We start from the raw sequence: 55252 nt of genomic DNA on the forward strand, positions 1-55252 counted from the left end.
TCAGACCCGCATCTGATGCGCCCTGCACGTTGTTCTGACCCCGCAGCGGGTGCAGACCAGCGCCGGGCTTACCGACGTTGCCGGTCATCAGCGCCAGACTGATCAGGCAGCGCGAGTTATCGGTGCCGTGGATGTGCTGACTGACGCCCATACCCCAGAAGATCAGACCGGCCTTGGCCTGCGCAAAGGTACGCGCGACGCGGCGCAGTTGGTCCGGTTCGATGCCGCAGATCGGGGCCATCGCCTCGGGCGTAAATGCGCGCAGATGCTCTTTCTCGGCCTCCCAGTTCTCGGTCCAACGGTGGATGTACTGGCTGTCATACAGCTCTTCCTCGACGATCACGTTCATGATCGCGTTGAGCATCGAGACATCCGCCCCTGGACGGAATTGCAGCATCTCATCCGCAAACTTGCGCATGCCAACACCGCGCGGATCCATCACGATCAGCTTGCCACCTCGTTTGGTGAACTGCTTGAAATAGGTCGCCGCAACGGGGTGGTTTTCAATTGGGTTGGCCCCGATGATGATCGCCACATCCGCGTTTTCGATCTCGTTGAAGGTCGCGGTCACTGCGCCGGAACCCACGTTTTCGATTAGTGCTGCAACGGACGACGCATGGCACAAACGGGTGCAGTGGTCGACATTGTTGTGCTTAAAGCCCTGACGGATGAACTTCTGGAACAGATAGGCTTCTTCGTTGGTGCATTTGGCCGAGCCAAAGCCTGCAACGCTGCGCGGGTCCTCGGCTCGCAGGGCTTTCAGCTTGGTAGCGGCCAGATCCATCGCCTCTTCCCAGGTCGCTTCGCGGAAATGGGTCGACAGGTTGCCCGGATCGACGTTCAGGCCCTTGGCGGGCGCATCCTCACGACGGATCAGCGGCGTGGTCAGACGATGCGGGTGGTGGATATAGTCAAAGCCAAAGCGGCCTTTGACGCACAGACGGCCTTCGTTTGCCGGACCGTTGATACCCTCGACATATTTAACCTGACCGTCCTTGACCTTCAGCGAGACCTTGCAGCCCACGCCGCAGAACGGGCAGACGCTTTCGGTCTCGGAATCGTAGTCCTTGCTATCACCGTTTTGCTGGTCATCCAGCACTGTGGCTGGCATCAGGGCACCGGTCGGGCAGGCCTGAACGCATTCACCACAGGCGACACAGGTTGAATCGCCCATCGGGTCGTTCTGGTCGAACACCACTTGCGCGGTATGACCTCGACCGGCCATGCCGATCACGTCATTCACCTGCACGTCGCGGCAGGCACGGACGCAGAGGTTACAGTTGATGCAGGCGTCCAAATTGACGCGCATCGCAATATGGCTGTCATCCAGCAGCGGGATTTTCTCAGCTTCTTTCGCCGGGAAGCGGCTGTCGCTGACTTCGTTCAGCTTAGCCATGTCCCAAAAGTGGCTAGAAGTGTCGTGGGCTTCCTTGGGCTGGTCAGCGACCAGCAGCTCCATGACCATGGCGCGCGACTTCTCCGCACGCTCGCTGTCGGTCTTGACCACCATCCCTTCTGCTGCGGGACGAATGCACGAGGCAACCAGTGTGCGCTCGCCCTCCACCTCAACCATACAAGCACGGCAATTCCCGTCGGGTTTGTAACCCGGCTGTGGCTTGTGGCACAGGTGCGGGATAGTGAACCCCTGCCCCTTGGCGGCTTCCCAGATTGTCCAACCTTCTGGCACGGTCACATCTTCGCCGTTCAGGTTGAAGGTGACGGTCTTGGTTGGGCTTGCATCAAGCATGGCTCTGTCTCCCTCAGATTTCGTCAGCGAAATGTTTCATGACCAGGCGGATCGGGTTCGGAGCCGCCTGCCCCAGACCGCAGATCGAAGCATCGCCCATGACCTGGCACAGATCTTCCAGCAGATCAGTGTCCCACTTGTCCGCCTGCATCAGCTTCACCGCCTTTTCGCAGCCAGCGCGGCAGGGCGTACATTGACCACAGCTTTCGTCTTCGAAGAACCGCAGCATGTTCAGCGCCGCATCGCGGGCGGTGTCCCGATCGGACAGAACCACCACAGCGGCAGAACCGATGAAGGTGCCATGTGGTTGCAACGTGTCGAAGTCCAGCGGGATATCGTCCATCGACGCAGGCAGCAGACCCGAGGACGGACCGCCCGGCTGATACGCCTTGAAGGTCTGGCCTTCGACCATGCCACCAGCGGCCTCAATCACGTCCAGAATGGTCGACCCGGCAGGTAGCAAGTAAACACCCGGCTTCGCCACCCGGCCCGAGACCGAATAGCTGCGCAGGCCCTTGCGGCCATTCTTTTCGGTGCTGTTAAGGCATTCAGGCCCCTCACGGCAAACTTTGGTGACCCAATACAGCGTCTCGACATTGTGCACCAAGGTCGGACGGCCAAAGACCCCAACCTGCGCCACAAACGGAGGACGGTGACGCGGCAGGCCCTTTTTGCCCTCGATCGATTCAATCATCGCGGATTCTTCACCGCAGATATAGGCACCGGCACCGCGGCGCAGGTCGATGTAACCCGGCTCAACAATGCCCGCATCTTCCAGCGCGGCGATTTCACGGCGCAGAATTTCCAGCACCGCCGGATATTCGTCACGCATGTAGATGAAGCAGGTCTCGGCCTCGACCGCCCACGCGGCGATCAGCATGCCTTCGAGGAACGCATGCGGCGTGCGCTCTAGGTAGTAACGGTCTTTGAACGTGCCGGGCTCGCCCTCATCGCCGTTCACGGCCAGATAGCGCGGGCCTTCATTCATGCGAACAAAGCCCCATTTCTTGCCGGACGGGAAGCCAGCACCGCCCAGACCGCGCAGGCCCGAGGACAGGACGTCTTCCTGCACCTTCTCCCAATCGCCGCCCTCGCGCAGCTCTTTCAGCTTGGCGTAGCCACCTTCGGCCTCATACGTCGCGAAGGTTTCGTAGTCAGGCAGATGTGCATGGGTGTCACCTGCAGCAATTGCAGCCTGCACCTTTTCGGGGGTCGCATGGTCGATATGGTTGTGACCGATCTCAAGCACTGGAGCGGTGTCACAGCGGCCCATGCAAGGCGCGCGGACAACGCGAACCTCGGACGGGTCCAGACCGTCTTCCAGCGCTTTTTGCAACTGCTGGGCACCGGCCATTTCGCAAGACAGGGAATCACAAACGCGGATCGTCAGAGCGGGCGGCGGTGTCTCGTCTTCTTTCACCACGTCGAAATGAGCATAGAAGGTCGCGGTCTCATAGATTTCAGCCTGGCCAACACGCATCTCGACTGCCAGCGCAGCGATGTGGTCAGCGCTGATATGGCCGTGTGCGTCCTGAATCAAATGCAGAAATTCGATCAACAGATCGCGGCGGCGCGGGCGGTCGCCCAGCAGGCGCGCAATGTCGGCCTGTGCCTCATCCGTGAACTGACGGCCCTTGGGCGTGTGCCGCCCTTTGCCTTTACCTGACTTCCAGACGCCTTTTGGTGCGCCTGATGGCTTGGTATCTAATGGTGCCATGATGCCCTCCGATTAAGGCCCCGTGTCTCATCAGACCAGCATATCGTCAAATCGCATTTGGCTATCGCACGATAACGACACCTTATCACCGCAAAGAGGTCACCACAGAGCGCAGCGCTTGTATGGTTGGTAATTCTGGATCCCGGATCAGTGTCGCCAGACAAATCGGCTTGCTGACCACCGGGTCGACCAAAGGCAGCACTTTCGTACCCTTCAAATCACCCAAAGCCTTGACCAGAACACGCGGAACGACCGCCGCTGCCAGACCTTCGCGCGCCATCACCATCGACGTGGTAAATCCGCTGCTTTCTGCGACGATATCCGGGTGCAGCCCCTGTTCGGTGAAAATCCGATCAAGAATGCGCCGGTTCTGCATCTGCGGCTCGAGCAGGCTCAGCGGGAAATCGGCCACGCGCGACCAGGGGATCGGGCCTGTTTCGTCGGTCATATGCGATGGAACCAGTAACACGTAAGTTTCTTCATACAGCGGCTGCACCTGCCTGAGATCGGTACCGATGCTATCGCCATAAGTAACCCCGGCATCCAGGCTGCCCTCATCCAGCCGGTGCTGGATGGCCGTGGCTGACATGGTCTCGATCCGGGTCACGATGCGCGGATGAGCCTGCCGCAGGTGTTTGGTAAGGCGTCCAGTAAACGCGATCGCGGTGGGGATCACGCCCAGGATCAGAGTGCCCGTGATCTCGCCCTTTGCCGCCAGAACCTGCTGTTCCAACGCTTTGGTATCGTCAAGTATGCGTCGCGCACGCTGGACGATCATCTCGCCTTCTTCGGTCAGCCCCTGAAACCGGTTCGCCCGGCGGACAATCGAGACGCCCAACCGATCTTCGAGATTGCGAATACGCATCGAAAAAGCAGGCTGCGAGATCCCGCATTCCTCGGCCGCCTTGGCAAAGTGACGATGCCGCGCAAGGGCACTGAGCAGCTGTAGGTCGCGGATTTCAATCATGTGATGCTGTCTCTGGTCGTAGCTTGACCCCCACACTAGCTGGCTCTGCGGCCGAGCGGAATGCATGATGCGATCCGCCAGCACATGAACCAACGTGCCATCGCATCGGATCAGGACACACACTAGACAAATCCGCGCGTCCGTAAGAACCTGTGGGCAAACAAAATCCAGGGAGATGCTTCAATGAAACTGATTGCAGGTACGGCATTGGCCGTCATTCTGTCCGCAGCCCATGCGCTTGCCGCTGGGGAGTGTGCGGCAGGTAAGACCCTGACGGATGGCACGCTGACAATCGCCACCGGAAACCCGGCCTATTATCCATGGGTGATAAATGACGCGCCCGAAAGCGGCGAAGGGTTTGAGGCCGCCGTTGCCTATGCCATCGCCAAGAAGATGGGGTTTGAGGCTGACAATGTCGCCTGGGTACGCACCAGCTTTGACGAGGCCATCCAGCCCGGGGCAAAGAACTTTGATTTTAACATGCAGCAATACTCGATCACGCCCGAGCGCGAGGAAATGGTCGATTTCAGCCTGCCCTATTACACGTCTGCTATGGCCGTGTTGACCACGCAGGGCGTGATTGATGCTGGAGCCGAGGCGACATTAGACAGCCTGAAGGGCCTGAAATGGGGCGCAATGGCAACAACCACCGCAGTCCCGATGTTGACGGAAATTGTCCAACCCACAAGTGATCCGCTGCTATACAATGACAATGCAGATGTGAACGCCGCGATCATCGCCGGCCAGATTGATGCCGCCCTCTATGATCTTCCCACCGCCTTGTATCTATCAGCAGTCGTGGTTGAAAACGGGGCATTGCTGGGGCAGTTTTCACCTGATCAATCCGAAAGCCCTGATCAGTTCGGCCTACTGATGGAAGATGGCAATCCGCTGAAAGAATGTGTCGACGCGGCGATTTCGGAACTGGTTGAAAGCGGAGAGCTTGCCGCCATCGAAACCCAATGGCTGTCCGAAGCCACCGGGGTGCCGGTTATCCAGTAAATGAACGACACGTCGCTACAAAATCCACCTGAACCCAAAGGTTCGGGCCCAACACGCCGTGAGCTCTATGAGGCTGGGGTCAGGCGGCGATCAAACCGTATCGCACTGATTTCAACGGTCAGTGTGGTCCTTGCACTGATCGTCCTGATCCCGCTCGCGCCCGGCTGGGAAGCCGTCCAGCGCGCCTTTTTCAATGGCAGGGTCTTTGCGGCAACCTTTCCCGGATTGCTGGAAGCCTTTGTACTGAACGTGATGATCTTTGCATGGTCCGCACCCTTGATCGCGGTGACGGGCTTGATGATCGCACTGTGCCGGGATACGCGCGCACCCGCGCTGTTTCCTCTGCGCCTTTTTGGGATCGCCTATACCGACATTTTCCGCGGCCTACCTGTGGTTCTGGTGATCTACATTGTCGGCTTTGGCGTCCCCGGGCTGGGCCTGCCCAGGCCGTGGAACAGCCCGTATATCTGGGGCACAGTGGCGCTGGTTCTGGTGTATTCGGCCTATGTGGCCGAAGTGATCCGGTCGGGCATCGATTCGATCCACCAGTCGCAACGCTCTGCTGCGGCCTCGCTGGGCTTAAGCGCGCAAGACACCATGCGCTTTGTAGTGTTGCCACAGGCCATTCGTAACGTGGTGCCTGCCAATATGAATCTGTTCATCGCGCTGCAAAAAGATGTAGCGCTGTTGTCTTTCATCGGACCGGTCGAGGTGTTTCGTCAGGCCGGCGTTTACAAATCGCTTTATGCCAATTTCACGCCCTATGTGGGCGCCGCGCTGATTTTCTTGGCCCTGACCATTCCCGCGACACGCTATGCCGATTACCTGATGAACAAACAGAACCGGGCCCGAACATGACGGCGAAGCTATCGTTAAGAGGTGTGCGCAAACGCTTCGGCGACCATGAGGTTTGCAAAGGCATCGATCTTGATGTGGCCGAAGGGGAAATGGTTTGCCTGATCGGGGCGTCCGGGTCTGGCAAATCCACGCTGCTACGCTGCATGAACCTGCTCGAGCCCATCGACGACGGCACGATCTGGCTGGATGGCAAAGATATATCGGAACCCGGACTGGATCCGCAGCCCGTGCGCCAGCAGATCGGCATCGTGTTTCAAAGCTATAACTTATTTCCCCATATGACGGCGGTTGAGAACGTGATGCTTGCGCCACGCCGCGTGCACGGCCTCAGCCGGGACAAGCTGCGCCCGCAGGTCACACAGCTTTTTGCCCGCTTCGGATTGCAAGACCGGATGCAGCACTATCCCGATCAGCTTTCAGGCGGGCAGCAACAGCGCGTCGCAATCATCCGGGCGCTGGCAATGCAGCCGCAGATCATGCTGTTTGACGAAATCACCAGCGCCCTGGACCCCGAGCTTGTAGGCGAGGTACTGGACGTACTGCGCGACCTGCACCAACAGGGTATGACAATGGTGCTTGCCACTCACGAGATGGGATTTGCGCGAGAACTGGCAGACAAGGTCTGTTTTCTGGACGCAGGTCGCATTTTGGAACAAGGCACGCCTGAACAACTGTTTTCCCAACCGCGCGAGCCGCGCACCAAGGCCTTTCTGTCGCGCGTCCTTTGACCCTTTGCATGTTTAGCGCTGGGTGATCTCAGCGTCAATCGCAATACCCGTTGCGCGACTTTAGGTGTTGAACAGAAAGTGCATCACATCGCCATCTTTGACGATGTAGCCTTTCCCCTCGGCCCTCATCTTACCTGCTTCTTTCGCGCCCTGTTCGCCATTCGCGGCGATATAGTCCTCATAGGCAATGGTCTCAGCCCGGATGAAACCCTTTTCAAAATCCCCATGGATCACGCCAGCAGCCTGCGGTGCGGCGGTGCCGGTGCGGATGGTCCAGGCGCGGGCCTCTTTCGGGCCAACGGTAAAATAGGTTTCCAGTTTCAGCAGGTCGTAGCCTGCGCGGATCAGACGGTCGAGGCCGGGTTCTTCCAAACCCATTTCCTCAAGGAACATCTGGGCCTCATCCTCTTCCAGCAGGCTGATCTCTTCCTCGATCTTGGCGCTGATGATGACATGCGAATTGCCTTGGCCCGCGGCCATTTCGGCGACCTTGGCCGAATATTCATTCCCTTCGGCGGCTTCTTCTTCGGACACGTTACAGACATAGAGCACCGGCTTGGTCGTCAGAAGTTGAAGCATCTTCCAGGCCTTGGCGTCTTCGTCGGACACTTCAACCAGACGCGCGGGCTTGCCGCTTTCCAACATCTCTTGCGCCTCGGCCAGCAAACGGTCCTGCTGCTGCGCCTCTTTGTCATTGCCCTTTAGCTTGCGCACCAGATTGGCGCGGCGCTTTTCGATGCTTTCCAGATCGGCCAGCATCAACTCTGTCTCAATCGTATCAGCATCGGCCACCGGATCAACCCGGCCATCCACATGGGTTACGTCGCCATCTTCGAAACAGCGCAGCACATGGGCAATAGCGTCGGTCTCGCGAATGTTGGCCAGAAACTGGTTGCCCAGCCCTTCGCCTTTTGAGGCCCCCTTCACCAGACCTGCAATATCCACAAAGGTCATACGCGTCGGGATGATCTGCTTGGAAGACGCAATCGCCGCCAGCTTATCCAGCCGGTCATCCGGCACGGCCACATCACCGACATTTGGTTCGATTGTGCAAAACGGGAAATTCGCAGCTTGCGCCGCAGCTGTTTTGGTCAGCGCGTTAAACAGGGTCGACTTGCCGACATTCGGCAGACCCACAATTCCCATTTTAAAGCCCATGATGGCCTCCTGAAGCGATGTGACGGCGTCTTCTATGCACCTAAAGTGGAATGCGCAAGCAATAGCTCGGGCCTGCGAAGCATGGGGCCGATAGGTCACATCACAAAACTGTTCCCCAATCGTGTTCTTGTACCGATTGAAAAATACGATTTAGGGTAGCCACTTAGCGCATGTATACATAACAACTGAAGAACTCCGGCTATGAAGACTTTCCTTTTCGCGTCCCTGATTGCACTTGCCACCCCGGCAGTTACGCAGGCCCAGACTGTGATCTTTGGGGCCGGATATGCAGATTATTCTGACAGTGCGTCGGTGGATCAAGGCATCGTATCCCTTGAATATCAGCATCGCCCCTTCCATCAGGCGACCCGGTTCAGCGCGAGCTGGGGTGCAGCCCTTTCGGTAGACGAAGACGGCGATACCCATATCGGCGCAGGCCTCGTCGGCATCTACAATCTGAATGACCGCTGGTTCGTCGAAGGCAGCGTAATGCCCGGCTACTACAACGAAGGCAATGATCTGAACGATCTGGGCGGGAGTTTTCAGATCCGCAGCTTGCTGGGCCTGGGCTATACCCTGAATAGCGGTAACAAAGTGTCGGTGGCCATCACGCATAAATCCAATGCCAGCACGCAAGAGTTCAACCCGGGCGTAAACGCGGTGCTCGTACGGTATCATCTGGGCTTCTGAGCCGATCAGACCCGGGCGGGATTGATTTTCGGGCAAAGTTTCTGCACATCAGGTTCAAACCTGACTGCAAGGACACCCGATGACCCGTATCGACGCGAAATTCGCCGCCCTGAGAGCCGAAGGCAAAAAGGCATTCGTTGCCTATATCATGGCGGGCGATCCTGACTACGACACTTCACTCGAGGTGGTCAAAGGTCTGCCCGGCGCAGGTGTCGACGTGATCGAGCTGGGCCTGCCCTTTACCGATCCAATGGCGGACGGACCAACCATTCAGGCTGCGGGCCAGCGGGCGCTGGATCAAGGCATGACGCTGAAGCGCACCCTCGATCTGGCCCGCAGCTTTCGCGAAGCGGACGACACTACGCCTATCGTGCTGATGGGCTACTACAACCCGATCTACAGCCACGGTGTTGGCGCGTTTCTGTCCGACGCCAAAGCCGCTGGTATTGATGGGTTGATCGTTGTGGATCTGCCCCCGGAAGAAGATGACGAGCTTTGCCTGCCAGCGCAGGCCGCAGGCCTGAACTTCATTCGCCTCGCCACCCCCACAACTGATGACAAACGCCTGCCACGCGTGCTGCAAAACACCTCTGGCTTTGTCTACTATGTATCGATCACCGGGATCACCGGCGCAGCCGAGGCCGAGGCCACTAACGTGGGACCCGAGGTCGCGCGTATCAAATCCGCAAGTGATCTGCCCGTGATCGTGGGCTTTGGAATCAACACACCCGAAAAATCTCGCGCCATCGCATCAGTCGCGGATGGCGCGGTCGTGGGGTCTGCCATTGTCAGCCAGATCGGGGCAGGCAAGCCCGTGCCCGACGTGCTAGAATTTGTAAAAACTCTGGCGGATGGTGCGCATTCCGCCTGACTTTCTTCACCAAAATTAGAACCGAAGCCGCAGTCAGCCCCTGCTGAGCGCGGCTTTTCTCTGTGCGGCCATGTCCCTCAACCGAAATTATCCAGCGTTGCGATCTTTGGCGTAAATTGGTAAAGAAAACAAACCAATCCCTTCAAGAGCCGAGCAAATGCCTGTCATCACTACCATCGACGACCTAAAACGTATCTATGAACGACGCGTACCGCGCATGTTCTATGACTACGCCGAAAGCGGCAGCTGGACTGAACAGACCTTTCGCGAAAACAGCTCGGATTTCGAACAGATCCGCCTGCGCCAGCGGGTTGCGGTGGACATGGCCGGGCGTTCAACCGCGTCTCAGATGATCGGGCAGGAAGTCGCGATGCCAGTCGCGCTTGCTCCGGTAGGCCTGACCGGAATGCAACATGCCGATGGCGAGATGAAAGCGGCCAAGGCAGCCGAGGATTTTGGTGTGCCGTTTACGTTATCGACGATGTCCATCAATTCGATTGAAGATGTGGCAGGATATACCAGCAGACCCTTCTGGTTTCAGCTCTACACGATGAAAGATACCGACTATGTCAATCGGCTGATCCAGCGTGCAAAAGAGGCCAAATGTTCAGCGCTAGTGATCACGCTGGACCTGCAGATCCTGGGTCAGCGGCACAAGGATCTGAAGAATGGGCTGTCCGCCCCGCCAAAACCGACCGCAAAAACCATAGCAAACCTGATGACCAAATGGGCCTGGGGTATCGAGATGCTGCGCGCCCAAAGGCGTGAATTCGGGAACATCGTCGGCCATGTGGAAGGCATCTCGGACGCTTCCTCTTTGGGCGCTTGGGCGGCTGAACAATTTGACCCCAGCCTGGATTGGTCAAAGGTTGAAAAGCTCATGGAACAATGGGGCGGCAAGGTGATCCTCAAAGGCATTCTGGATGCCGAAGATGCGAAGATGGCTGCCAAACTGGGGGCAGACGCCATCGTCGTATCGAACCACGGCGGTCGCCAACTGGACGGCGCGCTCAGTTCGATCCGAATGCTGCCCGAAATCATGGATGCTGTTGGTAGCGACATCGAGGTTCATCTGGACAGCGGCATCCGGTCCGGGCAAGACGTTCTCAAGGCATTGGCATTGGGCGCTAAGGGCACCTATATCGGGCGCGCCTTTGTCTACGGGTTAGGCGCGATGGGCCAGAAGGGCGTTACAACAGCGCTAGAAGTCATTCAGAAAGAACTTGATACAACCATGGCCTTATGCGGGGAACGCAATGTGGCCGACCTAGGTCGACACAATCTGTTGGTGCCCCAAGATTTCGGCGGTCGCTGGCAGAAGTGAGAGACATAAGGGGCGCTGCCCCCGTCGCCCGTACCGGGCGCCTCCCCGGGAATATTTACAGCCAGATGAAGTCTGGATCCTTTATTCATCTGGCTAAAAATATCCCGGAGCGCGAGGCAGAGCCTCGCAAAATTGCAGACAGTCAAAAACCCCTTTCCAAACGAGGTGAATCAAGCTAAGGACGCGGCTTCACGCGGGCATACAGCCTTGGAGGATGCCCGCCCTAACATTGGAGAATTATCATGGCTGGAGAGATTCCTGATCTCGTAGCTCTGGAACGGACGGGGACAGGCAAGGGCGCCGCTCGTCAGGCACGCCGCGATGGCATGGTTCCGGGCATTGTTTTTGGTGGCGACAAAGAGCCGCTACCGATTCAAATCCCGTTCAACGAACTGTTCAAGCGCCTGAAGGCTGGCCGGTTCAAGTCGACCCTTTGGAACCTGAAGGTTGACGGTCACGAAGACGTCCGCGTCATCTGCCGTGACGTTCAGCGTGATATCGTCAAAGACCTGCCGACCCACCTGGACCTGATGCGCCTGCGTCGGACCACAAAGATCGCGCTGTACATTCCGGTTGAGTTTGTCAACGAAGAAGCAGCCCCCGGCATCAAAAAGGGCGGCGTTCTGACCGTTGTCCGCCCTGAGGTTGAACTGATGTGCACCGCCGGTGACATCCCTGAAAAGATCACCGTTGATCTGACCGGGATGGAGATCAACGACGTTGCAACCATTTCCTCGGTTGAATTGCCGGCTGGCACCAAGCCGACCATCGACCGTGACTTTGTGATCGCCAACATCTCGGCGCCGACCGGGCTGTCGACAAGCGACGATGAAGAAAGCGATGACGTGGCCGCAGACGAAGTAGAAGTCGTCGGTCAGGAAAACGCCGAAGAATAAGCCTGGACCCAAAAGTTCAGACATGAAACGGGGCCCTTTTCAGGCCCCGTTTTCTTTTGGTCGGGCTGGAAACAGGTGCAATTCCGTGCCATCAACCTGTTGCACTGCACAAGGACCAGAGAATGAAACTGTTTGTCGGACTGGGGAACCCGGGCTCAAAATACGCCCGAAACCGACACAATATCGGTTTCATGGCTTTGGATCGGATTGCCGAAAATCATGGGTTTGGCCCGTGGAAATCAAAGTTCCAGGGCGAGATTGCCGAAGGGCGATTGGGCTCGGAAAAGATATTGCTGCTAAAGCCACAGACTTTCATGAACCGTTCGGGCCAGTCGGTTGGCGAAGCGATGCGGTTCTACAACCTTCAATCAACGGATGTAACCGTCTTTCACGATGAACTGGACCTGGCCCCTGGCAAGGTTCGGGTCAAGGCGGGCGGCGGCCATGCGGGTCACAATGGGTTGCGGTCGATCCACGACCACATCGGGGCGGCCTATGATCGGGTGCGCCTGGGCATCGGCCACCCTGGCCGCAAGGAAATGGTATCGCCTTACGTCCTATCAGATTTTGCCAAAGCTGAGGGCGACTGGCTGGACAATGTACTGCGCGGTGTCTCAGAGGGGGCTGAACATCTGGCAATGGATGAGGGTGGCAAATTCATGAACGCCGTTGCGCTGCGTACTGCACCCGCGCGGTCATCCAAAACGTCTCCGGCCGACAACCCCGCATCTAAGCCCGCTGAAAGACCCGAACCAGCTGCAGATGACCGGACGGCCATGCAAAAACTGCTGGATAAGTTCAAGTAATCCTGATCGTGCTTTCCGTTACGTATTGATTGCGCAACGCCTCCTGCAACGCTCCTATGTAACTGAAACAGGGAGGGTTGCATGAGAACTGTGTTCAAATGGCTGCTGCGCATCACTTTGACCCTGGTGCTGGCGGCAATCGCGGTTGGGGTCTGGAAGCGTGAAGAGATTCAGCGCTTGATGGCTGTGAACTCTTTGTTTTCCGAAGAGAAGATCGTTCACAACTTCTCGCACATGGATGAGGCGTTTCTGACCGCCCCCCTGCCCCGTGGAAACGGACCAACTTGGGAATTGCCCTATGTGGTTGGCTTTGACCTTCCCGACGGCACAGATGAATGGGTTGATGAACGCGCCGTGACCTCTTTGCTGGTCATGCAAAACGGTGAGGTTCGGTTTGAAGAATATTATCTGGGCACCGGCGCGGATGACCGGCGGATTTCTTGGTCGGTTGCAAAAAGCTATCTGTCGGCCTTGTTCGGCATCTTGCTGAACGAAGGCGCGATTACCTCACTGGACGATCCTGTCGTGCAATACGCCCCGCAGTTGAAGGGCAGCGCCTATGACGGCGCCACGATCCGGAATGTGCTGAACATGGCCAGCGGTGTAACCTTTGACGAAGATTACCTGGACCCCAATTCAGACATCAACCGTATGGGCCGTATCGTGGCCTTAGGCGGTGAGCTGGATGAGTTTGCCGCCTCGCTTAACGAAAGTTTCGCGCCTCCGGGAGAGACCTATCAATATGTTTCGATCGACACGCATGTGTTGGGCATGGTGATCCGCGGGGCCACCGGGCGCAGCGTTACCGACCTGCTGACCGAAAAAATCATTCAACCCTTGGGCTTGGAGCATGACGGCTACTATGTGACGGACGGCGCTGGCGTGGCCTTTGTCCTTGGTGGGTTGAACTTCACCACGCGTGACTTCGCCCGTTTTGGACAGATGATCTTGCAAAACGGCGTACACAATGGGCAACAGCTGGTTCCGGCGGATTGGATCGCTGTATCAACAGCGGCATCATCACCAACCAAACCGGGCAAAATCGGCTATGGCTACCAATGGTGGATCCCAGTTGGTGCCGAAAACGGTGAATTCATGGCACGTGGCGTTTACGGGCAATACATCTACTTTGACCAGGCTCGCGACGTTCTAATCGTCACGACCGGCGCAGATCGGCGCTTTCGCGATCCGGGCGTCAGCGAAGAAAATATTGAAATGTTTCGCAGCATCGCCCGAAGCCTGTAAGGTTGCCATATGCAGAAACAAGACAGTATCAATGTTCTGGGGGGCGTGCTGGCCCCCTGTTCACGCGATCCTCTGACCGGGTTTTTCCGGGACGGAGCCTGCAACACATGCCCCGAGGATCAGGGCAGCCACACGGTCTGCGCCGTCATGACGGCTGAATTCCTGGCCTATTCCAAATATGTGGGCAATGATCTCAGCACACCGCGCCCCGAGTTTGATTTTCCGGGTCTTAACCCCGGTGACAGCTGGTGCCTTTGTGCAAGTCGTTTCCTGCAGGCCTATGACGAAGGCTGTGCCCCGATGGTGCATCTTGAAGCAACGCATCAGCGGGCGTTGGAGATCGTTCCGCTGAAGGCATTGGAAGCCAAGCGCTCTGATTAATGTCCTTGTATCGCCACTGCGCGATATCCACGGGATGTGAGCGACGGCGGGCCGGTTGGAAAACTGTGCTCAACCTCCAAAACCCAACCTGATTGGCACCAGCATTTTTCCACCACGTCTGGCCGATAGGTTCGGTGGCGCCACTGCAACCATATGATCACATTGCACCAATGCGGTTTGCTTACGACCAGCCAAAGTGTCGCCCCCGGTGCAGCCAATTCGCGCATTTGACGCAATGCATCGACCGGATCAGGACAATGTTCCAGGATATGCGCCGCCAGGATACCATCATAGGGTTGCTGTACGCCTTGAACTCTGACAGCCCGTTTTCGTGAACGCTGCATCAGCACCGCGTCAGGCAAGAGCACTTTTTTGCCCGAAACAACATGCTCTCGGATGGCCCTAGCAAGCTGCCGGAATCGTGCGGTTGTACAACTGCATATTGTCCGCCCATCCGGGCGCCGTGGCATCGTATTTCAAAGCTGTTCGGGCTTGATGGATTGAGACGGGTTGCCTATGGGCGCAGCCCGACACAATCCATTCCAGTCTCACAGCTCCAGAGCTAGTCTGCTGAACGCCCTTCGGTATCCGACATATCGAAGTTCAGATACTTGGCCACAGTCTGCACGTCCTTGTCACCACGTCCGCACATGTTCATGCAGATCAGGTGATCTTTGGGCAGGTCGGGCGCGATCTTCATGACATGGGCCAGAGCGTGGCTGGGTTCAAGCGCCGGAATAATGCCTTCAGTGGCACAGCAGAGCTGGAACGCCTCCAGCGCTTCTTTGTCTGTGATCGAGACATAGTTGGCCCGGCCGATGTCGTGCAGCCAGGAATGCTCTGGCCCGATGCCCGGATAGTCGAGACCAGCCGAGATCGAATAGCCTTCGAGAATCTGACCATCGTCATCCTGCAACAGATAGGTGCGGTTGCCATGCAGCACGCCCGGACGTCCACCAGTGAGTGAGGCGCAATGCTCCATCTTCTCGTTCACGCCTTTGCCGCCAGCTTCGACGCCAATGATGTTGACGTCCTTGTCGTCGAGGAACGGGTAGAACAGGCCCATGGCGTTCGAGCCTCCACCAATGGCTGCGATGATCGTGTCGGGTAGGCGGCCCTCAGCCTTCATCATCTGCTCTTTCGCTTCCTTGCCAATGATCGACTGGAAATCGCGCACCATCGCCGGATACGGGTGCGGACCGGCCACCGTGCCAATGCAGTAGAACGTGTCGCGCACATTAGTCACCCAGTCGCGCAGTGCGTCGTTCATCGCGTCTTTCAACGTGCCACGGCCTGAAGTCACCGGGATCACTTCGGCGCCCAGCAGACGCATCCGAAACACGTTCGGGGCCTGACGCTGCACATCATGCGCACCCATATAGACGATACATTTCAGGCCGAACTTGGCGCAGACGGTGGCGGTGGCGACGCCGTGCTGCCCTGCTCCGGTCTCAGCAATAATCCGGGTCTTGCCCATGCGGCGCGCCAGAATGATCTGGCCCAACACGTTGTTGATCTTGTGAGCGCCGGTGTGGTTCAGCTCATCGCGTTTCAGATAGATCTTCGCGCCGCCCAAATGCTGCGTCAGACGTTCCGCATAATAGAGCGGCGACGGGCGACCCACGTAGTTGGCCCACAGATCATCCATTTCGGCCCAGAAGGTGGGATCATCCTTGGCCTTTTCATATTCCTCTTCCAGCGAAAGGATCAGCGGCATCAGCGTCTCGCTGACAAACCGCCCGCCGAAGATGCCAAAGCGGCCCTGTTCATCCGGACCGGACATGAAGGAATTGAAAAGATCGTTGGCCATGGGTGTCTCCCTCGTCGTACCTGATGTTCATAGGAGGTAGGTGCGGAATTTGCCATGGCAAAACGTACACTTTGCCTTAGGCTCTAATGACCGACACCGGACCCATTCTACAATCGAGGTTTGAGTCGAATCCTAGATCACTTGGCCTGCCGTTCTGCGATCCGACGTTCAATTTCACGCCGCAGTTCCAAGTTTTCATGCATCTGCCGTAGTGACGAACGATTGATCAAAAGAACTGTGACAGCCGCGCCAATCAATGCCGCCCCCAGTTCGAAGAAAAGATCAACAAACACATCGCTGACCAACTGGACCAACAAATCAGGATACCGAGCGACAACTAGCTTTGAGAGAACAATAAAAGCCACGGCGCTAAGAATTAACGCCACCAATCGCTTATCCTTACCAGTCTCACGCGTGTTAAGCAGATCGATCCGATCCGGATTCTCGGCAAAGAAATCAATGTCTTTCTCGGTAACAGTCTTCCGCTCGCCCAGAAGCAGTTCATATGGATCAGACATATTCTCCCCGACAGGCTGCGATGAACGCTTTGATCATGTCAGCGTCCTTTACACCGGGTGCCTTTTCAACCCCCGATGCGACATCAACCTGCCGTGCGCCGGTCATATGAATCGCTTCGCCAACATTATCCGGGGTTAACCCACCGGCCAGCATCCAGGGTTTGCGCCAGTATTTGCGCCCGGCCAGCAGGCGCCAGTCAAACGCCAAGCCATTGCCGCCGGGCAGAACTGCATTTTTGGGGGCCTTCGCGTCGATTAGCAGCTGATCGGCGACCTCGCTATAGATATCGATTGCGGTCAGGTCCTCGGCATCGGAAACACCGATGACCTTTATGACGGGCAAACCATAGCGATCCTTGACCTCTTGCACCCGCGCGACTGTCTCGGCCCCGTGCAATTGCAGCATGTCGAACGGTGCAGCCTGTGTGATGCTATCAAGCAGTTCATTCGTGGCGTTCACAACCAGCGCGACCTTAGCCACACCAACCGGGACATCGGTCACCAACCCGGCGGCCTGTTCGGGTGAAACATATCGTGGTGATTTTTGGAAAAAGTTGAACCCCAAGTACCGTGCACCAGCATCAACCGCGGCACGCACGTGATCTGGCGCGGTGAGGCCGCAGATTTTGACGGATATCTCGGCCATGGTGTAGGCTCAGCTCGCCTCGTCGAGAATGGCCAGAACTTCGTCTTTGTCTTCGTTCTGCTTTTTCTTGAGCTTCTTGACCTCGCGCTCAAGCTTGCGCACTTCGCTTTTCTTGACCGACGCGTCTTTGCGATGCTTGTGCTCACGCAGCCATTCCCACAGGAAGCCGATGACCAGCCCGGCCACAACACCGCCCAAAACGACGATGAAAAGCGGCAATGAGATGGACAGGTTAAAGCCCAGCAGTTCTGCCAAAGCATCGGGCATCAGCTTCAGCTCGACCGAGCTGACATTGGCCAGTGAAATCGAGATCAGGATGATCCCCAAGCTGGCCAGAAAAGCATATCGAAGGTAGCGCATCATGGGATCAGGCTTTACCGTTCAATCGGTCCCTTAGCAACTTGCCGGTTTTAAAAAACGGTACAGATTTTTCTTCAACCTGAACCGTCTCACCGGTTCTGGGATTCCGACCCACACGTGCGTCGCGCTTTTTCACTGAAAACGCGCCAAAGCCGCGCAGCTCCACCCGATCACCACGCGCCATGGCATCGGTGACTTCTTCAAATACGGTATTCACGATCCGCTCGACATCACGCTGGTAGAGATGTGGGTTTTCATCGGCAATCTTCTGAATCAATTCTGAACGGATCATTCGCGTTACCCTCCCAGGCGGCCAATATGTCAGGTCTATTGTTCTGACAGTATAGGGAAAAAGCCGGATCAGGGGAAAGCAAACTATGGGCGCGAGTGCCTGAATTTGGCACAGACTCACGCGATTTTTTGCCAGTTCACCCGCTTTGTACACCTAAAGCGCGAACGATCAGCCGGATAGGTCGAAGAATCGGAACATATTGATTCGCAACAAAAACGGCCCCGCACGGATGTACAGGGCCGATCATGTTGTTCAGGCTTGCGCCCTGGACTTAGTCGCCGGATTTCAGCGCTGCACCCAGGATATCGCCCAGCGACGCACCCGAGTCGGAGGAACCGTACTGTTCCACGGCCTCTTTCTCTTCCGCAATCTCGCGCGCCTTGATCGACAGGCCCAGACGGCGGGTCTTGCTGTCAACGTTGGTGACCCGGACGTCGACCTTGTCGCCGGTGTTGAAACGCTCAGGGCGCTGTTCGGCACGATCACGCGACAGGTCCGAACGACGGATGAACGACTTCATGCCTTCGTACTCAACCTCGATGCCGCCATCTTCGATCGCGGTGACCTCAACGGTGATAATCGAGCCACGCTTCACGCCGCCCACGGCTTCGGCGAACTTGTCACCGCCCAGGGCCTTGATCGACAGCGAGATACGCTCTTTCTCGACATCCACTTCCGAGACAACAGCCTGTACCACATCGTTCTTGTGGTAGTTCTGGATGGCGTCTTCGCCACGCTCGTCCCAAGACAGATCCGACAGGTGAACCATGCCGTCGATGTCGCCTTCGAGGCCAATGAACAAACCGAATTCGGTGATGTTCTTGACTTCGCCTTCGACCTCGGTGCCCTCGGGGTGTGTTTCTGCAAACACTTCCCATGGGTTGCGCTGAGTCTGTTTCAGGCCCAGAGACACTCGACGCTTGGCGCCGTCGATTTCCAGAACCATGACGTCGACTTCCTGGCTGGTCGAAACGATCTTGCCGGGGTGGACGTTTTTCTTGGTCCAGGACATCTCGGATACGTGCACCAGACCTTCGACACCGGCTTCCAGCTCGACGAACGCGCCGTAGTCGGTGATGTTGGTGACGCGACCCTGATGGACCGAGCCCAGCGGGTATTTCGCAGCAACCAGATCCCACGGATCTTCCTGCAGCTGCTTCATGCCCAGGCTGATGCGGTGGGTCTCTTTGTTGATCTTGATGACCTGAACCTTGATGGTTTCGCCGATCGTCAGGATCTCGGATGGGTGGTTCACACGGCGCCATGCCATGTCGGTAACGTGTAGCAGGCCGTCAACGCCACCCAAGTCAACAAATGCACCGTATTCGGTGATGTTCTTGACAACACCTTCGACGGTCTGACCTTCGGACAGGTTGCCGATAACTTCAGCACGCTGTTCGGCACGCGATTCTTCCAGGATTGCGCGACGCGACACAACGATGTTGCCACGGCGGCGGTCCATTTTCAGAATCTGGAACGGCTGCTTCAGACCCATCAGCGGACCAGCGTCGCGCACGGGGCGAACGTCAACCTGCGAGCCGGGCAGGAACGCAACTGCGCCTCCCAGATCGACGGTGAAGCCGCCTTTGACGCGACCAAAGATTGCACCTTCGACGCGCTGGTCGTCGGCATATGCTTTTTCCAGACGGTCCCATGCCTCTTCACGGCGGGCCATCTCGCGCGAGATGACGGCTTCGCCACGGGCGTTTTCTGCGGCACGCAGGTAAACTTCTACCTCGTCACCAACAGCGATTTCAGGGGCTTCGCCGGGATTTGCGAATTCTTTCAGATCAACGCGGCCTTCCATTTTGTAGCCTACGTCGATGATGGCTTGGCCGGCTTCGATCGCCAGAACCTTACCTTTGACAACAGACCCCTCTTCGGGTGTGTCCATTTCGAAGCTTTCGTTCAGGAGGGCTTCGAATTCCTCCATAGATGTATCAGCCATGTGGCGTCGTTTTCCTTTACAATACGTTTTTGCTGGCCGAGCGGTTGTCTCCGCCGGTCTTGTTTCATGATGTCGTCAGGCGTGATCCGGTGCGCCCCTGAGCAAACAAACACAAAGGGCCGAGGTAACCCGGCCCTGCTCAGAAACGTCATCCGGGCGTTGACCGCCCATGTATCGACAGCGCGCGTATAGGCGGATTTCAGTGCGGGCGCAAGGGCAAAGCCCATGTTTTCATGGCCCAGGCTAATCTAGGCACCGTCGTGTAATCAGCCGGATTGGGACCAGACCTTCGAATCCTTTTGCAACATCGCCTGCTCAACCGCATTCAAGCGACCAATCGCTGCCACGGGATTTTTGGCACCGTCAATTCGTTTCCAGATTTTCAGGGCCGAGCTTGGGCTCCACGGCAGACAGGCCTGTGCCAACCAATGCCGCAACGGTTGCGGCAAGTCATCATAGGCCTGCATAGGCGATGCCCGTCGGCGGCGGCGTTTCAAATCACTCCGCAGATTGCGGCCTGCGCCGGATTTATACTGGGATCTCGGTTGCCTCATTACGTGATGATATTACATTTCTCACCACGAGCTGCAACACGGATTGACCACGTTATAAACTCAGGGCGCAGGGCATTTAGTAACCAGAGCACCAGTGCTTGACAGATGCCTCTAATCGCCCCGTCGCTAGTTCCTTAGAAAAGCTGCAAGTCCTTTCTGCCGCTTTGGATCTCGGCAAGGTTCGGCATATTCTGGATCGCCACAGGCGCGGGTACCTGCCCAGGCATTGCCACTGTCGGTGCTGCCACAGCCTTGTCAAAGGCGGGTTTGTCCAGCTCTCCACGAATATCGCGCAACAGGGTTTTGTGGTCCGGCATGGTTCGCAGAATCTGCGCAAGATCCACCTTGGCCCCCTTCCACCATTGGAACCAGATCGGCTTCTTCAGCGGACGTACCCGGTCGCGTATCCCCGCGCCATAGCCTGTGTCATAGACCTGTTTGCCCAACAGAACTGTCTGATAGACCCGGAAATTGAACAGGGTTGCGAACTCGATATCGTGCTCCATTGGCAGACGGTGCTGCCACAGCTCAAGGTTCTCGGCCAAACGGTCCGGAATCTTCATCTCGGTGCGCGCATCAATCCAATACTGATCATCCGTGCGATTTCCCAAGCGGTAATGCAGGCAGATGAAGTCCAGAACCTCATCATACAGCTTGTTCATCTGGCGATTATATCGCGCCCGCAACGAAGGCTCGATATCGCGCGTGGGCAGATGCTCGGCAAACCAGCGGATGGCGTGGTCAATCATATGGATCGCGGTGCTCTCAAGCGGTTCGATAAACCCACCGGACAGGCCAATGGCCAGACAATTCTTGACCCAGGCATTGCGCACGCGCCCGATGCGCATTGGGATAACGCGCGGGGTCGCCCCTTTACCGCTGTCGCCCAGCCATTCCAGATACTCATCTGCCGCCTGATCATCGGTCCGATGCGCCGATGAGAACACATAGCCCGTGCCGACCCGATTGTAGAGCGGCACGCGCCATGTCCAGCCCGCGCCCAGCGCGGTAGATCGCGTGACGCTTTCGATTTTTTCGGGATCGGGATGCTCGATCTGCAACGCCATGGCGCGGTCATTGGGCAGATAGTCCGAATAATCCATAAACGGCTCGCCCAACGCCTGGTTGATGATCAATCCCCGGAAGCCGGTACAGTCGATGACCATCTCGATGTCGTGCCGCCCTTTGCGCTCCAGCATCAGGTGGCTGACATTGCCCTGCTCGTCCAACTCGACCGACTGCACCTCATCCTGAATATGCTCCACACCACGCTTAGTGCAAACCCGTGTGAGCATGCCGGCAAACTTTACCGCATCAAGATGATATGCATAGCCAAAGCGCTGCTCAAACTCAGGTGCACCCAACGGCCGCGCACCTTTGCACAAGCGGGCCAGATCATCATGAGGCGCGATTGACTGCGTAAAATCACGATCCCCATTGCCGAACCGCAGGAAGTATTCTGCGGCCTCTAGCCCTTCCAACATCTGACCATGGGCAAAAGGGTTCACGTAGTCGATACGATTTCCCTTGGCATCCTTGTTCCAGTTACAGAACTTCACGCCCAGCTTGAACGAAGCGTTGGTTTCACGAAAAAAATCCCGCTCGGAAATCCCCGCCTGGCGCAATGTGACCGGCATACGCGGCACAGTCGCCTCGCCCACACCGACGGTCGAGATGTTGGGGCTTTCGATCAGGCAGATACGCGGACGATCCTTGGTTGCGGAAGTGCGTGAAAACACCATGTCCAGGATCAGCGCAGTCATCCAACCCGCCGTACCACCACCGACGATGGTGATCTTACTCAAACGATTATTCATATTTTCTGTCCCTGTTGGCTTTTGGGATTTTGTAACCGCCCCCCCATTTTTTGAGGTTTTTGGCGGCTTTCCCATTTAGCTTGCAGGAGACTATAGCAGCTTTACTGCATCCAGCTAGGGTCTTTGGTATGCGGCTATCAAACTGGATGGGGGATCGTTAGCTGCGATCAGATTTCCTCGCCCTTCTTCAACAGCTCTTCGAGCAACTCGCGTTGCAAGTCATGACTGTCGCCGCCACCGAACTCGGCCGCACCACCTGTGTACAGAGTGCCATAAGTGATTGCGATGTTTACAGTCTGGGCCAGACCCGAGATCAATTGGTCCTTATCCAGCCGGGACAAGGGATGGATGAACGCCGCCCATAGTGTGCCATTGGCAATGGCATAGCGGGCATCCAGCGTGCTGTCGAAATTTGCCTGCATCATGCGCTGCAGGTCTGCGGGCGACAAATCTTCGGCGCTGCCAATCGCAACCAAAGCCCGCATCCGATCCAATGTCGTATCGGTGACAACCAGCACTGTCTGTTCTGATATCGTCAGCTGAAACCCTGGTCCAAAGGGCTGCGCTTCGGGGTCGAGCGCAAAGAGGATCTTGCCCAGACGCTCATATGTCATCGCAGGTTCGACATCTGGCTGCTCGGGCTGAGCCTCCTGCGCCATCAAACTTCCGGCGGCGAGGAACAAAATCAGGGCTAGTCGGATCATGGCGTCTCTCCTGCTGGCATAGGGTGAACATATGGCCTGATGTTTCGCATGACCAAACAAAGCTTGGTGAACAGCAAAAGCCTGCAATCCGACAAGTTGTACGATCTGCAAGTATTCGCGACCTATCTGCGATTAAACGTCCGATCACCCTCGCCTAGCTATGTTTCATCGGTCGCCACAGTGATCGACCTGAACCCAAAGCAACAAGGAAACGCACAATGAAAACTCAATTTTTGACCGCCCTCGCGGCTGCCATTGCCCTGACCACACCGGCCTTTGCGGCGGATGAAATCAACGTCTCGAACGGCATCTCAGCCGCAGGTGCGCCGCTGGCTGCCCACGGTGTTGATCTGGTCGCACTGGTCAATAACGGCAACCCGGTCGAAGGCTTCGCAACCCACACAGCAACCTATGATGGCGCATCATACTATTTTACTACCGCCGCAAACCTCGAAGCATTCGAGGCGAACCCGGTGGCGTATCTGCCTCAACACGGCGGTTTCTGTTCGTTTGGCGTATCGGTCGGCAAGAAGTTCGATGGTGATCCGGATCAATACCTGATTGCCGATGGCAAACTGTACCTGTTCTTGAATGCAGATACCCGCGCCGCCTTTTTGAAGGATGTTGCTGGCACCGCAAAAACGGCGGACGATCAGTGGGCCAACATTCAAAGCATCGCAGTTGGCGATCTGTAAACTACGCCTTGCTGCCCGTGGCTTTAATCAGTTGCGGGCAGTTTCGCGTTGATCGCGGCCAGGGCCTGGTTCAAAGCGGCCTCGATGCTCAGATCTGTGGTATCCAACATCACGGCATCTTCGGCCGGTTTCATCGGCGCTGTGCTGCGCTCAGCATCGCGCGCATCGCGTTCTTTCACATCCGCCAGAACCTGATCACGGGTCACATCAGCGCCTTTGGCCTGTAGTTCAAGAAACCGACGCTCGGCCCGAACCTCAGCACTTGCGGTGACGAACAGCTTCACCTCGGCCTGCGGGCAAATCACAGTCCCAATGTCCCGCCCATCCAGTACGGCACCGCCTGCTCGCCGGGCAAAGGCGCGTTGGAAATCAACAAGCGCTGCGCGAACCTCGGGGATCACAGCGATTTTCGAAGCAGCCTGAGCGATCTCAGCTGTGCGCAGATCGCCCTGATCCAAATCCTCAGCCGTCAATGTCTGCGCGGCTTCCACCGGATCCACGCCCAGCAAAGTATGGCGCCCGACCGCGCGGTACAGCAACCCCGTATCCAGATGCGCAAATCCAAAATGCGCCGCTGCTGCCTTTGAGATCGTGCCCTTTCCCGCCGCCGCCGGGCCATCAATCGCAACGGTGAAGCTGTAGGTCATCGCCCGGCTCACCGGTTGTTTCTGACAAGCCGCGCCCCAAGGCCCGCCATCAAAGGCTCGAAAATGGGGAACGATGTTGCGATTGGTCCTGCATCATCAACGGTTACTGGGGTCTTGGCCCCCATTCCAAGGATCATAAACGACATGGCGATGCGGTGATCCAGAAAGCTCTCGCAGGTTTTGCCGCCGGGCACGTTCCCGATACCCAGCCCTTCAACCGACCACCAGTCATCACCTTCTTCCACGGTGACGCCGTTCGCGCGCAGGCCACGGGCCATCGCGTCGATCCGATCGCTTTCCTTCACGCGCAGCTCCTTAACGCCGCCCATCATCGTGGTGCCGGTTGCGTTGGCGGCCACAACGGACAGAACCGGATATTCATCGATCATCGAGGCGGCGCGTTCGGGTGGCACCTCGATCCCCTTCATGTTGGGCGAATACTTCGCACGCAGATCAGCGACGGGTTCGCCGCCTTCTTCGCGCTCGTTCTCATAAGTCAGATCAGCCCCCATCTCGCGCAGCGTGGTAAACAGACCCGCTCGGGTCGGGTTCAAGCCAATACCCGGCACCAGCACGTCTGAGCCGGGCGTGATAAGCGCCGCACAAACCGGGAAAGCCGCGCTGGAAGGGTCGCGTGGCACGGCAATGACCTGCGGCTTCAACTCAGGGCGACCGGTCAGAGTGATCACCCGCCCTTCATCCGTGTCCTCAACGGTGATTTCGGCCCCGAAACCCGCCAGCATCCGTTCGGAATGATCGCGGGTGGCTTCTTTCTCAATCACCACAGTTTTGCCGGGCGCATTCAGCCCCGCCAGCAACACAGCAGATTTGACCTGTGCAGACGGCACCGGCACTTCGTAGCGCACCGGAACAGGCTCAGCGGCGCCCACGATTGTCATCGGCAAGCGCCCTCCCGAGCGGCCCACAGATTGCGTGCCAAACAAGGCAAGCGGATCAGTAACTCGCGCCATAGGGCGTTTGTTCAGGCTGGCATCCCCTGTGAACGTGGCCGAGATCGGACAGGTTGCCATGGCGCCCATGATCAGCCGCACACCAGTGCCTGAATTGCCGCAATCGATCACCTGATCGGGTTCTGCAAAACCACCGACGCCCACGCCATGGACCGACCATTCGCCACCCCCGTGGTCTGTCACCTCGGCCCCAAAGGCACGCATCGCCTTGGCGGTGTCCAGAACATCCTCACCTTCCAGCAGGCCGGTGATCCGTGTCTCACCCACAGCCATCGCCCCCAAGATCAGCGACCGATGCGAGATCGACTTGTCGCCAGGCACTTCGGCCGTGCCTTGCAGCGGGCCGCTGGGATGCGAGGTCATCGGGATGGGCGTGCCGTGTCCGGACATGGGGGCTCCTGTTTTCGCTATCAGTCCTCTGGCCGATTATCGAATTGGGGGCGCAGGGTCCAGCGCCAAAGCCCTAGACTGCAGGCCTGTTTCTTCGATTCTGTGCAAAACACCCGATTTACGGTATACTGAAGCCATTCATCTCAATTGATTTATTTTATCTGTCAAAGCTTAGGATTTTATCATGAACAGATCACCCAACATGTTGGAGCGCGGACCAACGCAGCTTTTCCACCCCGTTGACCCCACGCGCACAGAAAGCAAACTGGAACAACGGCTGGCGTTTCTGGTCGGATTGGTCGCTTTTGGCCTGCCCATTGTTCTGGCAGCCGGGGCCGTTTTCGGAGAAAGCTGTTTCCGCGACAGTATCAGCCATTTCTACTATGCCCAGTTTCTTGGCACAATCTTCGTCGGCCTGCTGTATTTCATTGGCGGTTTTCTGATCGCTTATACCGGTGATACATTTTTCGAAGACACTCTCAGTAGCGTTGCAGGTGTCGGAGCGTTCATTGTCGCCTCAATCCCGACACTCGGCACCGGGTGCGAGGGTCAGGAAACCTTCCTGTCCCGCGTCTTTGTAGAAGTCACCAGCGGCCCGCCAATCACCGTCGCAGAGGCGCCGCATCAGGGATTTTTCAACCTCTTCAGCACTGCCAGCAACTGGCATTTGATCGCGGCTGGCATCTTATTTATCTATCTGGGCCTCTACTGCCTGATCGTACTCAAACGTGTGGTCCCCGAGCGGCACGAGAAAAACGGTGTTCTGATCGACAGCAAACGCAAACGCAACCGGTTGTACACGATCTGCGGGATCACTATTCTGGCCTGCGTTGCCGCTCTCTACATCAAGGACAAGTTCGGGACAGACTTCGTCGACTGGTGGAATAGCCTGAACCTAACCTTCTTCGTCGAAGCCATCGCCCTATGGGCCTTTGGGATCGCATGGTTTGCCAAAGGGCGTACCTTCCCCAGCCTGAACGACGCTTAGCCCAACCGTCGGAAGGTCAGATAATGCGGGGTCCTGCCTTCGCGCAGGGCCTTTTGCTCATAACGGGTTGAAATCCAGTCCCCCCACGGCTCGCGCCAATCTGCGGGCCGGTCCGCCAGCCATTCGAAGCCAGCGCGCGGAACCTCTTCCAGCGTTTGGCGCACATAGTCGGGGATGTCAGTCGCGACCCGAAAGATCGACCCCGGTTTGAGCGCCCGCGCCATTGGTTCCAGATGCTCGGGCGTGACAAAGCGGCGGCGGTGGTGCCGTCTCTTGGGCCATGGGTCAGGGTAAAGCAGGAAAGCGCGCGAGATACTGGCCTCGGGCAACACATCAAACAGGTCGCGTGCATCGCCGGGGTGAACGGCAAGGTTCTGAACTCCCGCCTTGCGGATTTTCCCCAGCAACATCGCAACGCCGTTGATATAAGGTTCGGCTCCGATAATCCCGATATCCGGGTTGGTTGCGGCCTGATGTACTAAATGCTCACCACCGCCAAAGCCGATCTCAAGCCAGACATCCTTGCCGCCGAACAGGGCATCAAGGTCCAACGGATGGCGTTCCGGGTTGACACCCCAGTCCACTTCCCCCGGCGACAAAGCATCGAGGTCCTCGTTCAGATACGTCTTCTGGCTTTGCTTCAGGGTCTTGCCCTTGAAGCGACCATAAAAGTTTCTGCGGGGGCGTTGGGGTGTTTGGGTGCTCATGACCGTGCCCTTACTGCGCAGAGGACACCGGTTCAAGGGCGGTCATGTCAGAGGCGGCGTCAGCTCGCCCCCCTTCAAGCATTTTCACAGAGAAAAGAGCGCGCCCGTCAGGGCGCACCTTTGGATCACGGTCGTTAGACGGCCTGTTTCAAGGCGTCGGTCAGATCGGTGCGTTCCCAGCTGAAGCCGCCATCCGCATCCGGTTCGCGACCAAAATGGCCGTAAGCGGCAGTGCGCTGATAGATCGGTTTGTTCAACTGCAGATGTTCGCGGATGCCGCGCGGGGTCAAATCCATGACTTGGCCAACCGCTTTTTCGATCTGCGCATCCGGAAGCTGGCCGGTCCCATGGGTGTCTGCATAGATCGACAGAGGTTTGGAAACCCCAATCGCATAGCTCAGCTGGATCGTGCAGCGCTCGGCCATACCGGCGGCGACCACGTTCTTGGCCAGGTAACGCGCGGCATAGGCTGCAGAACGGTCCACCTTAGTTGGATCTTTGCCCGAGAATGCACCACCACCATGGGGCGCAGCACCGCCATAGGTGTCGACAATGATCTTACGACCAGTCAGACCCGCATCCCCATCCGGGCCGCCAATGACGAATTTTCCGGTAGGGTTCACGTGCCATTCGGTCTCGGACGACAGCCAGCCATCAGGCAGAGTTTCTGCGATATAGGGCTCGACAATTGCGCGAATGTCATCCGAGCTCAGCGCCTCGTCCAGATGCTGGGTCGAAAGTACGATCGAACTCACACCAACGGGCTTGCCGTCGCGGTACACCACCGACAGCTGCGATTTTGCGTCCGGTCCCAATGCAGGCTCTGTCCCGTTCTTGCGGACCTCGGCCAGACGCCGCAGGATCGCGTGCGAATACTGGATCGGCGCAGGCATCAGCGCAGGGGTTTCTGTGGTGGCGTAGCCGAACATGATGCCCTGATCGCCGGCACCTTCGTCCTTTTCGCCAGAGGCATCCACACCCTGAGCGATATGGGCTGATTGTTCGTGCAGCAGGTTTGTCACTTCGACCGTTTCGTGATGAAACTTGTCCTGCTCATAGCCGATATCTTTGATACAGTCGCGCGCAATCTGGTCGATGCGGCCCATATAGTCATGCAGCTTTTCCTGATCGGACAGACCTACTTCTCCACCGATGACGACACGGTCGGTGGTCGCAAAGGTTTCGCACGCCACGCGCGCTTCGGGTTCTTCATTCAGAAATGCGTCAAGGACGGCATCCGAGATACGGTCACAAACCTTATCCGGGTGCCCTTCGGAAACTGATTCCGAAGTGAAAGTATAGTTCTGTCTGGACATAAGATTGCTCCATTAAGATTTCTCCGCCACGTCAGGAAGCCGTTGTGACAGGTTTTGCGGAGATACGCGCCTTGCTACTCCGGGTCAATCGGTAATTCGGTGCGCCCCCGATAGGCCAAGAAGCAAGACCCGGCGAACAGGAACAATACAAAGATCAGAACCGGGTTATCTCCAAAACGCGAATAGACCGTCGGTGCGTGCGGCGCAGGCAGCATGGCATCCACGAATCCCGCTTCGCCCAACGGTAATGCCTGTGTGATTTGGCCCAGCGGGTCGATCATAGCCGAGACACCGGTATTGGCGGATCGCATCAGCGGCAAGCCCTGCTCAATGGCCCGCATTTGAGCCTGCGCCAGGTGCTGATAGGGCCCTGAGCGGGTGCCAAACCACGCATCATTGGTGATCTGCAATAGGAAATCAGCCCGATCCGGGGCGCCATTGACGTCTTGTGGAAACACGGCTTCGTAGCAAATCAACGGTAAAGCGCGGCCCAACTTTCCGGCTTCCAACAGGGACGGGCCGGGCCCGGCGCTGAACCCGTGGCCGGTCGTGGCGGCCAAGCCATGAACGCCGAAACGCCCGAGCAGATCGCCAAACGGGACGTATTCCCCAAACGGGGCAAGATGATGTTTGTCGTACACCCCCCGCTGCACACCGGTTTCATCTAGATAGATCAGCGAGTTGAAAATCTGCAACCCATCCGCGCGCTGAATGCCGAACACGACAGGCGTGCCCTGCGCCGCGCCAGCAATCGTTTCCAACAATGGACCCGCGCGGCTCAACCAGGCTGGCACCGCTGTTTCCGGCCAAACGATCAGATCGGGCCGTGGTGCAGCCGCGGTAAACTCGATCTGACGCGCAAAGAACAAAGACGCGTAATCCGGATCCCATTTCTGATGCTGCGGCGCATTGGGTTGCACCAGCCTTACGACATTATCGGTCTGCTCCACGGCGGGTCTGATACCTGCATAGACAAACGCGAAAACCACGCTGGCGATGGCAAAAACACCCGGAGCAACAAAGCCTTCCCCGCGCGCCAGCGCCGCCCCCAAGGGCAAAGTCACCAACAGTGTAAGCGCGCCCAAACCATACGGCCCGATCAAAGACAAAAGCTGCGCCACAGGTGTATCGACCCAGATCTGTGCAAAGCCCGCCCACGGAAACCCGGTCAGCACATAGCCGCGCGCGAACTCAGCAAGCGACAAAGTCAAAGCCAGCAAAACGGCCTGCTGCATGCCTGTGCCGTGAATCCGACGGGCGGCCCAAAACGCCGCGACCCAAAACAACGCAAGCCCACCTGCCATAAACACCAAAGCAAAGGGGGCCATCCAAGCGTGGCGCTCGGGGTCCACCTGAAACGGTTCAACAATCCAGCCCAGCGCATGGGCGAAATAGCCGGTCGCAAAGGCCCATCCCAAAAGCCCAGCGCGCCGACTGGTCTCGGAGGCCAGAAAGAGCGGCGCAATCAGAACCAAAGCAACAAGCGTCGCGCCCCAATACCCGAATGGCGCCAGGCCAAACGCACCCAGCGCGCCCAGTGCTGCCGCTAAAATGATCCTCAGGCTGAGTGGCCAGCCCCGGACAAGGGTCATGCAGTCAGTTCCGGCAACATGACACGCAAACGCTTGATGCGACGCGGATCGGCATCGATCACTTCGAACTCGGGACCTTCTGGATGCAGCACAACTTCACCCCGTGTCGGAACACGGCCCGACAGCATGAAGACCAGACCACCCAGAGTGTCGATCTCTTCTTCGTCCACATCCTCGTGACTGGTGAGAGAGCATCCGATTTCAGTTTCAAAATCTTCCAGCGGAGCACGCGCCTGAACAACGTAACAGCCTGGCTTTTCCTGGAACCATAGCTGATCTTCGTCAGCGTCATGTTCATCGGCGATTTCACCGACGACCTGTTCGATCAGGTCCTCGATGGTCAGCAAGCCATCAACGCCACCATACTCATCGATCACCAATGCCATATGCCGACGTTCGGTCTGCATCTTTGTCATTAGAACACCGATCGGCATCGACGGCGGCACAAACAGCAATGTGCGCAGCATGGAGGTCAGATCAAACTCAGCCGAACCGCCGTTGAATCCATGAGTAAGCGCAAAATCCTTGAGGTGAACAAACCCCAGAGGCGTGTCCAGTGTGCCTTCATAGACTGGTATGCGCGACAGACCGCTGTCCCGAAAGACCTGCGCTAGCTCATCTTTGGTGATGGTAGAAGGAACCGAAATGATCTCGGCCGTAGGGATCGCTACATCTTCGACCCGCATCCGGCGCAGATTGATCATTCCACGGGGTTGAGCGGCCGTGGTCTCTTGTCCGTTCACCACCTCTTTCTGATCATCATTCTGACCAGAAAATGCGTCAAATATCCTTGAAAAGAAGCTGCCCTTCTCTTCGATTTCAATGCTGCTGTCCTGTGGTTGCGCGCTATGCGCCGCCCTAGAACTGCCGTCTGTGTCGCCCATTATCCTGTTCCAATAGTCCGGGTGAATGTACCCGCTTCATCCATTATATGGGTTATCGATACCCATTTTGCCAAGTATCTTGACCTCAACAGCCTCCATCAGGGTGGCATCAGGGTCACGAATGTGATCATAGCCCAACAAATGCAACGTACCATGAACGATCAGATGCGTCACATGATCGGTCATTGGTTTGCCCGCATCGGCTGCTTCGCGGACACAGGTTTCATAGGAAATCGCAATATCACCCAGCGCAATTTCACCCGTGAAATCCGGTTGGGGCACGTTGGGCGTAGCGCCTGCCGTTTCCGGGGACAGATCCTCGGCAGGCCAGCTTAATACATTGGTCGGGGCAGGTTTGCCGCGAAACTCAGCGTTCAGTTCGGCGATGCGGATATCATCACAGCCCAACAGGCTGACTTCGCATATCTCAGGGTCGAGGCCCCGAAAGCGCAGAACCTCGGCAATGACTTCTGTGGCAAGACGTTCCAAATCGTGCCAGCGCGAATCTTCAATGGTTAGTTCCAGGTTCATTTCACCAGTCCAAGGCCCATTGCAAGGCCCTGGTTCTAACCCGTCTCACGGCCTGCATCGGCCTCATACGCTTCGATGATCGCGGCGACAAGCGGATGGCGCACAACATCCTTGGACGTGAAGTAGTTGAAGCTGATATTCGGGATCGTCTTTAGCAAACGTTCGGCATCTGCCAGCCCCGACTGAACCCCGCGCGGCAGGTCAACCTGCGACCGGTCACCGGTGATGACCATGCGGCTGCCTTCCCCCAGACGGGTCAGGAACATCTTCATTTGCATGGTCGTGGCATTCTGCGCCTCATCCAGCACTACAAAGGCATTTGCCAATGTGCGGCCCCGCATAAAGGCCAGCGGCGCAATTTCGATTCGCTTTTCTTCGATCAGTTTCGCCAGTTGTTTGCCCGGCAGGAAATCATTCAGCGCATCATATAGCGGCTGCATGTAAGGATCGACCTTATCCTTCATATCGCCCGGCAGGTAGCCCAGCTTTTCACCCGCCTCGACGGCTGGTCGGCTTAGGATGATCCGGTCCACATGGCCGCCGATAAACATCGACACGCCAACTGCTACGGCCAAATAGGTCTTACCCGTGCCCGCTGGGCCAATCCCAAAGGCCAATTCATTGTTGAACAGCGACTGCACATAAGCCTTCTGCGCATCGGTGCGCGGCTCAACCAGCTTCTTGCGGGTCTTGATCTCGACCGAACCGCCCTTGAACATCTCAAGCTGATCACCGTCACGACTGCCGGTATCCTGCTCAGCATTGCCCATGCGCAGCTCGCGATCCACATCCGCAGCTTCGACGTCGCGCCCCCCTTCCAAACGCGTATAGAGTGCCTGAAGCACCTCGATGGCGTTTTTCTGGGAATCTTCGTCACCCATGACAACCAGTTGATTGCCCCGACGCACGATTTGCACGGACAGCTTTTGTTCAATCTCGGTCAGGTTTCGATCATATTCGCCGCAAAGATCGATCAGCAATCGGTTGTCTGGAAACTCTACAAACGCCTCGCGCGCGGGCATTTCATTTGGCGGTGGGGTTAGGGCACCGGTGGCCAATCCGTTCTCCTGTCTTGGCGTTGCACCCTGAGCGTAGACAAGATTTCTTGGTAGGCGCAAGCCACAGATTTAAAATTTCCGCCCAAGTCGACAAAACCGCCTACCAACCGATTTGCGATCGCCAGGAAATGTGCGTCAGAACGTGTAGTTCAGACCAAATCTGAGGCCGCGATATCCCGGCGTCGACTTGGTCGAAAAGCCCGAGCCGAATTCAACCGTCTTGGATTCGAACTGGACATATTGATACTCGCCCGTGATCGACCATTTGTCGTTCAATTTATGCTCGGCCCCGATGCTTGCGGTGTACCCACCGCGATGATCCGAATCTTCGAAAAGCCGGCTGGAGAAGGTCGAGGAGATGCTACTGGTCGTATCAACCTTGCCCCAGATGTATCCAACACTGACAAAGTACAGCACCCGACCGCTGCGGTTTGTCAGACCGTTGCGCAGTTGCACATAAAACACGTCAGAGATTTCGGTTCTGCCTGTCACAGTGTCGTCACCGATCTGGGTCGAGACCGTATCGCTTAGATTTCCAACGTCATACCCCAGTTCGAATCCGTACACATAATCGCGGCCAAGGCTGGTCGGAACGACACCGCGCCATCCCCCCCGCAGGCTGAAATAGCCACCGCGGATATCCTGACCACCGATATCGAATACACCGGCGGGGGTTCTCAGACCGAAACGGTCGCTTCCGTTTGCGCCATAACCGGCGCCGAACCCAAGATAGAAAGCGCTGACATCACGGCTAAATCGCTCGGCGCTAAGCACATCGGGTTCCGCAACCTCGCCCGTTCGATCAGCCGCCAGCGATGAGCTGGCAAAAAGCACAGAAACACAAGCAACCCGTACTGCGCGCCAAAGGCCCGATCTGTTCAATCCCCGAATAATTTCCACTCGTACCCTCCATCACGCGCTGACCACGTTTTCGGGGCAGCGCAACATACGGCTTTTCAGATGCTCAGATAAACGCCGAACACATGGTTAGCATTGGTCCGAACATAGTTCTAAGCCATAAATCAAGGGTAAATTTTGGAAACAAAACCCATAACTGGTGCCTTATCAGCGGTCAATCGCCGAACGAGAGTAGCTCTCCTGCCAGTGAATTTGCACCCGAATCGGTGATGCGTACCTCTCGCAGATCGCCAACTTCAATCCCGGGGGCCTTAACGTGGACCGAGTGCAGATATTCAGATTTACCAACCATTTGCCCTTCGAGACGACCGGTCTTTTCGAACAGAACGCGCACTGTGCGGCCCACCATCGAATCCTGAATCTCGCGCTGATGCTGGGTGATCAGGGCCTGCAGTCGCTGTAGGCGGTCATCTGCAGCATCCGGATCAACCTGCGCCCGTTCCGCGGCTGGTGTGCCCGGGCGGGTCGAATATTTGAACGAATAGGCATAGCCATATTTGACTTGCTCAACCAAATTCATCGTCGCCTGAAAATCCTCTTCGGTCTCTTCCGGGAAACCGACGATGAAATCGCCCGACATTACGATATCCGGGCGCGCCGCGCGGATACGTTCGATCAGTCGCAGGTAGCTTTCGGCGGTGTGGCTACGGTTCATCCGCTTGAGAATCCGGTCCGAGCCGGATTGCACAGGTAAATGCAGGTACGGCATCAGTTTGTCGCAGGTACCATGGGCCTCGATCAGGTCATCGGCCATGTCATTGGGATGCGATGTGGTGAACCGGATGCGTTCCAGCCCATCGACCTTGTTCAACTCCCAGATCAGAGAGGCCAAAGTCATGTCTCCGTTCGGACCCGCGCCGTGATAGGCGTTCACATTCTGGCCCAACAAGGTGATTTCGCGCACACCGCGTTCCACCAGATCCTGCGCTTCGCGGATGATCCGATCCGCCGGGCGGCTGACCTCGGCCCCACGCGTATAAGGCACAACGCAGAAAGCACAAAACTTGTCGCAGCCTTCCTGCACTGTCAAAAACGCAGTCGGGCCGCGCTTGGCCTTGGGGCGGTTCTTGAGCTTTTCGAACTTGTCCTCTTCGGGGAAATCCGTGTCCAGCGCTTTGGCCCCGGTACGGGTCTTGGCCTCCATTTCGGGCAGGCGGTGATAGCTTTGCGGGCCGACCACCAGATCGACCAACGGCTGGCGGCGCATGATTTCCTCGCCTTCAGCCTGTGCCACACATCCTGCAACACCGATCTTCAGATCGGGTTTCTCAGCCTTCAGCCCTTTGAAGCGTCCAAGTTCGGAATAGACCTTCTCGGCCGCCTTTTCCCGGATATGGCAGGTGTTCAGCAGAATCATATCCGCATCATCGGCTGACTTGGTTTCAACATAGCCCTGCCCGCCCAGTGCTTCGGCCATACGTTCACTGTCATAGACATTCATCTGACAGCCATAGGTCTTGATAAACAGCTTCTTGGGTTCGGACATGGGGCGGGCCTTTGCATTCGCTGGATCGGCGTCATCTATACGCTTCGAACGCCGCTTGCAATGTGGGCGCATTTACCTGAATTTGGCAGGACTTTCCAGCAGGCACAAATGAACGCGCGATGATCTACGATTCCTTGGACAGTTTCCTGAAATCCGGCCAAACCGCCTTGCCCAAGGGACCGGTCGCTCTGATCTTTGCCGAAGATGATGTCGAAGTTGAAAGCACGCTGCACCATCACTTGTCACTTGGATTTCAATCCGTCGTCGCATTCATGCCAGCCGAGTTCGACTTGAGCGAGGAGCTCAGCGCGCGGGTTCATCGGGTTACGTTCAATTGCGCGCCCAGATCGGTCGTATTCGACGCGTTGAACCACATCATCAAAGCGGCTCCAAGCGTCTGGATGTACTACTGCTACAACGCTGAATACCTGTTCTATCCGTTCTGCGAAACGCGCAGCATCGGTGAGATACTCGCCTTTCACACCGAGGAACGCCGCAGCGCGATGCTGTGCCATGTTGTCGACCTTTACGCCGATGATCTAGCCAAGTTCCCAACCGGTGTCGCACCGGACCATGCCATGCTCGACAGAACAGGTTACTACGCACATGCACGCCACGACACCTCAGGACGGCCCCTGGAACGCCAGTTGGATATGTCGGGTGGCCTGCGGTGGCGGTTCGAGGATCATATTCCCTACGACCGTCGCCGGATCGACAGGATCGCCCTGTTCAAAACGCAGGCCGATTTGCTTATTCAACCGGATCACACGTTCAACCTGCCGGAATACAACACCTATTCCTGCCCGTGGCATCACAACCTGACGGCTGCTATCTGTTCATTCCGCGCTGCCAAGGCACTGAAAAGCAATGCCGGGTCGACCTTTGACATCCCCAGTTTCCGCTGGAGCCATTCTGTGTCTTTCGAATGGCATTCTCGACAACTGATGGATTTAGGCCTGATCGAACCCGGCCAGTGGTTCTGAAGCTAGCGTTGCAGCAGAACAGGAAACCAATCCTCGCGCAGACGCTGACCCGGCACCATCTCATGCCCCGGAAACGGGGGAGAGGTCGGGCCGGGGCGTTCCACATACCGCGCATCATCACCGACCAACCGTAGCGAGAATGCCCGACGGCGGCTATCCGACTGGTTGCCCCGCGCGCCGTGCAAGGTGCGATAGTTAAACGCCACAGCATCCCCCGGCTCCATCTCGAACTCGACCACTTTCATACCTTCGGCATCCGGGTCGGGCACGGGGATGTATTGGCCTTCATCCGCAAAGAACCCCTCTTCCGAGACCCAGCGGGTCGGCAGCACCTCTTTCTCCCAGCGATGCGATCCGGCAACGCAACGCAGCGTGGCCTGTTTCACCGCATCCAGCGGTGACCAGAAGCTGATCGTTTGCTGCCCTTCGACAAAGTAATACGGCCCGTCCTGATGCCACGGCGTCGCCATCGAAGTTCCGGGTTCTTTGACCAGAACATGATCATGAAACATCTGCACAGTTTGCGACTGCATCAGATCAGCAGCCACAGCAGCAGCCGGAGAGGTCTTGATCACCTCCTGAAACTGGGGGATTCGGGTCCAGTTGCAATAATCATCGAAGAATAGGCCGGTTTGGCCTTCTTTCTTGTTTTCCGACGCATAAGGCCCCGGCGCGTCCATATTGGCTGCCACACCTTCGCGCAGCTGTTCGACGTGATCGGCAAACAGCCCTTTGACCAAGACAACGCCCTCACTCTGATAGGTGTCGATCATCTGCTGCGAAACAAGAGGGTGCGGCATGTCAATCTCCGTTCGGTTATCTTTGAATGCGTCCGTTAGAGACCACCCAGGTATTCTATTCAAATCATATCTTTCGAAGATATAATTAGCCTCATGTTATATATTTCACTGCGCCAGTATGAATATGTATGCGCGATCGCGCGGCAGGGCAGCCTATCTGCAGCCGCCCAGGCGCTAAATGTCTCGCAACCCGCGCTGTCCAACGCGCTGACCCGGGTCGAATCACATCTTGGATACCCACTGTTCGTTCGCAAGCGCGGGGCAGCCATGGTTTCAACCCCGCAGGGGCGCCGCTTTGTCGAACAGGCCGAAGGGTTGTTGAGTGCTGCTGCACAGGTTGAAAACCCTGGGTCCGTTCCGCAAGGTCTGGATCAGTTAACTGTCGGCTGCTTCGTCGATTTGGCCCCGTTCCACCTTGCACCCGCCCTGCGCTGTTTGCACGCGACGCTGCCAAATGTTTCGGTGACTTATGCGGTCGAAGATTTCCAGGGATTACTGGACAGCTTGATCGACGGTCAGATCGACCTCGCCATTACCTATGATCTGGGTATGGATGCCGGTTTTGTACGACAAAAACTGTTCGATAGCGTCCCGCAGGCATTGCTGTCGCCAAAACATCCGCTGGCTGGGGCACATCAGGTTACCCTGACCGAATTGGCGAACGAACCGCTGATCCTGTCAAGCGAAGGGCTGTCTGCACAACACATACTGGGCCTCTTTAGACGTCATGGGTTAAACCCAACAGTCAGACACCGGGCCGCCACGCTCGAGATTCAGCGCAGCCTCGCCGCACATGGTGAAGGGGTGGCCATCAGCTATGCCAGCCCAAAGAACGCACTGAGCTACGACAACAAGAGCCTTGCAAGCCTGCCCATCGCCGATAAGGACGTAGCCGAAGCCGTCGTGCTGGCGCGTCACGGCACTGGGCCTGTCGACGCAACAACGCAGGCTGCAGAACGCACTCTACTTGATCAAATGAAGGATCTATAGATCAGGTGGTTTTCTTGCGCAGACGGATCACCACATCAACCGATGCGATCTCGACTCCTTTGGGAGCCTCTGGCAGGCGCTGGATCACCAGTTCCTCGGACGGGGCATCGCTGAGCCGACCTTCATCTTCCCAGAAGAAGTGAGGGTGATCATGCGTATTGGTGTCGAAATAGCTTTTTGAACCGTCCACCGTGATCTCTTGCAGCACGCCTGCATCGCAGAACGCGCGCAAGGTGTTATAAACGGTCGCAAGCGACACAGAGTCGCCTTTGGTTTTGGCAGATTCAAACAGGCTTTCTGCTGTGACGTGGCGATGGCGGCCATCGCCGATCAACAGCTCGGCCAACACCACGCGCTGACGCGTTGGGCGCAGCCCAGCGCCTTCCAACCAATTGGTCGCTATTTTTCGGCTCTGAGGTGTCATGAATCCGATACCTGTTCTTGCTGCCTTATATATAGGGGTGCTCTTACCCGGATTTCAAATGAAATTCATTCGCAATCAGCCATGTGCCGCAACATCTTGCGGCCCGCGCTCTTGCAGGACCTTGCATACGGGTGCTAGGTGAGGCCAGATATAACGAACGGACCCAAGGCAGGAGAGGCGGCAGAATGGCCCAGTTCCCGAGCAGTTTTGACAAAGAAGATCTGCTAAAATGTGCTCGTGGCGAATTATTTGGCCCCGGCAATGCACAACTGCCTGCGCCACCCATGCTGATGATGGATCGCATCACCGAAGTGTCGGCGGATGGCGGGGCCCATGGCAAAGGCCACATTCTGGCTGAATTCGATATCACGCCCGACCTTTGGTTTTTTGACTGCCACTTTCCCGGAAACCCGATTATGCCCGGATGCCTAGGGCTGGATGGCTTGTGGCAATTGACAGGCTTTAATCTGGGCTGGCGCGGCTGGCAGGGGCGCGGCATGGCCGTGGGCGTGGGCGAGGTCAAGCTGACAGGTATGGTGCGCCCGGACCGTAAGATGTTGACCTACAAGATCGATTTCAAAAAGGCGATCCAGACCCGCCGCCTGACCATGGGCGTCGCAGATGGTATCGTCGAAGCGGACGGCGAAATGATTTACGACGTCAAAGACATGAAAGTTGTTCTGTCGGACGCCTAAGGCGGACCAGCCTGAGATAAGGAGCACGTACATGCGTCGAGTAGTTGTCACCGGTCTGGGGATCGTCTCCTCCATCGGGAACAATGCCCAAGAGGTTCTGGCCTCACTTAAGGCCGGTAAATCCGGTATCGAAGCCAATGAGCAAATGGTCGAACATGGCTTTCGCAGTCAGATCGCCGGGTCGCTGAAAATCGACGTGGCCGAGCATGTGGACAAGCGTACCCTGCGTTTCATGGGCCCCGGCGCAGCCTATGCCCATATCGCCATGAGCCAGGCGATTGCAGATTCCGGGTTGGGCGAAGACCAGGTGGTCAACCCGCGCACTGGCCTGGTGGCCGGTTCCGGCGGTCCGTCGACCAGCGCCATGCTGACGGCGCATCAGACAGTTCTGAAAACTGGTGCCACCAAGCGGATCGGGCCCTTTGCGGTTCCCAAATGCATGTGTTCGACGATTTCAGCCAACCTCGCGACCGCGTTCAAGATCAAGGGGATCAACTACTCGATCACCTCTGCCTGTTCGACCTCGCTGCACTGCATCGGCAACGCAGCGGAACAGATCATGCTGGGCAAGCAGGACGTCATGTTCGCAGGCGGCGGCGAAGAGCTGGATTGGACCCTGTCCTGCCTGTTCGACGCAATGGGTGCGATGTCATCGAAATACAATGACACGCCTGAAAAAGCCTCGCGCGCATTTGATGAAAACCGCGACGGGTTCGTAATTTCCGGCGGTGGTGGTATCGTCGTGTTGGAGGAGCTGGATCACGCCCTAGCCCGTGGTGCAAAAATCTATGCTGAAGTGACCGGCTATGCCGCCACCTCGGACGGCCATGATATGGTGGCCCCATCCGGCGAGGGCGGTGAACGCGCGATGCGTCTCGCTCTGGCGACCGTCCCAGAAGGTCGCAAAGTCGGTTACATCAACGCTCACGGCACCTCGACCCCAGTCGGGGACGTGGGTGAGGTCGAAGCCGTGCGCCGCATCTTTGGCGAAGGCAATGTGCCACCAATCTCATCGACCAAATCGATGACCGGCCATGCGCAGGGGGCTGCAGGCGCGCTTGAGGCGATCTTCTGCCTGCTGATGCTGGACAATGATTTCATTACGCCGTCGATCAATGTCGACACATTAGCCGAAGGCATTCTGCCCGGTGAAATTGCAACAGAAACAGTTGAAAACGCAGGACTGGACAGTGTCATGACCAACAGCTTCGGCTTTGGCGGCACCAACGGATCCATGGTTCTGTCGAAATATAACGGGTGAATGTGATGTCGGATCTTCTAAAGGGAAAACGCGGCCTGATCATGGGCGTCGCCAATGATCGCTCGATTGCGTGGGGCATTGCCAAAGCCATGCACGAAGCAGGCGCGGAACTGGCATTCACCTATCAGGGCGAGGCATTCGGCAAGCGGTTGGAACCGCTGGCCCAAAGCCTTGGCAGCGATTTCATGGTGGATGCGGATGTCACCGATGACGAGTCTTTGGATCGTGCGTTCGGAGAGTTGGCCGAGCGCTGGCCAACCATCGATTTCGTGGTCCACGCCATTGCCTATTCGGACAAATCCGAACTGACGGGCCGGTTCCTGAACACCACGCGGGCCAACTTCAAACACTCGATGGATGTCTCTGCATATTCCTTCATCGAAGTCGCGCGCCGCGCCTATCCGATGATGAAGGACAATGGCGGCTCGCTGTTGACACTGACCTATCAGGGCTCAAACCGCGTTGTCCCGAACTACAACGTGATGGGTGTTGCCAAGGCTGCACTGGAGTCTGCGACCCGCTATCTGGCCAATGATCTGGGCCCCGAAGGTATCCGCGTAAACGCCATTTCACCCGGCCCGATGAAAACGCTGGCAGGCGCGGCCATCGGCGGTGCGCGCAAGACCTATAAGTTCTGCGACCAAAATGCCCCTATGCGTTCGAACGCGACGCTTGAGGCGGTCGGCGGAACAGCGGTATACCTGACATCGGATGCAGGCGCCTGCACATCGGGCGAAATCATCCGTGTGGATGGCGGTTTTCACGTGCTCGGAATGCCACAACCCGATTTCATGTGACCATATCTTTCCCTGACGCCGCCCAGATTTAACCATCTTTCAGCGTCAGGGTTTGCGATATGAGTAAACTTGACCAGATCATCGCAAGCAATGCCCGCACGGCCCGGCGCAAATCCGGCTTTCTGAGCCAGCGCGCCCGTATCCTGCTTTTGACCCTGACCACGTTGCTGGTGCTATTTGTGTTCTTCACACAACCTCCAGTGCGCAGCGCCATCGAAGCGTTGATCGGATAAGGGCAAAGCCGGGTTCATTGCGTTCAAGAACAGCGCAGGCCCGTGCAGGTCCTGCGATGGTACTGCGTAGATTTCAACCGTTCTGACTGAAACACTCGGATCGATCTTCAATTACACTAGTTGATTGAGGCAACCTCAATCTCGAAAATCAAATCCTGACCAGCCAGCGGGTGATTGGCGTCCAGCGTTACGGTCGCGTCATTTGCGTCAACAATCGTGACCGGCAAAGCCTGACCATCCGGTGTCTGCATTTGCAATTGTGTCCCGGGGTCCTGCGGGATGTCATCCGGAATACCCTCGCGCGGTATTTCCTGGCGCATGGCAGGGTTGATCGGCCCATAGGCATCAACGCAGGCAATCTCGACCCGTTTCTTATCGCCCACGGCAAGGCCGGGCATCGCGCTATCAAGCCCCGGGATGATCTGCCCGGACCCCACAACAAACTCCAGCGGATCGCGCCCGTCCGAGCTGTCGAAGACAGTACCGTCCAGCAGCGTACCGGTATAGTGGATGCGAACCCTGTCGCCTTGTTTGATGTCTGTCATTTGGGGCCTCCGGGCCGATAAGTGTGTGAACCGCCAACCCTAGGGGCCTACACAATGATGTAAACCCTTCGCCCTTTCATGCCCTGCCCTCTTATGCCAACTTGCGCAGAAATGTCGGAGGCGTAGATGACAATCACAACCTGTATTTTTGATGCCTATGGCACATTGTTCGACGTCGCCGCCGCCGCCCGTCAGGCCGCGTCCGAGCCAGGCTTTGAGGCGCTGCGCGACACCTGGCCCGAGGTCGCGGGACATTGGCGTTTGAAGCAGCTCCAATACACCTGGCTTCGGGCCGTCGCCGATGCGCATGCCGATTTCTGGGATATCACGCAGGATGGTCTGGATTGGGCGCTAGAGGCCGCCGGGCTGCAAGGGGACGCCAAGCTGCGCCAACGCCTGCTGGATCTGTATTGGGAGCTACAGGCCTACCCCGAGGTTCCGGACATGTTGAAGGCCTTAAAAGACGGCGGACTGCAAACCGCGATCCTTTCCAACGGATCTCCGCCAATGCTGGACGGGGCTGTTGAATCTGCCGGGATTGGCGACCTGCTGGATGATGTTCTGTCCGTCGAAAGCGTTGGTGTCTTCAAGCCACATGTTCGGGTCTATGATTTGGTGCAGCAACGGTTCGGCTGCGCCCGAGAAGAAGTGTTATTCGTCAGCTCGAATGGTTGGGATGCCGCTGGCGCCAGTGGTTATGGCTTTGTCACCGCATGGGTAAACCGCGCAAACGAGCCGATGGATCGTCTGCCTTGGACACCGGCGCATGTGCTGGCGGACCTGACCACGATCCCTGATCTGGCGGGGGTTTGATGCCTGATTTTCGAACATCAGACGGCAGACGTCTGTATTTCCAACAATCCGGCTCTGGTGATCCTTTACTGTGTCTGTCGGGTTTGACACGCAACAGTGGTGATTTCTCGTTTGTTCAGCCCCACCTGAATGGCATGCACCTCATCATGATGGATTACCGCGGACGCGGGCGATCAGACCATGATCCAGACTACATGAACTACAACATCTTCCGTGAATCACTGGACGCGATTGACCTGTTGGATCATTTGAACTTGCCCAGAACAGCAATCCTGGGCACATCGCGTGGCGGATTAATCGCCATGGCCCTTGCCGCCAGCCACCCCGAACGGCTGACCCAAGTGATCCTGAATGATGTTGGGCCCGTGATCGAACCGGCAGGCATCGCCAAGATCATGGATTATGTTGGCAAAGAACCCGCCTCAAAAACCTATGAACAGGCGGCACATGCGCTGAAATCAGGGATGGCAACACAGTTCCCTGATGTTCCATATGACAGATGGCTGGCACAGGCTAAGGTTCAGTACAATGCCACAGCTGACGGTTTGACACTGCGCTATGACCCTGCCCTGCGCACCGCGTTGCTGGAACAGGCTGCAACCGGAGCGATCCCCGATATGTGGATGTTCTTCGAAGCGCTAAACGGTATCCCAACCGGCGTGTTGCGCGGTGCAAACTCGGATGTTCTAAGTGCGGAAACCCTGGCTGAGATGCACCGACGCCATCCCGGTTTGACCTCAACCGAAGTTCCGAACCGGGGGCATGTTCCGTTTCTGGACGAACCTGAATCTTTGGCCCTCATACACAAGGTATTGAGCAAAACATGAGCAGTATTGAACTGATCGAAGCCGCCGCAGACCGATTGCTCGGGCATGTAAGGGAAACGCCCGTTCTAACCTCACCCTTTCTGGATGACATCGCGGGCCGTCGCGTTTTGGTTAAACCCGAATGTCTACAACATACCGGCAGTTTTAAGTTTCGCGGCGCATGGTCGGCGATATCTGTGCTGAACCCCGAGCAGCGACAGCGTGGTGTCATCGCCTATTCCTCGGGCAATCATGCGCAGGGCATCGCAATGGCGGCCTCGAAACATGGCGTTGCGTCGGTGATCGTGATGCCGTCGGATGCTCCACAATTGAAGATCGACAACACGCGCGCTTTGGGTGGCGAAGTGGTCCTCTATGATCGGTCCAGCGAAAGCCGTGAGGAGATTGGCGAGACTTTGGCCGCTGAACGAGGCCTGACCCTTATCCGGCCCTATGATGAACCTCAGGTTATTGCCGGCCAGGGTACAGTTGGCCTTGAACTCGCGCGACAGGTCGAAGCGTTCGGTGTTGAAAAGGCAGATGTTCTGGTATGCTGCGGAGGTGGTGGGTTGACCTCGGGTATCGCTCTGGCATTGGAAAAACACGCACCCGGCCTGCGCGCCCGACCGTGCGAGCCGGACGGGTTTGACGATGTCAAACGCTCATTGGCCAGCGGTCGGATACAGAACAACACCGCCTCGTCCGGCAACATCTGCGATGCGATCCTCACCCCGCAACCGGGCGAGATCACCTTTCCCATTCTCCAACGGCTCTGCGGACCGGGCCTTTCGGTAACCGAGGATGAGGCGCTTGAGGCCGTGGCTTTGGCATTTCTGCGCCTGAAAATCGTATTGGAACCCGGTGGTGCCGTTGCGCTGGCCTCGGCCCTGTTCCGCAAGGATGAGATTGAAGGTGACGATGTGGTGGTGGTTGCATCCGGCGGCAATGCCGATCCGAATGTGTTTGCCAAAGCATTGGAGCGGTTAAACGCATAGTGGTCAGATTGAATAAAGCGCGTGTTACGACCCAAAGGACCTTAAGATGCCTCACGTGACGATCGGGAAAGTGGACCTGAACTACAGGATTGATGGCTCGCCAAATGGCGCACCCATCGTGTTTGCCAATTCACTGGGCACCGACCTGCATCTATGGGATGGCGTGATTCCACATCTGCCCGAAGGGCTGCGGATCATCCGATTTGACAAACGTGGCCATGGTCGATCCTCGGTTCCACCTGCTCCCTATTCAATGGGATCGCTGATCCGAGATACCGAGGCACTGTTGGATCATCTTGCAGTGCGCGATTGCGTGTTCGTGGGTCTGTCCATCGGCGGTATGATTGCCCAGGGCCTAGCTGTTAAGCGTCTGGATCAGGTGCGGGCTTTGGTCCTTTCCAACACGGCCGCCAAGATCGGCATCCCCTCGATCTGGCAGGATCGGATGCAGGCTGTTCGCGATGGCGGGATCGAAGCCTTGGCCGATGCCACGATGGAACGCTGGTTCTCGCGTGAGTTTCGAGCCGCACAAAACCACCTGCCCTGGCGCGAGATGATGGTGCGGCAGCCAATTGAAGGGTATCTGGGATGCTGTGCCGCTATCGCCGGCACGGATTTCTATACCCCAACGTCAGGTCTGCGGCTGCCCACACTGGGCATCGCTGGCAGCGAAGACGGCTCGACCCCACCGGACCTTGTGCGCGAAACGGTCGAGTTGATCCCCGGCGCGCAGTTCAAATTGATACGAAAGGCCGGCCATTTGCCTTGTGTTGAAAGACCCGAGGAGTTTGCCGCTATACTAAACGCGTTTTTGAAAGATATTGGACATATTTAAGGGAGCCTTTGGATGGCTGATTTCCTTCTGATTCACGGTTCTTGCCACGGCGCCTGGTGTTGGCGCGACATGATCCCCGCGCTGGAAAGCCTTGGTCATTCCGCCCGCGCCATCGACATGCCCAGCCACGGCGCAGACCCTACGCCGATTGCCGAGGTTACCCTTGATGGCTGCCGGGACGCCATCCTTGCCGCATCAACACCAAATACGATTATCGTAGGACATTCCTGGGGTGGTTATCCAATCAGCGCTGCCGCCGAAGCACAACCAACAGCCATGCGCGCCCTGGTCTATCTGAGCGCATATGTACCGCATGACGGGCTGTCGATGGTCGAAATGCGTCGTCTTGGACCAAGCCAGACAATTGCTAATGCCGTCGAAAAGTCCGCTGATGGGTTGTCCTACACTGTGCGACCGGAGCATGTGAAAGACCTGTTCTACCATGATTGCCCGCCTGAGATTACGCCGTTCGCCTTCGCACGCCTCTGTCCGCAGGCCATCCGTCCGCAAGATACACCTCTATACCTTGGCGAACGCTACCAGCGCGTCCCGCGCGCATACATCGCCACCAGCGATGACCACACTGTCCCATACGCATATCAAAAAAAGATGAGCGACGGGATCCGCCCGGATTTGTGCAGGGTGATTGATAGCGGGCATTCATCGTTCTTTTCGCAACCGAATCAACTGGCCAATGTATTGTCCGACCTTGAAGAACGGCTTTGATCAGGTGAATGTCTTGCGACCTTACGTTTAGGTAAAAGGCCCCTTTCTTAAAGAGTGGACCCCGCCTAGGGTGCCGGGAACAAAACTCTGAGACGGTTCTGATGCGCCTGCCCTTTGCCTTTGTTCTATCTACCGTGATGATCGATGCGATGGGGATCGGCCTGGTGATGCCGATCATGCCGCAGCTGATTGTCGAGGTTCAGGGCGGAACACTTGCAAGTGCGGCGATTTGGGGTGGTATCCTCAGCACTGCGTTTGCTGCGATGCAGTTTGTCTTTGGGCCTATCCTGGGCAATCTGTCGGATGCCTATGGGCGGCGCGTTGTTCTGCTGGTGTCCCTATTTGTCATGGCCCTGGACTACGTGGTGATGGCACTGGCGGGTAGCATCTGGCTGCTGCTGATTGGCCGCATTGTCGGGGGTATCACGGCGGCCACCCATTCGACGGCGGCGGCATTTATGGCCGATGTCTCGAAGCCAGAGGATAAAGCTGCAAATTTCGGACTCGTTGGCGCAGCCTTTGGCGTGGGCTTTGTTCTGGGCCCGGTGATGGGCGGTTTGCTGAGTGAATATGGTACGCGCGCGCCGTTTTGGGCGGCCGCAGGACTTTCGGCCCTGATCTTCGCCATTGGCTTGTTTGTGATGCCGGAAACCGTGACCGACAAGACCCGGCGTACATTCAGCCTGAAACGCGCCAACCCGGTCAGTTCGCTGACCGCGATTGCAGCGCTGCCCGGTATCCGGCCCCTACTATGGGTCTATTTCCTGTATTCGGTCTCAATCTATGTGTACCCCGCGATCTGGTCCTATTTTACGACCGAGCGTTTCGGCTGGTCGCCGCAGATGATCGGCCTGTCGCTGGGTGTCTATGGAATTGGCATGACCGCTGTTCAGGGCGGGCTGATCCGCCCTGCCACGCGGTATCTGGGTGAACGTGTCACCATCCTCTACGGTATGGCCTTCGAGATTGTTAGCTTCCTGTTTCTGGCCTTTCTGACCAATGGCCTGATCGCTTTGATGTTGATCCCGATGACTGCACTGGGCGCGGTCATCACACCAGCGTTACAAGCGATGATGTCGCGCGCCGCACCGGATTCGCAGCAAGGAGAGCTTCAGGGCGTGCTGGCATCGCTACATGCTTTGTCGATGGTCATATCGCCCTTGTTGATGACCAGCGTTTTTGCCCGCTTCATTCGACCGGACACGGCGATCTATCTGCCGGGCGCGCCTTTCCTGCTGGCTCTGGTCCTCATGCTAGTCGGCGTGCTTCTGTTTCTTCGGGCACGCCCCATCACGGTGTAACAACGACATCAATCTGACGATTTCCAGCTTGCAGCGCGCATGTTCCCACGCCACCGTGGCCCAAACCACCGCAACGCCGGAGCCCACAGAATGAAGCTGCAAGACCTGGATATCATCGTCACGGCGCCCCCGGCCCCCGGTTGGGGTGGGCGCTACTGGATATTGGTGAAACTCACCACCGACACAGGTATCACGGGCTGGGGAGAATGCTATGCCTCAACCGTAAGCCCCGAGGCCATGACCCATGTGATCCGCGATGTGTTTGAGCGACATATGCAGGGTGAAAATCCCGAAAACATCGAACGGATGTTCCGACGCGCCTATTCCAGCGGATTTACACAACGCCCGGACCTGACGGTCATGGGGGCCTTTTCGGGGCTTGAAATCGCGTGCTGGGACATTTTGGGGAAAGATCGCGACCGGCCCGTTTATGCCCTGCTGGGCGGCAAGATGAATGAACGCATCAGGTCTTACACCTACCTCTACCCTCTACCCCAGCACAATCTGAACGATTTCTGGACTGCGCCGGATCAGGCCGGCGAATGCGCCGCAGAAATGGTTCGGCAAGGCTATACGGCGGTCAAATTCGATCCGGCTGGTCCCTATACGATCCGGGGCGGGCATATGCCAGCGATGTCCGATATCTCGATGTCTGTGGCCTTCTGCAAAGCCATCCGCGAAGCTGTAGGGGACAAGGCTGATCTGCTGTTCGGCACCCATGGTCAATTCAACACCGCTGGCGCTATTCGGCTGGGCCAGGCGCTGGAGCCGTATTCACCGCTTTGGTTCGAAGAACCCACCCCACCTGACAATATCGAAGACATGGCCCGCGTCGCGCGCAACGTCCGCATCCCCGTCGCCACCGGAGAGCGCTTGACCACCAAAGCCGAGTTCGGTGCGGTCCTGCGCGCGGGTGCAGCAGAAATCCTGCAACCCGCACTGGGTCGCGCCGGGGGCATTTGGGAAATGAAGAAGGTCGCGGCCATGGCCGAGGTTTTTAATGCGCAGATGGCCCCCCATCTTTATGCGGGTCCGGTGGAATGGGCCGCCAATATCCATCTGGCGGCTTCAATCCCTAACCTGCTGTTGTTGGAATCCATCGAGACCCCGTTCCATGATCAACTGATCAAAGGCTCGATCCGGGTTGAGGATGGCTTTGTCACGCCACCCACCGCGCCGGGCCTTGGGATTGAGGTAGACGAAGATCTGGCGCGCGCATATCCCTACACCGGAGACGGGCTGCATCTGCAAATGCAGGAAGAGCCTTGCGACTACATCAACGGAAATGCCTTTCAGGGCGGCGCACCGGCGACCGAGGGGTGACAAGCCCGCGTGGGTTAGGGCATATTGCTCCAACCCCTATCTGACAGATGGCCGATCCGTGACCCCGCAAGACGCAACCGTTCTATCCGTTGAAGCATCAGACAGCATGCAAGCAAACGCAACCCGTGCTGCTGCTTACCTGAAGACATTGGCGCATGAAGGGCGCCTGATGATCCTGTGCCACCTGAGCGATGGGGAAAAATCGGTCGGAGAGTTAGAGAACCTGTTGCAAATCCGTCAGGCTGCCGTCAGCCAGATGCTGGCACGTTTGCGAGACGAAGAACTGGTTTCAACCCGCCGGGACGGTAAGACCGTTTATTACTCGCTGGCCGATCAAAGTACCCAACGCGTGATCGGATTGATGTATGAGCTGTTCTGCCAGCCCGAGGACTAAGGATCAGTTCGACACATACCCGGCGATCACCTGCATCAGCTTGTAGGCAGTGGCGGCATCATTTTCGACAACGGCCAGAAACTCTTCTTCACCAATCCGTAGGCAGGACAGGTTGGTTTCGGCAATCATGCTCAGGGCGCGTGGTTCTTTTCGGATCAACCCCAACTCACCCACCAGAGCGCCTGCGCTTACGGTGGTGATCAGTTGATCCGGGCCATCCGACTGCGGCAGATACAGGCCCGCCTCTCCGTCCAATACCACGTAGGCGCCATCGGTCGGTTGGTCATCTTTCAGGAACACGACCTGTCCGGGTATTGCATCAAACCAGCGCGCACCAAAGGCCAGCAGGCGCAGTTGCCTGCGATCCAGGCCCGAGAACAGAGGGGTCTGTTCAAGTGCTCGTAGCTTGCGCGCAAGATCAGCCGATGCGGCGCTGTCTTCTTCCACGTCCATGGGTCCTTCATCCGAAACCACACGACCTTGCCGGATTTCGACGAACATGTCGAACACGTCCGGATTTTCGAACTGATCGTTGAGATAGATGATCGTGACATCCGGCATCAATTCCCGCAGGTTTTTGTAAACAGCAATCTGTGTCTTGACGCTGTAGCTGGCCAACGCGTTCTCCAGGATCAGGATATCCGGCTTCTTGATCGTAGCACGCGTAAACGCCAGTGGCTCGGCAAATACAGCGGGCAGGTTCTGCCCCCCGAGCGAAACCGGCACATCATAAATCAGCTCAACAACCAGCGGGCGCGCGCCATTCTCGGCCAGAACATCCACAATCAGCTTGCGTACCTCGTCGGATCGCGCCCCGCCAATCTGGCTGACTTTACCAAAAAGCGCGTTCTCCATCACCGACAGACCCGGTGCGATCTGCTCGGAATCCAACGGTACAAACACGTCCTGCAGCGGTTCCAGCAGCTTACTGGAATGGCTATGGCGCAGCTCCAGAATGCGGCTCTTGAGCTCATCGGTGAAGGCCGGGCCAATCTGCTCCGCTGAGATCACAAATGGCACCGCCAGCAGATTCGCCAATTGAGCGTCATCCAGCCCCTCGGCCCCTTCTTTCCGGGTACGTTCGACCAATTCAACGGCCGCCTCATAGGTCCCGGCCTCCAGGCCCAGTTTGCGGAACAAGGGATGGTCGGTGCCATCCAGCCCAAAGATCTGCCGCAACATGTCGATCACGTCGCGCGTCAGGGCGATCAAGGTCTCATCCAATCCAAGCTCACGCAGCTGTCCCAAGAACACGGTTTGCTTGGCCAGAAGCTCTTGGTTGACCGGAACACAAGGCGTTGCGAACAGCAGGTTCTCGGCCACGGGCAAGGCCGGGTTATAGCTTTCGCGATCAAAGATCAGCGCCTGCTCGGTCAGCTTCGCCTTTGTTACCGTCTCTTGTATCAGCGGGCGCAGTTCGATCAGCTTCTCCGCAAGTTGAGGATGGGCCACCGGATCAAATTCCTGCTCGGCTCCGCGTCGAAACAAGGCCGCGCCCGATCCCATACCATCGATCAGTTTCAACCACCAATCCCGCAACTCAGCCGCGTTCTGAAAGCCTGCACGGGACGGGTCGAGCCATTCTGCCTGGAACGGGTCGGTGCTGTTGCCTGCACGCAGGGTTTCAGCAAAACCGGGGTGATCGGTGTGTTCAGACAACGGCTTGAACCGCATAGGCATCATAACGTTGTCGCCCAGCGTGCCTTGGAACATCACCGGTCGGGATGATGCATAACCGATCCGCGCCGCCACGACGCCCTGATGCAACTCAGCCAGATTCTGATCACCGATTTCAACCCTGCCCGCACTGGGCAGGATTTCGCGTGTCAGCAGTGCGCTGACGACGCGGCGGTCTTCCTCGCTCTGCGCCAGAATGCCGATGGTTTTGCCCGCCGGGAATGTCAGGTTCAGGTCATCCAGCACCTGATTGCCATCCATGTCGCGCACCGAAACGTGATCAAGAACAATATCGCCGCTCAGATGCGGACGCTCGGGCGGCTCGCCTTCGAACAGACCTTCATCCTGCATACCCGAAGGCGCAAACCGTTCAACCACCACGTCCCACCGCAGCGACATATCCTGCGTTTGATTGTAGTAGGTCAACAGTTCTTTCCAGGGGGAACTGAGGTCTTTATACGCCGCCAACGCCGCCACCAGCGCGCCGAGTGAAACCGATCCCTGCAACACCAGCAAACCGCCAACCAGATAGAACATGAACGGTGTGAGCTGGGAGATGAAGTTGTTTATGAACTTCATAAAAAACTTCTTTTGGTAGATCTCGAACCGGATCCCAAATAGGCGCCCCAATTGATCCGAAATCATCGCGCGGCGATAGCGCCAGCCTCCGTTTGCGCGCAGGGTCGAGGCACCAGCGGCGTTTTCGCCGATCTGCGCGGCCAGTAGGCGAACTTCCTGAATGCGTTTCTTGTTCAGCAGGTTGATCTGGCGCTGCAATTTCGGGATCAGCCACGCCTGCACCGGGATCAAAGCGACGGCAGCAAGGCCAAACCAGACGCTTTGCAGAAACAGGAACGACAAAATGGTGATCATCTGACCGGCCTGAAGCACCGGCTGGCTGATCGCATCGCCCATCAAACCGCCCATGGGTTCGCTTTCGGCGGTGATCATCGACACCATTTCGCCTTGGCTGACCCGTTCGAAATAAGGCTGAGGGAAGCGCAAAGCCCGACTGATCAATTGATAGCGAAAGCGACGCAGCATCCGCTCGCTCAAAACACCTTTCATCGTGTTGATGCGCATCTTCATCAGGCCATGGGCAAGAACTGCGCCCAGAAAGGCAAAGCACAAGATGATTAGGAAATTGGTCTGCTGCAGGCTGTATCCCCAGACCTCTACGATTTCACTGCTGGCCCCAATCGCATCGTTGATGATGCGCTTGGGCAGTTCCAGCGTAAGATATAGCAACGGAAACAAAGTTGATGTCACGGCCAGAAGGATAAGCTGGTCGCGTTTGGAGTACTTCCAGATAAAACGAAAGATCGTGCGCTCTATGGAACCGGTTCCTGCTTGCTATTTACAACTCAGCATGGCCTCAGACTCAACAGCATAAAGCCACAAAATCCCAGCGAAAACTTATATTCGAGCTCAATAGCGGAACATTTCTTTGCCGAATGTGAACTAGTTTATTTACGTAGCAACTTAATCGTGACTAGTATCCGCCTCAGGACGTTTTCGGGAGAGGCCTTTTGACTGCCAGTTTTGGCGCAGTTTTTCTTATGCTCTGCTTGATGCAGATCAAGCATATGTTTGCCGATTATTACCTCCAGACGCCCAAAATGCTTTCCGGGCGTGGCGAGTATTTTCATGTCGGTCGCGCGCAACATGCCGGTGTGCACGTTGTCGGCTCTACTGTTGTTTTTATCCTATTTGGCGCGCCTTTGCTTTTCATCCTGATTGTTGGTCTGATCGAATGGGTCGTTCATTTCAATATCGACTACGCAAAGGCCAGCTATTCCGACAAGAAACAGCTTGAACCGAAGCAAGCCGCATTCTGGCGCGCAGCCGGTTTGGACCAGTTGATGCATCAGTTGACCTATATTGGTATGGTCTGGGCTTGGGTTACCTTCGCCGCCTGAACCGGTTTCAGGCGACGTGTTTCAGATGTCTGGGCTCATAGGCCGACAACCACATCCGATCCAAAGCATCGAGTTTTTCGACATCAAAACGTTGCGCTTCTTCCCAATAGCGCCCGGATGGCACGTGATACCCCAACCGTTCTTCTTCAGCCAAAGCCGCCTTCATTCCAGCCGTCGCGGGTAGTGGCGCCATGGTCAGCCGTGACGCCTGCGACGACGGAAAGACCAACCGACTGTCCCCTTTCGATAATCGTACAACACGGCACTTTTGAGCGGCTGCAAACAAGGCCAGACGGGCGGATTTGGCTTCTAATGAGCGTAAGGTGATGTCATCGCGCAGCGGATCAGCCGCACCTGTGCCATAGAAATGGGTCTGACCCTTGCCAGCATAGACCATATCGCACCCAAAATACGCAAGAACCTGGGGCTCAAGGGCCGACAAAGCCCAATACCCTGCTGTAAAGGCCATCGTGCCGCCTGCATAGACAAAACCGCCATAGTCGTTCTGCCGAGGCACGTAATCCTGGGCCGTGACAATACTTTGCCCAGGTTTCAAACGCACCGGCCATCTGTCCGGAGGAAAATCTTCAGGATGGACCAACACATCCCAATCCTCGCGCACACGCCAGGCGTTGTTAATCACCACTATGTGCGTAAAGGGCTCGCGGGGCCATGCGCGTGCCTCTATCGCATCTGGTGCGCTGCCCAGTATCAGAACGCGGTTTCCTGACTGTGCCATCTCGGGCCCTGTGTTTGCTCAGACCTTTCGAAAGCATAGCGCGTTTGGACCGGTCGACTACCCCAGAACCGAAAAACTGCTTTCTTCGTTGATTGGACGTTTGCGCGAATAGAACCCCACATCGATCATGCGCTTGATATACGGCAATTCGAACTGCAGCGGCTTTGCATCATGGTCGGCCCCACCTTCGCAATATTCAATCAGCGCAGTCATCATCTTGCCCGCAATTGGAGCGTTCTTATACTGGTTTCCGCTGGTGCCACAGGCCATGTAGAAACCCGGCAGGCTGGATTTGTCGTAAATCGGAATCCAGTCTGTCGACGCATCGTACAGGTCAACCACACCGCGGGTTTTCGACGGGATGCCCAGGCTGGGCACGCGCTGCGCATATCGCATGGCCTGAGTGGTCCACTGATCGGTGAAATCGCGGTTGTAGTTCAAATCATCCTCGCACCACTGATGCGGGTCGCATTCGGGGTCTTCAGACCCGACAAGGATATGATTGCCATGTTCCGGGCGGCAGTAACATGCGATGTCACTGTCCGAGACGATGGTGCCGTTATTCTCAAAATCGAACCCATCGGGCGCGGGCACATGGACCACTTCTTGCCGCAAGGGTCGTGTCTCAATCGTCATGTCATCCAATACGCCAGCCATCTTGTTGATGATGGCCGACCCCGGCCCGGCCACATTCACAACGACCCTGGCGCGGATTTCCTCACCCGACGCCAGTTTGACCCCCGCGACGCGACCATCTTCGGATAGAACCTCAACGACCTCGGCCCCAGTCTGCACCTGAGCCCCATGTTGCTTTGCTGCATCCATCAGGTTCTGAGCGGACAGCGCTGGGTCGGTGACATAACCTGCCTGCGGCCAAAACACACCGCCCTGCATCTTACGACCGTTGGAATAACCGAACTCTGGATCATCCATCCGGCGTGCTGGCGCAAAACTATCCAACGAATAGACCGGCAAACGATCATTAATCACCTCGGGCGACCATTCTTCGAACGGGCAATCCAGATCGGCACTGTTGGCCATATGCTTTTCCAGCATTCCGTTGGCATCGGTCTTCATCACCAGACATCCCGTCTCGCGGAATTGCGCCAAATCGGCATCGGCTGGCAGACCAAGATATTCGGCCCAATCACGCCAATAGTGATAACCCTCCCATGCAAAGGCCGTACCATCGAAGGTCGAATAGTGCATACGGATGATCGCGCAGGATCCAGCGGTCGAACCATGCCCCGCCTGACTGTTCCGATCCAGCGACAGGGTTTTCCACCCGGCTTTGGCCATCTCAAAAGCGATCGCGGCACCGATCACACCGGTTCCGATGATTATTGCGTCTGGCTGGCTCATGGGGTGTCTCCTCTCCAATAGCGCTGCGAATAGGCGCTGAATTCCTCGACTTCCTCGGGTTTCGGATCGACGCCCGTGAAAACGTACAGATAGTGCGGCACCATCGAGATCCGTGTTTCCATAGGTTCGTTCAACTGGGCCAGATCATAGCCAATCTGCATGTAGTACAGAACGCGCGCGCGGGTTTCGGCTTCGACCTCGGAATACCCATAGCGTGCGAACATCGCGTGCAGGGCAGCCAGGCGCTTTGCGTCAGATTGATCCAGAACGCGTCGTACCTTGCCTGATTTGCGCGCCCAATCGCGCACCGCAAAATCTAAGGCGGTATCAAACAGCTCCGTATTCACGACACACCGATGTACATTGCAGACCGCCGCTGTAATCGTCTCGGCTGGGATTTCAGCCTGTTTGA

General features: G+C 57.0%; 59 protein-coding genes and 1 riboswitch (2 of these 60 only partly in view). Of the genes, 28 read left to right on the top strand and 31 right to left on the bottom strand.

Going from position 1 to position 55252, the window contains the following annotated elements; translation table 11 throughout:
- The 3 genes from fdhF to AC2FGE_RS14785 all read right to left on the bottom strand — a co-directional run.
- A protein-coding gene (gene fdhF / locus AC2FGE_RS14775) for a formate dehydrogenase subunit alpha (protein WP_496819977.1) crosses the window boundary here: on the bottom strand, positions 1–1747 show its 5' portion. Its footprint begins 1037 nt before the window's first position; 1747 of the gene's 2784 nt are visible here — the first part of the coding sequence; the start codon lies at positions 1745–1747; its stop codon lies beyond the left edge, outside the window.
- Between the two features lie 13 nt (positions 1748–1760).
- Positions 1761–3464, bottom strand: coding sequence for an NAD(P)H-dependent oxidoreductase subunit E (locus tag AC2FGE_RS14780; protein WP_496819978.1), 1704 nt, complete (start codon positions 3462–3464; stop codon positions 1761–1763).
- An 85-nt stretch (positions 3465–3549) separates the two neighbouring features.
- The gene (locus tag AC2FGE_RS14785; RefSeq protein WP_496819979.1) at positions 3550–4431 is read right to left on the bottom strand and encodes a LysR family transcriptional regulator; all 882 of its coding nucleotides are present in this window, start codon (positions 4429–4431) and stop codon (positions 3550–3552) included.
- 183 nt (positions 4432–4614) lie between these two features.
- Here AC2FGE_RS14785 and AC2FGE_RS14790 point away from each other — a divergent pair, with 183 nt between their 5' ends.
- From AC2FGE_RS14790 to AC2FGE_RS14800, 3 genes are read left to right on the top strand one after another with little or no spacing between them, the layout of a single operon-like run.
- Complete coding sequence (locus AC2FGE_RS14790) at positions 4615–5433, top strand: ABC transporter substrate-binding protein (protein ID WP_496819980.1); 819 nt, start codon at positions 4615–4617, stop codon at positions 5431–5433.
- Entirely contained in the window at positions 5434–6291 is an 858-nt protein-coding gene (locus AC2FGE_RS14795; RefSeq protein ID WP_496819981.1) for an amino acid ABC transporter permease, read from the top strand.
- Positions 6288–7019, top strand: coding sequence for an amino acid ABC transporter ATP-binding protein (locus AC2FGE_RS14800; RefSeq protein WP_496819982.1), 732 nt, complete (start codon positions 6288–6290; stop codon positions 7017–7019). Before AC2FGE_RS14795 ends, AC2FGE_RS14800 begins: the two co-directional genes overlap by 4 nt.
- Positions 7020–7079: 60 nt before the next feature.
- Here the strand turns inward: AC2FGE_RS14800 and ychF are convergent, their stop codons facing one another.
- Entirely contained in the window at positions 7080–8177 is a 1098-nt protein-coding gene (ychF, locus tag AC2FGE_RS14805; RefSeq protein ID WP_496819983.1) for a redox-regulated ATPase YchF, read from the bottom strand.
- Positions 8178–8378: 201 nt separating this feature from the next.
- On the opposite strand from ychF, the gene AC2FGE_RS14810 reads away from it, so the two are divergent.
- The 7 genes from AC2FGE_RS14810 to AC2FGE_RS14840 all read left to right on the top strand — a co-directional run bounded on the left by AC2FGE_RS14810 (position 8379) and on the right by AC2FGE_RS14840 (position 14390).
- Positions 8379–8867 carry an acyloxyacyl hydrolase gene (locus AC2FGE_RS14810; protein ID WP_496819984.1) on the top strand — a complete coding sequence of 163 codons (489 nt, stop codon included), beginning with the start codon at positions 8379–8381 and terminating at the stop codon, positions 8865–8867.
- Between the two features lie 79 nt (positions 8868–8946).
- Entirely contained in the window at positions 8947–9738 is a 792-nt protein-coding gene (trpA, locus tag AC2FGE_RS14815; protein ID WP_496819986.1) for a tryptophan synthase subunit alpha, read from the top strand.
- A gap of 157 nt (positions 9739–9895) precedes the next feature.
- Complete coding sequence (locus AC2FGE_RS14820; RefSeq protein ID WP_496819987.1) at positions 9896–11062, top strand: alpha-hydroxy acid oxidase; 1167 nt, start codon at positions 9896–9898, stop codon at positions 11060–11062.
- A gap of 242 nt (positions 11063–11304) precedes the next feature.
- Positions 11305–11958, top strand: a complete 654-nt coding sequence (locus AC2FGE_RS14825) for a 50S ribosomal protein L25/general stress protein Ctc (protein ID WP_496819988.1) — start codon at positions 11305–11307, stop codon at positions 11956–11958.
- Between the two features lie 122 nt (positions 11959–12080).
- Positions 12081–12764: an aminoacyl-tRNA hydrolase gene (pth, locus tag AC2FGE_RS14830; protein WP_496819989.1), complete on the top strand. Its 684-nt coding sequence runs from the start codon at positions 12081–12083 to the stop codon at positions 12762–12764.
- Between the two features lie 81 nt (positions 12765–12845).
- Positions 12846–14009, top strand: coding sequence for a serine hydrolase domain-containing protein (locus AC2FGE_RS14835; protein ID WP_496819990.1), 1164 nt, complete (start codon positions 12846–12848; stop codon positions 14007–14009).
- A gap of 9 nt (positions 14010–14018) precedes the next feature.
- On the top strand, positions 14019–14390 hold the full coding sequence (locus AC2FGE_RS14840) for a DUF2237 family protein (RefSeq protein ID WP_496819991.1): 372 nt from the start codon (positions 14019–14021) through the stop codon (positions 14388–14390).
- Here AC2FGE_RS14840 and AC2FGE_RS14845 read toward each other — a convergent pair.
- The 10 genes from AC2FGE_RS14845 to AC2FGE_RS14890 form a co-directional block, all read right to left on the bottom strand.
- Positions 14387–14860, bottom strand: a complete 474-nt coding sequence (locus AC2FGE_RS14845) for a class I SAM-dependent methyltransferase (RefSeq protein WP_496819992.1) — start codon at positions 14858–14860, stop codon at positions 14387–14389. The genes AC2FGE_RS14840 and AC2FGE_RS14845 overlap by 4 nt on opposite strands.
- 92 nt (positions 14861–14952) lie before the next feature.
- Positions 14953–16200, bottom strand: coding sequence for a tryptophan synthase subunit beta (trpB, locus tag AC2FGE_RS14850; RefSeq protein WP_496819993.1), 1248 nt, complete (start codon positions 16198–16200; stop codon positions 14953–14955).
- Between the two features lie 137 nt (positions 16201–16337).
- On the bottom strand, positions 16338–16718 hold the full coding sequence (locus tag AC2FGE_RS14855) for a hypothetical protein (protein ID WP_480546326.1): 381 nt from the start codon (positions 16716–16718) through the stop codon (positions 16338–16340).
- Positions 16711–17364, bottom strand: a complete 654-nt coding sequence (locus AC2FGE_RS14860; RefSeq protein ID WP_496819995.1) for a phosphoribosylanthranilate isomerase — start codon at positions 17362–17364, stop codon at positions 16711–16713. Before AC2FGE_RS14860 ends, AC2FGE_RS14855 begins: the two co-directional genes overlap by 8 nt.
- A gap of 9 nt (positions 17365–17373) precedes the next feature.
- On the bottom strand, positions 17374–17724 hold the full coding sequence (locus tag AC2FGE_RS14865) for a lipopolysaccharide assembly protein LapA domain-containing protein (protein WP_480547282.1): 351 nt from the start codon (positions 17722–17724) through the stop codon (positions 17374–17376).
- A gap of 7 nt (positions 17725–17731) precedes the next feature.
- Complete coding sequence (ihfB, locus tag AC2FGE_RS14870; RefSeq protein WP_480546322.1) at positions 17732–18016, bottom strand: integration host factor subunit beta; 285 nt, start codon at positions 18014–18016, stop codon at positions 17732–17734.
- 271 nt (positions 18017–18287) lie between these two features.
- Complete coding sequence (gene rpsA, locus AC2FGE_RS14875; RefSeq protein ID WP_480546320.1) at positions 18288–19964, bottom strand: 30S ribosomal protein S1; 1677 nt, start codon at positions 19962–19964, stop codon at positions 18288–18290.
- A gap of 266 nt (positions 19965–20230) precedes the next feature.
- A complete protein-coding gene (locus tag AC2FGE_RS14880; RefSeq protein ID WP_496819996.1) occupies positions 20231–20518 on the bottom strand; it encodes a DUF6525 family protein in 288 nt (95 codons plus the stop codon).
- Between the two features lie 134 nt (positions 20519–20652).
- On the bottom strand, positions 20653–22335 hold the full coding sequence (locus AC2FGE_RS14885) for a tryptophan halogenase family protein (protein WP_496819998.1): 1683 nt from the start codon (positions 22333–22335) through the stop codon (positions 20653–20655).
- A 167-nt stretch (positions 22336–22502) separates the two neighbouring features.
- On the bottom strand, positions 22503–23039 hold the full coding sequence (locus AC2FGE_RS14890; RefSeq protein WP_496819999.1) for a hypothetical protein: 537 nt from the start codon (positions 23037–23039) through the stop codon (positions 22503–22505).
- A 48-nt stretch (positions 23040–23087) separates the two neighbouring features.
- Here AC2FGE_RS14890 and AC2FGE_RS14895 point away from each other — a divergent pair, with 48 nt between their 5' ends.
- Positions 23088–23261: a hypothetical protein gene (locus AC2FGE_RS14895; RefSeq protein WP_496820001.1), complete on the top strand. Its 174-nt coding sequence runs from the start codon at positions 23088–23090 to the stop codon at positions 23259–23261.
- A complete protein-coding gene (locus AC2FGE_RS14900; RefSeq protein ID WP_496820002.1) occupies positions 23258–23734 on the top strand; it encodes a YHS domain-containing (seleno)protein in 477 nt (158 codons plus the stop codon). The genes AC2FGE_RS14895 and AC2FGE_RS14900 overlap by 4 nt, the downstream gene beginning before the upstream one ends.
- Before the next feature lie 23 nt (positions 23735–23757).
- On the opposite strand, the gene cmk is transcribed toward AC2FGE_RS14900, so the two are convergent.
- Positions 23758–24381, bottom strand: a complete 624-nt coding sequence (gene cmk / locus AC2FGE_RS14905) for a (d)CMP kinase (RefSeq protein WP_496820003.1) — start codon at positions 24379–24381, stop codon at positions 23758–23760.
- Positions 24382–24389: 8 nt separating this feature from the next.
- Positions 24390–25742 (bottom strand): 3-phosphoshikimate 1-carboxyvinyltransferase, encoded by a 1353-nt coding sequence (aroA, locus tag AC2FGE_RS14910; RefSeq protein ID WP_496820004.1) that lies wholly within the window; start codon positions 25740–25742, stop codon positions 24390–24392.
- Positions 25743–25926: 184 nt separating this feature from the next.
- On the opposite strand from aroA, the gene AC2FGE_RS14915 reads away from it, so the two are divergent.
- Entirely contained in the window at positions 25927–26730 is an 804-nt protein-coding gene (locus tag AC2FGE_RS14915) for a hypothetical protein (protein WP_496820005.1), read from the top strand.
- Here the strand turns inward: AC2FGE_RS14915 and trmB are convergent.
- From trmB to miaB, 8 genes are all read right to left on the bottom strand, one after another.
- Complete coding sequence (trmB, locus tag AC2FGE_RS14920; protein WP_496820006.1) at positions 26727–27437, bottom strand: tRNA (guanosine(46)-N7)-methyltransferase TrmB; 711 nt, start codon at positions 27435–27437, stop codon at positions 26727–26729. The genes AC2FGE_RS14915 and trmB overlap by 4 nt on opposite strands.
- A 134-nt stretch (positions 27438–27571) precedes the next feature.
- Complete coding sequence (gene metK, locus AC2FGE_RS14925) at positions 27572–28753, bottom strand: methionine adenosyltransferase (protein ID WP_496820007.1); 1182 nt, start codon at positions 28751–28753, stop codon at positions 27572–27574.
- Between the two features lie 5 nt (positions 28754–28758).
- Positions 28759–28807, bottom strand: a riboswitch (SAM-SAH riboswitch).
- Positions 28808–28827: 20 nt separating this feature from the next.
- Complete coding sequence (gene lnt / locus AC2FGE_RS14930) at positions 28828–30345, bottom strand: apolipoprotein N-acyltransferase (RefSeq protein ID WP_496820008.1); 1518 nt, start codon at positions 30343–30345, stop codon at positions 28828–28830.
- Complete coding sequence (locus AC2FGE_RS14935) at positions 30342–31229, bottom strand: hemolysin family protein (protein WP_496820010.1); 888 nt, start codon at positions 31227–31229, stop codon at positions 30342–30344. The genes lnt and AC2FGE_RS14935 overlap by 4 nt, the downstream gene beginning before the upstream one ends.
- A 36-nt stretch (positions 31230–31265) precedes the next feature.
- The gene (gene ybeY, locus AC2FGE_RS14940; protein ID WP_496820011.1) at positions 31266–31760 is read right to left on the bottom strand and encodes an rRNA maturation RNase YbeY; all 495 of its coding nucleotides are present in this window, start codon (positions 31758–31760) and stop codon (positions 31266–31268) included.
- Between the two features lie 35 nt (positions 31761–31795).
- Positions 31796–32818: a PhoH family protein gene (locus tag AC2FGE_RS14945; protein ID WP_353012261.1), complete on the bottom strand. Its 1023-nt coding sequence runs from the start codon at positions 32816–32818 to the stop codon at positions 31796–31798.
- A gap of 135 nt (positions 32819–32953) precedes the next feature.
- Positions 32954–33718, bottom strand: coding sequence for an outer membrane protein (locus AC2FGE_RS14950; protein WP_496820012.1), 765 nt, complete (start codon positions 33716–33718; stop codon positions 32954–32956).
- Between the two features lie 172 nt (positions 33719–33890).
- Positions 33891–35222, bottom strand: coding sequence for a tRNA (N6-isopentenyl adenosine(37)-C2)-methylthiotransferase MiaB (gene miaB, locus AC2FGE_RS14955; protein ID WP_496820013.1), 1332 nt, complete (start codon positions 35220–35222; stop codon positions 33891–33893).
- A gap of 119 nt (positions 35223–35341) precedes the next feature.
- Here miaB and AC2FGE_RS14960 point away from each other — a divergent pair, with 119 nt between their 5' ends.
- Positions 35342–36205 carry a hypothetical protein gene (locus AC2FGE_RS14960; RefSeq protein WP_496820014.1) on the top strand — a complete coding sequence of 288 codons (864 nt, stop codon included), beginning with the start codon at positions 35342–35344 and terminating at the stop codon, positions 36203–36205.
- Between the two features lie 2 nt (positions 36206–36207).
- Here the strand turns inward: AC2FGE_RS14960 and AC2FGE_RS14965 are convergent, their stop codons facing one another.
- Entirely contained in the window at positions 36208–37005 is a 798-nt protein-coding gene (locus tag AC2FGE_RS14965) for a phytanoyl-CoA dioxygenase family protein (protein WP_496820015.1), read from the bottom strand.
- A gap of 93 nt (positions 37006–37098) precedes the next feature.
- On the opposite strand from AC2FGE_RS14965, the gene AC2FGE_RS14970 reads away from it, so the two are divergent.
- On the top strand, positions 37099–37995 hold the full coding sequence (locus AC2FGE_RS14970; protein WP_496820016.1) for a LysR family transcriptional regulator: 897 nt from the start codon (positions 37099–37101) through the stop codon (positions 37993–37995).
- Position 37996: 1 nt separating this feature from the next.
- Here AC2FGE_RS14970 and irrA read toward each other — a convergent pair whose 3' ends face one another.
- A complete protein-coding gene (irrA, locus tag AC2FGE_RS14975; RefSeq protein ID WP_496820017.1) occupies positions 37997–38419 on the bottom strand; it encodes an iron response transcriptional regulator IrrA in 423 nt (140 codons plus the stop codon).
- Between the two features lie 185 nt (positions 38420–38604).
- Between irrA and fabA the strand changes: the two genes are divergently transcribed.
- Genes fabA through AC2FGE_RS14995 form a run of 4 tightly spaced genes read left to right on the top strand, consistent with a single transcriptional unit; the run spans position 38605 to position 41405 of the window.
- Positions 38605–39114, top strand: a complete 510-nt coding sequence (fabA, locus tag AC2FGE_RS14980; protein ID WP_496820018.1) for a bifunctional 3-hydroxydecanoyl-ACP dehydratase/trans-2-decenoyl-ACP isomerase — start codon at positions 38605–38607, stop codon at positions 39112–39114.
- 31 nt (positions 39115–39145) lie between these two features.
- The gene (gene fabB, locus AC2FGE_RS14985) at positions 39146–40375 is read left to right on the top strand and encodes a beta-ketoacyl-ACP synthase I (protein ID WP_496820019.1); all 1230 of its coding nucleotides are present in this window, start codon (positions 39146–39148) and stop codon (positions 40373–40375) included.
- 5 nt (positions 40376–40380) lie between these two features.
- Entirely contained in the window at positions 40381–41172 is a 792-nt protein-coding gene (locus tag AC2FGE_RS14990; protein ID WP_496820021.1) for an enoyl-ACP reductase FabI, read from the top strand.
- 59 nt (positions 41173–41231) lie between these two features.
- Positions 41232–41405 (top strand): hypothetical protein, encoded by a 174-nt coding sequence (locus tag AC2FGE_RS14995; protein ID WP_170531201.1) that lies wholly within the window; start codon positions 41232–41234, stop codon positions 41403–41405.
- Positions 41406–41521: 116 nt separating this feature from the next.
- Here AC2FGE_RS14995 and AC2FGE_RS15000 read toward each other — a convergent pair whose 3' ends face one another.
- On the bottom strand, positions 41522–41950 hold the full coding sequence (locus AC2FGE_RS15000; protein WP_496820022.1) for an FKBP-type peptidyl-prolyl cis-trans isomerase: 429 nt from the start codon (positions 41948–41950) through the stop codon (positions 41522–41524).
- 126 nt (positions 41951–42076) lie between these two features.
- Between AC2FGE_RS15000 and AC2FGE_RS15005 the strand changes: the two genes are divergently transcribed.
- The 8 genes from AC2FGE_RS15005 to AC2FGE_RS15040 all read left to right on the top strand — a co-directional run bounded on the left by AC2FGE_RS15005 (position 42077) and on the right by AC2FGE_RS15040 (position 49143).
- The gene (locus AC2FGE_RS15005) at positions 42077–42763 is read left to right on the top strand and encodes a haloacid dehalogenase type II (RefSeq protein ID WP_496820023.1); all 687 of its coding nucleotides are present in this window, start codon (positions 42077–42079) and stop codon (positions 42761–42763) included.
- Positions 42763–43590, top strand: coding sequence for an alpha/beta fold hydrolase (locus AC2FGE_RS15010; protein ID WP_496820024.1), 828 nt, complete (start codon positions 42763–42765; stop codon positions 43588–43590). The genes AC2FGE_RS15005 and AC2FGE_RS15010 overlap by 1 nt, the downstream gene beginning before the upstream one ends.
- Positions 43587–44564, top strand: a complete 978-nt coding sequence (locus AC2FGE_RS15015) for a threonine ammonia-lyase (RefSeq protein WP_496820025.1) — start codon at positions 43587–43589, stop codon at positions 44562–44564. The genes AC2FGE_RS15010 and AC2FGE_RS15015 overlap by 4 nt, the downstream gene beginning before the upstream one ends.
- Before the next feature lie 46 nt (positions 44565–44610).
- Positions 44611–45399 (top strand): 3-oxoadipate enol-lactonase, encoded by a 789-nt coding sequence (gene pcaD / locus AC2FGE_RS15020; RefSeq protein ID WP_496820026.1) that lies wholly within the window; start codon positions 44611–44613, stop codon positions 45397–45399.
- Positions 45400–45411: 12 nt separating this feature from the next.
- Positions 45412–46125: an alpha/beta fold hydrolase gene (locus AC2FGE_RS15025; protein ID WP_496820027.1), complete on the top strand. Its 714-nt coding sequence runs from the start codon at positions 45412–45414 to the stop codon at positions 46123–46125.
- 101 nt (positions 46126–46226) lie between these two features.
- Positions 46227–47426 (top strand): TCR/Tet family MFS transporter, encoded by a 1200-nt coding sequence (locus AC2FGE_RS15030; RefSeq protein WP_496820028.1) that lies wholly within the window; start codon positions 46227–46229, stop codon positions 47424–47426.
- Between the two features lie 90 nt (positions 47427–47516).
- On the top strand, positions 47517–48749 hold the full coding sequence (locus AC2FGE_RS15035) for a mandelate racemase/muconate lactonizing enzyme family protein (RefSeq protein ID WP_496820030.1): 1233 nt from the start codon (positions 47517–47519) through the stop codon (positions 48747–48749).
- Between the two features lie 106 nt (positions 48750–48855).
- A complete protein-coding gene (locus AC2FGE_RS15040; RefSeq protein WP_496820081.1) occupies positions 48856–49143 on the top strand; it encodes an ArsR/SmtB family transcription factor in 288 nt (95 codons plus the stop codon).
- Between the two features lie 3 nt (positions 49144–49146).
- Here AC2FGE_RS15040 and AC2FGE_RS15045 read toward each other — a convergent pair whose 3' ends face one another.
- Positions 49147–52143, bottom strand: coding sequence for an ABC transporter transmembrane domain-containing protein (locus tag AC2FGE_RS15045; RefSeq protein WP_496820082.1), 2997 nt, complete (start codon positions 52141–52143; stop codon positions 49147–49149).
- Between the two features lie 248 nt (positions 52144–52391).
- On the opposite strand from AC2FGE_RS15045, the gene AC2FGE_RS15050 reads away from it, so the two are divergent.
- Positions 52392–52739, top strand: a complete 348-nt coding sequence (locus tag AC2FGE_RS15050; protein ID WP_353012214.1) for a DUF3307 domain-containing protein — start codon at positions 52392–52394, stop codon at positions 52737–52739.
- A 7-nt stretch (positions 52740–52746) separates the two neighbouring features.
- On the opposite strand, the gene AC2FGE_RS15055 is transcribed toward AC2FGE_RS15050, so the two are convergent.
- The 3 genes in view from AC2FGE_RS15055 to AC2FGE_RS15065 are tightly spaced (at most 57 nt apart) and all read right to left on the bottom strand, a layout consistent with a single transcriptional unit that may run on beyond the window.
- The gene (locus tag AC2FGE_RS15055; RefSeq protein ID WP_496820031.1) at positions 52747–53478 is read right to left on the bottom strand and encodes a hypothetical protein; all 732 of its coding nucleotides are present in this window, start codon (positions 53476–53478) and stop codon (positions 52747–52749) included.
- Positions 53479–53535: 57 nt separating this feature from the next.
- Complete coding sequence (locus AC2FGE_RS15060) at positions 53536–54840, bottom strand: NAD(P)/FAD-dependent oxidoreductase (RefSeq protein ID WP_496820032.1); 1305 nt, start codon at positions 54838–54840, stop codon at positions 53536–53538.
- Positions 54837–55252: the 3' portion of a TetR/AcrR family transcriptional regulator gene (locus AC2FGE_RS15065; protein WP_496820034.1), read on the bottom strand. The gene runs 259 nt beyond the window's last position; only the last 416 of its 675 coding nucleotides appear in the window; its start codon lies off the right edge, out of view; it ends in the stop codon at positions 54837–54839. Before AC2FGE_RS15065 ends, AC2FGE_RS15060 begins: the two co-directional genes overlap by 4 nt.

The organism is Ruegeria sp. YTSA075, assembly GCF_059610245.1.

What these genes read in the sequence shown, in the direction of transcription:
- AC2FGE_RS14780 (WP_496819978.1), bottom strand. Translation starts at nt 3,464, where the DNA reads ATGGCACCATTAGATACCAAGCCATCAGGCGCACCAAAAGGCGTCTGG.
- AC2FGE_RS14785 (WP_496819979.1), bottom strand. Translation starts at nt 4,431, where the DNA reads ATGATTGAAATCCGCGACCTACAGCTGCTCAGTGCCCTTGCGCGGCAT.
- AC2FGE_RS14790 (WP_496819980.1), top strand. Translation starts at nt 4,615, where the DNA reads ATGAAACTGATTGCAGGTACGGCATTGGCCGTCATTCTGTCCGCAGCC.
- AC2FGE_RS14795 (WP_496819981.1), top strand. Translation starts at nt 5,434, where the DNA reads ATGAACGACACGTCGCTACAAAATCCACCTGAACCCAAAGGTTCGGGC.
- AC2FGE_RS14800 (WP_496819982.1), top strand. Translation starts at nt 6,288, where the DNA reads ATGACGGCGAAGCTATCGTTAAGAGGTGTGCGCAAACGCTTCGGCGAC.
- ychF (WP_496819983.1), bottom strand. Translation starts at nt 8,177, where the DNA reads ATGGGCTTTAAAATGGGAATTGTGGGTCTGCCGAATGTCGGCAAGTCG.
- AC2FGE_RS14810 (WP_496819984.1), top strand. Translation starts at nt 8,379, where the DNA reads ATGAAGACTTTCCTTTTCGCGTCCCTGATTGCACTTGCCACCCCGGCA.
- trpA (WP_496819986.1), top strand. Translation starts at nt 8,947, where the DNA reads ATGACCCGTATCGACGCGAAATTCGCCGCCCTGAGAGCCGAAGGCAAA.
- AC2FGE_RS14820 (WP_496819987.1), top strand. Translation starts at nt 9,896, where the DNA reads ATGCCTGTCATCACTACCATCGACGACCTAAAACGTATCTATGAACGA.
- AC2FGE_RS14825 (WP_496819988.1), top strand. Translation starts at nt 11,305, where the DNA reads ATGGCTGGAGAGATTCCTGATCTCGTAGCTCTGGAACGGACGGGGACA.
- pth (WP_496819989.1), top strand. Translation starts at nt 12,081, where the DNA reads ATGAAACTGTTTGTCGGACTGGGGAACCCGGGCTCAAAATACGCCCGA.
- AC2FGE_RS14835 (WP_496819990.1), top strand. Translation starts at nt 12,846, where the DNA reads ATGAGAACTGTGTTCAAATGGCTGCTGCGCATCACTTTGACCCTGGTG.
- AC2FGE_RS14840 (WP_496819991.1), top strand. Translation starts at nt 14,019, where the DNA reads ATGCAGAAACAAGACAGTATCAATGTTCTGGGGGGCGTGCTGGCCCCC.
- AC2FGE_RS14845 (WP_496819992.1), bottom strand. Translation starts at nt 14,860, where the DNA reads ATGCCACGGCGCCCGGATGGGCGGACAATATGCAGTTGTACAACCGCA.
- trpB (WP_496819993.1), bottom strand. Translation starts at nt 16,200, where the DNA reads ATGGCCAACGATCTTTTCAATTCCTTCATGTCCGGTCCGGATGAACAG.
- AC2FGE_RS14855 (WP_480546326.1), bottom strand. Translation starts at nt 16,718, where the DNA reads ATGTCTGATCCATATGAACTGCTTCTGGGCGAGCGGAAGACTGTTACC.
- AC2FGE_RS14860 (WP_496819995.1), bottom strand. Translation starts at nt 17,364, where the DNA reads ATGGCCGAGATATCCGTCAAAATCTGCGGCCTCACCGCGCCAGATCAC.
- AC2FGE_RS14865 (WP_480547282.1), bottom strand. Translation starts at nt 17,724, where the DNA reads ATGCGCTACCTTCGATATGCTTTTCTGGCCAGCTTGGGGATCATCCTG.
- ihfB (WP_480546322.1), bottom strand. Translation starts at nt 18,016, where the DNA reads ATGATCCGTTCAGAATTGATTCAGAAGATTGCCGATGAAAACCCACAT.
- rpsA (WP_480546320.1), bottom strand. Translation starts at nt 19,964, where the DNA reads ATGGCTGATACATCTATGGAGGAATTCGAAGCCCTCCTGAACGAAAGC.
- AC2FGE_RS14880 (WP_496819996.1), bottom strand. Translation starts at nt 20,518, where the DNA reads ATGAGGCAACCGAGATCCCAGTATAAATCCGGCGCAGGCCGCAATCTG.
- AC2FGE_RS14885 (WP_496819998.1), bottom strand. Translation starts at nt 22,335, where the DNA reads ATGAATAATCGTTTGAGTAAGATCACCATCGTCGGTGGTGGTACGGCG.
- AC2FGE_RS14890 (WP_496819999.1), bottom strand. Translation starts at nt 23,039, where the DNA reads ATGATCCGACTAGCCCTGATTTTGTTCCTCGCCGCCGGAAGTTTGATG.
- AC2FGE_RS14895 (WP_496820001.1), top strand. Translation starts at nt 23,088, where the DNA reads ATGACCAAACAAAGCTTGGTGAACAGCAAAAGCCTGCAATCCGACAAG.
- AC2FGE_RS14900 (WP_496820002.1), top strand. Translation starts at nt 23,258, where the DNA reads ATGAAAACTCAATTTTTGACCGCCCTCGCGGCTGCCATTGCCCTGACC.
- cmk (WP_496820003.1), bottom strand. Translation starts at nt 24,381, where the DNA reads ATGACCTACAGCTTCACCGTTGCGATTGATGGCCCGGCGGCGGCGGGA.
- aroA (WP_496820004.1), bottom strand. Translation starts at nt 25,742, where the DNA reads ATGTCCGGACACGGCACGCCCATCCCGATGACCTCGCATCCCAGCGGC.
- AC2FGE_RS14915 (WP_496820005.1), top strand. Translation starts at nt 25,927, where the DNA reads ATGAACAGATCACCCAACATGTTGGAGCGCGGACCAACGCAGCTTTTC.
- trmB (WP_496820006.1), bottom strand. Translation starts at nt 27,437, where the DNA reads ATGAGCACCCAAACACCCCAACGCCCCCGCAGAAACTTTTATGGTCGC.
- metK (WP_496820007.1), bottom strand. Translation starts at nt 28,753, where the DNA reads ATGTCCAGACAGAACTATACTTTCACTTCGGAATCAGTTTCCGAAGGG.
- lnt (WP_496820008.1), bottom strand. Translation starts at nt 30,345, where the DNA reads ATGACCCTTGTCCGGGGCTGGCCACTCAGCCTGAGGATCATTTTAGCG.
- AC2FGE_RS14935 (WP_496820010.1), bottom strand. Translation starts at nt 31,229, where the DNA reads ATGGGCGACACAGACGGCAGTTCTAGGGCGGCGCATAGCGCGCAACCA.
- ybeY (WP_496820011.1), bottom strand. Translation starts at nt 31,760, where the DNA reads ATGAACCTGGAACTAACCATTGAAGATTCGCGCTGGCACGATTTGGAA.
- miaB (WP_496820013.1), bottom strand. Translation starts at nt 35,222, where the DNA reads ATGTCCGAACCCAAGAAGCTGTTTATCAAGACCTATGGCTGTCAGATG.
- AC2FGE_RS14960 (WP_496820014.1), top strand. Translation starts at nt 35,342, where the DNA reads ATGATCTACGATTCCTTGGACAGTTTCCTGAAATCCGGCCAAACCGCC.
- AC2FGE_RS14965 (WP_496820015.1), bottom strand. Translation starts at nt 37,005, where the DNA reads ATGCCGCACCCTCTTGTTTCGCAGCAGATGATCGACACCTATCAGAGT.
- AC2FGE_RS14970 (WP_496820016.1), top strand. Translation starts at nt 37,099, where the DNA reads ATGTTATATATTTCACTGCGCCAGTATGAATATGTATGCGCGATCGCG.
- irrA (WP_496820017.1), bottom strand. Translation starts at nt 38,419, where the DNA reads ATGACACCTCAGAGCCGAAAAATAGCGACCAATTGGTTGGAAGGCGCT.
- fabA (WP_496820018.1), top strand. Translation starts at nt 38,605, where the DNA reads ATGGCCCAGTTCCCGAGCAGTTTTGACAAAGAAGATCTGCTAAAATGT.
- fabB (WP_496820019.1), top strand. Translation starts at nt 39,146, where the DNA reads ATGCGTCGAGTAGTTGTCACCGGTCTGGGGATCGTCTCCTCCATCGGG.
- AC2FGE_RS14990 (WP_496820021.1), top strand. Translation starts at nt 40,381, where the DNA reads ATGTCGGATCTTCTAAAGGGAAAACGCGGCCTGATCATGGGCGTCGCC.
- AC2FGE_RS14995 (WP_170531201.1), top strand. Translation starts at nt 41,232, where the DNA reads ATGAGTAAACTTGACCAGATCATCGCAAGCAATGCCCGCACGGCCCGG.
- AC2FGE_RS15000 (WP_496820022.1), bottom strand. Translation starts at nt 41,950, where the DNA reads ATGACAGACATCAAACAAGGCGACAGGGTTCGCATCCACTATACCGGT.
- AC2FGE_RS15005 (WP_496820023.1), top strand. Translation starts at nt 42,077, where the DNA reads ATGACAATCACAACCTGTATTTTTGATGCCTATGGCACATTGTTCGAC.
- AC2FGE_RS15010 (WP_496820024.1), top strand. Translation starts at nt 42,763, where the DNA reads ATGCCTGATTTTCGAACATCAGACGGCAGACGTCTGTATTTCCAACAA.
- AC2FGE_RS15015 (WP_496820025.1), top strand. Translation starts at nt 43,587, where the DNA reads ATGAGCAGTATTGAACTGATCGAAGCCGCCGCAGACCGATTGCTCGGG.
- pcaD (WP_496820026.1), top strand. Translation starts at nt 44,611, where the DNA reads ATGCCTCACGTGACGATCGGGAAAGTGGACCTGAACTACAGGATTGAT.
- AC2FGE_RS15025 (WP_496820027.1), top strand. Translation starts at nt 45,412, where the DNA reads ATGGCTGATTTCCTTCTGATTCACGGTTCTTGCCACGGCGCCTGGTGT.
- AC2FGE_RS15030 (WP_496820028.1), top strand. Translation starts at nt 46,227, where the DNA reads ATGCGCCTGCCCTTTGCCTTTGTTCTATCTACCGTGATGATCGATGCG.
- AC2FGE_RS15035 (WP_496820030.1), top strand. Translation starts at nt 47,517, where the DNA reads ATGAAGCTGCAAGACCTGGATATCATCGTCACGGCGCCCCCGGCCCCC.
- AC2FGE_RS15040 (WP_496820081.1), top strand. Translation starts at nt 48,856, where the DNA reads ATGCAAGCAAACGCAACCCGTGCTGCTGCTTACCTGAAGACATTGGCG.
- AC2FGE_RS15050 (WP_353012214.1), top strand. Translation starts at nt 52,392, where the DNA reads ATGCAGATCAAGCATATGTTTGCCGATTATTACCTCCAGACGCCCAAA.
- AC2FGE_RS15055 (WP_496820031.1), bottom strand. Translation starts at nt 53,478, where the DNA reads ATGGCACAGTCAGGAAACCGCGTTCTGATACTGGGCAGCGCACCAGAT.
- AC2FGE_RS15060 (WP_496820032.1), bottom strand. Translation starts at nt 54,840, where the DNA reads ATGAGCCAGCCAGACGCAATAATCATCGGAACCGGTGTGATCGGTGCC.